Origin of the sequence: Streptomyces corchorusii, assembly GCF_001514055.1 — a bacterium.
GTDB classification, from domain to species: Bacteria; Actinomycetota; Actinomycetes; order Streptomycetales; family Streptomycetaceae; genus Streptomyces; species Streptomyces olivaceoviridis.
In genome coordinates, this window is record NZ_KQ948354.1 from 57260 (window position 1) to 114065 (window position 56806).

The 56806-nt window shown below is 72.4% G+C and carries 49 protein-coding genes (1 of these 49 only partly in view); 31 read left to right on the forward strand and 18 right to left on the reverse strand.

Features of this window, described 5'->3' with window-relative positions; all coding sequences use genetic code 11:
• Nucleotides 1–65 carry the final stretch of a hypothetical protein gene (locus AQJ11_RS49760; protein ID WP_167360854.1) on the forward strand. 100 nt of this gene lie to the left of the window's left edge, so only the last 65 of its 165 coding nucleotides appear in the window; its start codon lies off the left edge, out of view; its stop codon occupies nt 63–65.
• 51 nt (nt 66–116) lie between these two features.
• On the opposite strand, the gene AQJ11_RS10280 is transcribed toward AQJ11_RS49760, so the two are convergent.
• A complete protein-coding gene (locus tag AQJ11_RS10280; protein ID WP_341846277.1) occupies nt 117–3140 on the reverse strand; it encodes an AfsR/SARP family transcriptional regulator in 3024 nt (1007 codons plus the stop codon).
• Nucleotides 3141–3756: 616 nt separating this feature from the next.
• Here AQJ11_RS10280 and AQJ11_RS10285 point away from each other — a divergent pair.
• Nucleotides 3757–5229 (forward strand): NB-ARC domain-containing protein, encoded by a 1473-nt coding sequence (locus AQJ11_RS10285; RefSeq protein ID WP_244218185.1) that lies wholly within the window; start codon nt 3757–3759, stop codon nt 5227–5229.
• Entirely contained in the window at nt 5226–6875 is a 1650-nt protein-coding gene (locus tag AQJ11_RS10290; RefSeq protein ID WP_059262799.1) for a DUF885 domain-containing protein, read from the forward strand. The genes AQJ11_RS10285 and AQJ11_RS10290 overlap by 4 nt, the downstream gene beginning before the upstream one ends.
• Before the next feature lie 49 nt (nt 6876–6924).
• Here AQJ11_RS10290 and AQJ11_RS10295 read toward each other — a convergent pair whose 3' ends face one another.
• The 9 genes from AQJ11_RS10295 to AQJ11_RS10335 form a co-directional block, all read right to left on the reverse strand.
• Entirely contained in the window at nt 6925–7761 is an 837-nt protein-coding gene (locus AQJ11_RS10295; protein ID WP_014674747.1) for an isocitrate lyase/PEP mutase family protein, read from the reverse strand.
• Between the two features lie 120 nt (nt 7762–7881).
• The gene (locus AQJ11_RS10300) at nt 7882–8874 is read right to left on the reverse strand and encodes an MmcQ/YjbR family DNA-binding protein (protein WP_059262801.1); all 993 of its coding nucleotides are present in this window, start codon (nt 8872–8874) and stop codon (nt 7882–7884) included.
• Between the two features lie 22 nt (nt 8875–8896).
• Nucleotides 8897–10165, reverse strand: coding sequence for an ATP-grasp domain-containing protein (locus AQJ11_RS10305; RefSeq protein WP_059262803.1), 1269 nt, complete (start codon nt 10163–10165; stop codon nt 8897–8899).
• Between the two features lie 23 nt (nt 10166–10188).
• Nucleotides 10189–11445 carry an ATP-grasp domain-containing protein gene (locus AQJ11_RS10310; protein WP_058081764.1) on the reverse strand — a complete coding sequence of 419 codons (1257 nt, stop codon included), beginning with the start codon at nt 11443–11445 and terminating at the stop codon, nt 10189–10191.
• A 25-nt stretch (nt 11446–11470) separates the two neighbouring features.
• The gene (locus AQJ11_RS10315) at nt 11471–12592 is read right to left on the reverse strand and encodes an NAD(P)/FAD-dependent oxidoreductase (RefSeq protein WP_059262805.1); all 1122 of its coding nucleotides are present in this window, start codon (nt 12590–12592) and stop codon (nt 11471–11473) included.
• A gap of 40 nt (nt 12593–12632) precedes the next feature.
• Nucleotides 12633–14261, reverse strand: a complete 1629-nt coding sequence (locus AQJ11_RS10320) for a class I tRNA ligase family protein (RefSeq protein WP_059262808.1) — start codon at nt 14259–14261, stop codon at nt 12633–12635.
• A 3-nt stretch (nt 14262–14264) separates the two neighbouring features.
• On the reverse strand, nt 14265–14630 hold the full coding sequence (locus AQJ11_RS10325) for a cupin domain-containing protein (protein WP_014674741.1): 366 nt from the start codon (nt 14628–14630) through the stop codon (nt 14265–14267).
• A gap of 33 nt (nt 14631–14663) precedes the next feature.
• A complete protein-coding gene (locus AQJ11_RS10330) occupies nt 14664–15962 on the reverse strand; it encodes a lysine N(6)-hydroxylase/L-ornithine N(5)-oxygenase family protein (RefSeq protein WP_014674740.1) in 1299 nt (432 codons plus the stop codon).
• Nucleotides 15963–16051: 89 nt separating this feature from the next.
• Nucleotides 16052–17311: an ATP-grasp domain-containing protein gene (locus AQJ11_RS10335; RefSeq protein WP_059262809.1), complete on the reverse strand. Its 1260-nt coding sequence runs from the start codon at nt 17309–17311 to the stop codon at nt 16052–16054.
• Nucleotides 17312–17487: 176 nt separating this feature from the next.
• On the opposite strand from AQJ11_RS10335, the gene AQJ11_RS10340 reads away from it, so the two are divergent.
• From AQJ11_RS10340 to AQJ11_RS10400, 13 genes are all read left to right on the forward strand, one after another.
• Nucleotides 17488–17820, forward strand: coding sequence for an avidin-fold protein (locus AQJ11_RS10340; protein WP_059262812.1), 333 nt, complete (start codon nt 17488–17490; stop codon nt 17818–17820).
• Nucleotides 17821–17822: 2 nt separating this feature from the next.
• Complete coding sequence (locus AQJ11_RS10345; protein ID WP_058081759.1) at nt 17823–19208, forward strand: FAD-binding oxidoreductase; 1386 nt, start codon at nt 17823–17825, stop codon at nt 19206–19208.
• 65 nt (nt 19209–19273) lie between these two features.
• The gene (locus AQJ11_RS10350) at nt 19274–20656 is read left to right on the forward strand and encodes an MFS transporter (protein WP_059262814.1); all 1383 of its coding nucleotides are present in this window, start codon (nt 19274–19276) and stop codon (nt 20654–20656) included.
• Between the two features lie 193 nt (nt 20657–20849).
• Nucleotides 20850–21716, forward strand: a complete 867-nt coding sequence (gene ddaH, locus AQJ11_RS10355) for a dimethylargininase (RefSeq protein ID WP_059262816.1) — start codon at nt 20850–20852, stop codon at nt 21714–21716.
• 32 nt (nt 21717–21748) lie between these two features.
• Nucleotides 21749–22252: a YbaK/EbsC family protein gene (locus AQJ11_RS10360; RefSeq protein ID WP_059262818.1), complete on the forward strand. Its 504-nt coding sequence runs from the start codon at nt 21749–21751 to the stop codon at nt 22250–22252.
• An 83-nt stretch (nt 22253–22335) separates the two neighbouring features.
• A complete protein-coding gene (gene dnaN, locus AQJ11_RS10365; protein WP_059262820.1) occupies nt 22336–23466 on the forward strand; it encodes a DNA polymerase III subunit beta in 1131 nt (376 codons plus the stop codon).
• 195 nt (nt 23467–23661) lie between these two features.
• A complete protein-coding gene (locus AQJ11_RS10370) occupies nt 23662–24126 on the forward strand; it encodes a GNAT family N-acetyltransferase (RefSeq protein ID WP_059262822.1) in 465 nt (154 codons plus the stop codon).
• A 469-nt stretch (nt 24127–24595) separates the two neighbouring features.
• The gene (locus AQJ11_RS10375) at nt 24596–25849 is read left to right on the forward strand and encodes a helix-turn-helix domain-containing protein (RefSeq protein ID WP_059262824.1); all 1254 of its coding nucleotides are present in this window, start codon (nt 24596–24598) and stop codon (nt 25847–25849) included.
• 306 nt (nt 25850–26155) lie between these two features.
• Nucleotides 26156–26950: a toll/interleukin-1 receptor domain-containing protein gene (locus AQJ11_RS10380; RefSeq protein ID WP_059262826.1), complete on the forward strand. Its 795-nt coding sequence runs from the start codon at nt 26156–26158 to the stop codon at nt 26948–26950.
• Entirely contained in the window at nt 26947–28926 is a 1980-nt protein-coding gene (locus AQJ11_RS10385) for a hypothetical protein (RefSeq protein WP_059262829.1), read from the forward strand. Before AQJ11_RS10380 ends, AQJ11_RS10385 begins: the two co-directional genes overlap by 4 nt.
• Before the next feature lie 98 nt (nt 28927–29024).
• A complete protein-coding gene (locus AQJ11_RS10390; RefSeq protein ID WP_244218186.1) occupies nt 29025–30260 on the forward strand; it encodes a hypothetical protein in 1236 nt (411 codons plus the stop codon).
• A 175-nt stretch (nt 30261–30435) separates the two neighbouring features.
• Nucleotides 30436–30705, forward strand: coding sequence for a type II toxin-antitoxin system Phd/YefM family antitoxin (locus AQJ11_RS10395; protein ID WP_059262833.1), 270 nt, complete (start codon nt 30436–30438; stop codon nt 30703–30705).
• Nucleotides 30698–30961, forward strand: a complete 264-nt coding sequence (locus tag AQJ11_RS10400) for a type II toxin-antitoxin system RelE family toxin (protein ID WP_059262835.1) — start codon at nt 30698–30700, stop codon at nt 30959–30961. The genes AQJ11_RS10395 and AQJ11_RS10400 overlap by 8 nt, the downstream gene beginning before the upstream one ends.
• A 249-nt stretch (nt 30962–31210) precedes the next feature.
• Here the strand turns inward: AQJ11_RS10400 and ychF are convergent, their stop codons facing one another.
• Nucleotides 31211–32299: a redox-regulated ATPase YchF gene (gene ychF, locus AQJ11_RS10405; RefSeq protein ID WP_014674714.1), complete on the reverse strand. Its 1089-nt coding sequence runs from the start codon at nt 32297–32299 to the stop codon at nt 31211–31213.
• Between the two features lie 185 nt (nt 32300–32484).
• Here ychF and AQJ11_RS10410 point away from each other — a divergent pair, with 185 nt between their 5' ends.
• The gene (locus AQJ11_RS10410; protein ID WP_203349011.1) at nt 32485–33081 is read left to right on the forward strand and encodes a DUF6542 domain-containing protein; all 597 of its coding nucleotides are present in this window, start codon (nt 32485–32487) and stop codon (nt 33079–33081) included.
• A gap of 33 nt (nt 33082–33114) precedes the next feature.
• Here AQJ11_RS10410 and ppgK read toward each other — a convergent pair whose 3' ends face one another.
• Both ppgK and AQJ11_RS10420 read right to left on the reverse strand, forming a co-directional pair.
• Nucleotides 33115–33861, reverse strand: coding sequence for a polyphosphate--glucose phosphotransferase (ppgK, locus tag AQJ11_RS10415; RefSeq protein ID WP_058081748.1), 747 nt, complete (start codon nt 33859–33861; stop codon nt 33115–33117).
• Between the two features lie 29 nt (nt 33862–33890).
• The gene (locus tag AQJ11_RS10420; RefSeq protein ID WP_086011572.1) at nt 33891–34907 is read right to left on the reverse strand and encodes a 4-hydroxy-3-methylbut-2-enyl diphosphate reductase; all 1017 of its coding nucleotides are present in this window, start codon (nt 34905–34907) and stop codon (nt 33891–33893) included.
• 65 nt (nt 34908–34972) lie between these two features.
• On the opposite strand from AQJ11_RS10420, the gene AQJ11_RS10425 reads away from it, so the two are divergent.
• From AQJ11_RS10425 to AQJ11_RS10440, 4 genes are all read left to right on the forward strand, one after another.
• Nucleotides 34973–36340, forward strand: coding sequence for an APC family permease (locus AQJ11_RS10425; protein WP_059262836.1), 1368 nt, complete (start codon nt 34973–34975; stop codon nt 36338–36340).
• A 149-nt stretch (nt 36341–36489) separates the two neighbouring features.
• Nucleotides 36490–37698, forward strand: coding sequence for an exodeoxyribonuclease VII large subunit (gene xseA / locus AQJ11_RS10430; RefSeq protein ID WP_041665988.1), 1209 nt, complete (start codon nt 36490–36492; stop codon nt 37696–37698).
• The gene (locus AQJ11_RS10435) at nt 37695–37925 is read left to right on the forward strand and encodes an exodeoxyribonuclease VII small subunit (RefSeq protein WP_059262838.1); all 231 of its coding nucleotides are present in this window, start codon (nt 37695–37697) and stop codon (nt 37923–37925) included. Before xseA ends, AQJ11_RS10435 begins: the two co-directional genes overlap by 4 nt.
• A gap of 135 nt (nt 37926–38060) precedes the next feature.
• The gene (locus tag AQJ11_RS10440) at nt 38061–38651 is read left to right on the forward strand and encodes a malonic semialdehyde reductase (RefSeq protein ID WP_014674707.1); all 591 of its coding nucleotides are present in this window, start codon (nt 38061–38063) and stop codon (nt 38649–38651) included.
• A gap of 102 nt (nt 38652–38753) precedes the next feature.
• Here the strand turns inward: AQJ11_RS10440 and AQJ11_RS10445 are convergent, their stop codons facing one another.
• Nucleotides 38754–39281, reverse strand: coding sequence for a DUF4245 domain-containing protein (locus AQJ11_RS10445; protein WP_041665477.1), 528 nt, complete (start codon nt 39279–39281; stop codon nt 38754–38756).
• Between the two features lie 127 nt (nt 39282–39408).
• Between AQJ11_RS10445 and glpX the strand changes: the two genes are divergently transcribed.
• Nucleotides 39409–40443, forward strand: a complete 1035-nt coding sequence (gene glpX / locus AQJ11_RS10450; protein WP_058081744.1) for a class II fructose-bisphosphatase — start codon at nt 39409–39411, stop codon at nt 40441–40443.
• A gap of 57 nt (nt 40444–40500) precedes the next feature.
• Here glpX and AQJ11_RS10455 read toward each other — a convergent pair whose 3' ends face one another.
• Together AQJ11_RS10455 and AQJ11_RS10460 are read right to left on the reverse strand one after the other, a co-directional pair.
• On the reverse strand, nt 40501–40875 hold the full coding sequence (locus AQJ11_RS10455; protein ID WP_041665476.1) for a WhiB family transcriptional regulator: 375 nt from the start codon (nt 40873–40875) through the stop codon (nt 40501–40503).
• A 123-nt stretch (nt 40876–40998) separates the two neighbouring features.
• Nucleotides 40999–41688 carry a DUF1707 SHOCT-like domain-containing protein gene (locus tag AQJ11_RS10460; RefSeq protein ID WP_059262840.1) on the reverse strand — a complete coding sequence of 230 codons (690 nt, stop codon included), beginning with the start codon at nt 41686–41688 and terminating at the stop codon, nt 40999–41001.
• 145 nt (nt 41689–41833) lie between these two features.
• On the opposite strand from AQJ11_RS10460, the gene AQJ11_RS10465 reads away from it, so the two are divergent.
• The 4 genes from AQJ11_RS10465 (at nt 41834) to AQJ11_RS10480 (ending at nt 48286) form a co-directional block, all read left to right on the forward strand.
• Entirely contained in the window at nt 41834–43525 is a 1692-nt protein-coding gene (locus AQJ11_RS10465) for a fumarate hydratase (RefSeq protein ID WP_058081742.1), read from the forward strand.
• A 152-nt stretch (nt 43526–43677) separates the two neighbouring features.
• The gene (locus AQJ11_RS10470; protein ID WP_014674701.1) at nt 43678–45063 is read left to right on the forward strand and encodes a class II fumarate hydratase; all 1386 of its coding nucleotides are present in this window, start codon (nt 43678–43680) and stop codon (nt 45061–45063) included.
• Nucleotides 45064–45147: 84 nt separating this feature from the next.
• Nucleotides 45148–45837, forward strand: coding sequence for a cytidylyl-2-hydroxypropylphosphonate hydrolase (fomD, locus tag AQJ11_RS10475; protein ID WP_175252251.1), 690 nt, complete (start codon nt 45148–45150; stop codon nt 45835–45837).
• 325 nt (nt 45838–46162) lie between these two features.
• Nucleotides 46163–48286 carry a SpoIIE family protein phosphatase gene (locus tag AQJ11_RS10480; RefSeq protein WP_014674699.1) on the forward strand — a complete coding sequence of 708 codons (2124 nt, stop codon included), beginning with the start codon at nt 46163–46165 and terminating at the stop codon, nt 48284–48286.
• Nucleotides 48287–48363: 77 nt separating this feature from the next.
• Here AQJ11_RS10480 and AQJ11_RS10485 read toward each other — a convergent pair whose 3' ends face one another.
• The gene (locus AQJ11_RS10485; protein ID WP_059262841.1) at nt 48364–50703 is read right to left on the reverse strand and encodes a transglycosylase domain-containing protein; all 2340 of its coding nucleotides are present in this window, start codon (nt 50701–50703) and stop codon (nt 48364–48366) included.
• Between the two features lie 215 nt (nt 50704–50918).
• Here AQJ11_RS10485 and AQJ11_RS10490 point away from each other — a divergent pair, with 215 nt between their 5' ends.
• From AQJ11_RS10490 to AQJ11_RS10510, 5 genes are all read left to right on the forward strand, one after another.
• Entirely contained in the window at nt 50919–51854 is a 936-nt protein-coding gene (locus tag AQJ11_RS10490) for an SPFH domain-containing protein (RefSeq protein ID WP_059262843.1), read from the forward strand.
• The gene (locus AQJ11_RS10495; protein WP_059262845.1) at nt 51851–52096 is read left to right on the forward strand and encodes a type II toxin-antitoxin system antitoxin; all 246 of its coding nucleotides are present in this window, start codon (nt 51851–51853) and stop codon (nt 52094–52096) included. Before AQJ11_RS10490 ends, AQJ11_RS10495 begins: the two co-directional genes overlap by 4 nt.
• Nucleotides 52097–52189: 93 nt before the next feature.
• Complete coding sequence (locus AQJ11_RS10500) at nt 52190–52717, forward strand: PadR family transcriptional regulator (protein ID WP_014674694.1); 528 nt, start codon at nt 52190–52192, stop codon at nt 52715–52717.
• Nucleotides 52714–53403: an ABC transporter ATP-binding protein gene (locus AQJ11_RS10505; protein WP_014674693.1), complete on the forward strand. Its 690-nt coding sequence runs from the start codon at nt 52714–52716 to the stop codon at nt 53401–53403. Before AQJ11_RS10500 ends, AQJ11_RS10505 begins: the two co-directional genes overlap by 4 nt.
• Nucleotides 53400–55730, forward strand: coding sequence for an ABC transporter permease (locus tag AQJ11_RS10510; protein WP_059262848.1), 2331 nt, complete (start codon nt 53400–53402; stop codon nt 55728–55730). Before AQJ11_RS10505 ends, AQJ11_RS10510 begins: the two co-directional genes overlap by 4 nt.
• 66 nt (nt 55731–55796) lie before the next feature.
• Here the strand turns inward: AQJ11_RS10510 and AQJ11_RS10515 are convergent, their stop codons facing one another.
• The gene (locus AQJ11_RS10515; RefSeq protein WP_063609144.1) at nt 55797–56744 is read right to left on the reverse strand and encodes a LysR substrate-binding domain-containing protein; all 948 of its coding nucleotides are present in this window, start codon (nt 56742–56744) and stop codon (nt 55797–55799) included.
• Nucleotides 56745–56806 lie beyond the last annotated feature (62 nt).

The window sequence follows — 56806 nt, forward strand, 5'->3', positions numbered from 1 at the left end:
CCGGGCACCATGTGACCGCCGAGAACCAGGGCCCGACCGTCATCACCGCGTCCTCCGCGGGCTGACCGCCGCCTCCCGCGCGGGGGCCCGGTGCGGGAGCCGCATGCCGCGGCGTCTCAGCGGCTCCGGCCGATCTCGGGTACGCCCATCGTGTCGAAGAGCCCGGCGGCGGCCCCGGCGTGCTGCCGGGCCGCCGCGTGGTCGCCGAGGGCCTCGCAGGCCCGCGCCAGGCCGGCCAGAGCGTGGGCCTCCTCGATCCGGTAACCGATGCCCGAAGCGGTCTTCAGGGCACTGGTGTGCAGGTGCAGCGCCTTGGCGGGATCGCCCTGCCGGGTGCACAGCCGGCCGAGTATGTTCTCGGTCTTCACCTGCCGGATCGGCACCACGCTCGACCGGACGAGTTCCAGGGCCTGGTCCGCGAGGCGCGCCGCGTCGGCCGTGTCGCCCAGGCGGTGCTGGACGTCGGCCGACAGGGCGAGCAGCACGCCGACGTTGCCGGGGTCGTGGGTCTGGTCGCCGATGCGCCGGGCCCGTTCGAGGCACTGCTGGGCCTCGGTGTACTCCTTCAGGCCCAGCAGCGCGAGGGCGAGGTCGGTGACGGACACGATCTCGTTCTCGCGGTTGCCGAGGCGCCGGTCGAGTTCGACGGCCCGCCGTGCCGCCTCCGCCGCCTCCGGATACCGGCCCCACTGCTCGTACAGGGTGCTGAGAATGGTCAGGCTCTCGGACTCCGAGCGCGCGTTCCCCAGCTCCCGGCCGAGGTCGACGGCCCGGACCAGGTGCGGCAGGGCCTCGTCGAAACGGCCGAGCACGCTGTTGAGCAGGCCGAGGGTGGACTCCGAGTGGGCCTCGGTGTCCCGGTCACCGAGCTCGGTGGCCACCTCCAGCGCCTCCCGGGCCACTTCGACGCCCTCCTCGAAGCGGCCCAGCTTCCAGCAGGCGACCCCCAGGTTGGACAGGCTCACCGCGAGCAGCACCAGATCGCCGAGCCGGCGGGCGACCTCGACCGCGCTGCGGCTCAGGTCGCGGAACTCGCTGATGTGGCCGCGGGCGTTGAGGTAGAAGACCACGTCGCGGGTCAGCCACACCGCGTGGCGGTCGTGGCCATGCGTCCGGGCCAGGGCGACGGCGCCGCTGAGCGCGGTGTGCTCCCGCGTGAACCAGGTCAGGGCCCGGTGGGCGTCACCGAGGTCCGGCAGCTCCGCCCCGGTGGCCGGCAGACCGGTCGGACGGCGGCGCCGCCCGGGGAAGAGGACGTCGCAGGCCCGCTCGGTGGCCGTGAGGTAGTAGGCGAGCAGCCGCCCGACCGCGGCGTGGTCCTCCTCTTCCGTGGCCGGTCCGCGCAGGCTGAGCGCGAAGCTGCGCACGAGGTCGTGGAAGGCGTACAGGCCCACGTCCGGCTGCTGGAGCAGGTGGACGTCGAGCATGTGCTCCAGGATGTCCTCGGCGTCACGGGTGTCCGTGCCCAGGAGGGCCGCGGCCGAGTGGACGTCGATGTCGGAGCCGGGGTGCAGCGCCAGCAGCCGGAAGGCGACGCGGGACTCCGCCGCCATCGTCTGGTACGACAGGCGCAGGGTGGCCGCCACGCTCCGTTCGCCCAGGCTCAGTTCGTCGAGCCGGCGCGTCTCGTCGCACAGCCGGTCCACCAGGTAACCGACCGTCCAGCGCGGCCGGTTGCGCAGCCGGGCGGTGGCGATCCGCAGGGCGAGGGGCAGATGGCCGCAGAGCCGGGCCAGCTCGGCCGACGCCTCGGGCTCCGCCGCGACCCGCTCGGCGCCGAGCGTCTTCGACACCAGCAGCACGCTGTCGTCGCCGGACATGACGTCGAGCGAGGTCCAGTGCGCCCCGTCGAGGTCCAGCAGCCGGCTGCGGCTCGTCACCAGGACCAGGCAGCCCGGCGACGGGGGCATGAGGAGGCGGACATCGGCCGCGTCGACCGCGTTGTCGAGCAGCAGGAGCAGCCGCCGGCCCGTCAGCGCGGCCCGCCAGGCGGCGGTGCGGCCCTCCAGGTCGTCGGGGATCTGGTCGCCGGGGACGCCGAGCGCGCGCAGCAGGGTGGCGAGGGCCGCCGCCGAGGTCACGGGCTGCTCGCCCGGTGTGTAGCCGCGCAGGTTGATGTAGAGCCGGCCATCGGGGTAGTCGTCGGCCAGCCGGTGCGCGACGCGGACGGCCAGGGCCGTCTTGCCGCAGCCGCCCATGCCGTCTATGGCGACGATCCCGGGGGCGGAGGTGACGGACCGCTGGGCGCAGTCGAGCAGCTCGCGCTGTTCACGGTCGCGGCCGGAGAAGTCGGCCAGGTCGCAGGGCAGGGTGCACGGTGCCTGGGCCGGCGCCGGCGCGGCCGGCGCGGGGGACGCGGGCGGCTCCGGGGCGGCCAGGTCGGGGCTCTCCCGGAGGATCCCCTCGTAGACCTGGGTGAGTTGCTGGCCCGGGTCGATGCCCAGCTCCTCCACCAGCAGGTCCCGGACCCGGGCGTACTCCTCCAGTGCCTCCGCCTGCCGGCTGGAGCGGTACAGCGCGAGCATCAGCTGGCGGCGCAGGTTCTCCCGCAGCGGGTACTTCGCCGTCAGGTCGCGCAGGTCGGCGACGAGTTCGGCGGCCTGGCCGAGGCCGAGGCACAGCTCGAAGAGCTGCTCCGCGGCGGCGAGGCGGCGCTCGTCCAGCGCGGCGGCGGCGGCGGAGATCACCGGGCCGGCGACATCGGAGAGGACAGGTCCGCGCCACAGTTCCAGGGCGGTCCGCAGCGCCTCGACCGCCTGGGCCGCGTGGTCCTGTTCGGCCGCGGCCCGGGCCCGGCGGACCAGGACGGTGAACTCGGTCAGGTCGAGCTGGTCCTCAAGGACGGCGACGCGGTAGCCGGGGCCGTCGGTGAGGACGACCTGGCTCCCGCCGGGTATGCGGCGGCGCAGGTCGGCCACCGCCTTGCGGACCTGGTGGGACGCGGTGGCCGGAGGCTCCTCCTCCCACGCCGCCTCGACGAGCCGGGAGACGGGAACGAGTCTGCCCGGCTCAAGCAGCAGGGTGGCGAGCACCCGCTCCTGGACCAGTCCGCCGAGTCTCAGCCGGGTTTCCCCCGCCCAGACCTCCAGCGGCCCCAGCACGTTGAAGCGCAGCCGGTCTTCGGCATGTTGTCCCAGCAAGCTTCTCCCCCTTGATTCCGTCCTCCCGCGCCGCCCCGGCCGGCCGGGGCGGCGCGACCAGGCGCGCGGACACCGGCGGCAGTGCCGGAACGCGCTCCCGAAGGGCACCGCCGAGGCGCCGTCGGTCCCCGCCCGACGGATCTCCCAGCGGACCGGACAGCACACGGGACGGGGCGTGCGCCGTCCTCGTCCGGTACGCGCGGGCACCGGCCGGGCCCCACGCCCGGCGGGCACGGCGAACCGGCAGGACTCGGCGGGACTCGGCAGCCGCACCGCCCACGGCGTTCGTCACACCGTTCCGCACCCGCTCGGCCGCCATCGGCTCCCCAACCCCCCGTGCCCCCGGTTCACCCGGCGGGCCCCCAAACCCACGGAAGCATAACGCCTGGCGGCGCGAAGACCCCGTGCCGTGCACGGCCTTCCGTCCGGGGCCGCCACGGCCGCCACGGGCCGCCCCGGCCGGCCGGCTCCGGGACCGTCCGGCCGGCTCCGGGACCGTGCGGTACCGCTCGGGGAAGGGATCGGGAACGGCCGGCCGGACCCTGCGAGGGCAGGCAGGAGAGGGCGGGGCGCGCGGCGAACCCGTGGCACACCGCCCCCGACCATCGCAAGGAGCATGAGCGTGGGCAGACCGGAGAAACCGCTGGCGCCGGACGCCGGACCGGCCACCGCCTTCGCCCTGGAGCTGCGCCGGCTCCGGGCCGCGGCGGGCTCCCCCAGCTACCGGGAGCTGGCGAGGCGTGCGCTGTTCTCGGCCTCGGTGCTCTCGGACGCCGCGGCCGGTCACCGGCTGCCCACCCTCCAGGTGGCCCTCGCTTTCGCCGAGGCCTGCGGCGGGGACCGGGCGGTCTGGGAGCGGCGCTGGCGGGCGGCGGCGGGCCGGGCGGGCGACGGGCCGGGGCCGGCCGTCAAGCCGGCGCAGCAGGCACCGGAACCGCGGCTGCGGGCCGCCGCGGTACGGGCAGTGCTGCCCGTACCGGCCCAGCTCCCGATGGAACCGCGTCCGCTGGCCGGCCGGGCCCGGGAGCTGGGTGAGGCACGCGCGCTGACGGCGGCGGGTGCCGGCCCCGTCCCGCCGCTGGTCATCCACGGACCGACCGGAGTGGGCAAGTCCGCGCTCGCGCTGCGGCTGGCCCACGAGCTGGCCGCGGACCTGCCGGACGGGCAGTTGTACGTCAGCCTCGGCGCAGCCGCCGACGGGCGCAAGGACGCCCCGGGCATCGCGGGCGGGATGCTGCGGTCCCTCGGCATCGCCCCCGAGCTCATCCCGGACGATCCCGCGCAGCGCATCGGGCTGTACCGCTCGGTGCTGTACGAGCGGCGCCTGCTGGTCGTGTTCGACGGCACGCTCCAGGAACGCCAGGTGCGTGACCTGCTCGTGGCCGCGCCCCACAGCAGGATCGTGGTCACCGCGCGCTCCCGGCTGCTCGGCCTGGACGGGGTACGGCGGCTGGCGCTGCCCGTCCTGGGCCGGGACGGGTCGATGGACCTGCTCGCGGGGATCGTCGGCACGGAACGGCTGGCCGCCGCCCCGCGGGCGGGTCTGCTGCTCGCGGAGGCGTGCGGCGACCTGCCGCTCGCCCTCACCCTCGCCGGCCGGCGTCTGGCCGCGCGCCCGGAGGCCTTCCTCTCCGAGGCGGTCGCCGAACTCCTCGCCGCCGACGGGCTGTCCGGCCGGCTGCGGGTGGGCGACGAGAGCCTCACCGAGCGCTACGAAGACGCCTACCGCCGTCTCACGCCCCCGGCCCGGCTCCTGCTGCACCGGTTCGCGGCGACGGGGGCGGCGCCTTGCGTGGACGGGGTGATCCGCACCCCGTCCACCGCCCTCGCGCACGCGCCGGAGCCGCCGCAAGAACCGGTGGAACCGGTGGAGGACGTCCTCGAAGCCGTGGTCGACAGCGGGCTGCTGGAGCGCACCGACGTCCCCGGTCAGTACGGACTGCCGCCGCTGGTGCGGCAGTTCGCGCTGGCCCGGGCGGCTGCCACGGCGGACGGCCCGGAGCCCGTCTGGCACCGTCCGCACGGCGACCGGCCCGCACCGGGCGCCGCACGACCCTTCCCCGCCATGACACAGGAGACCCCAGCATGACCACTCCCACCCCCGTCGCCCGCCTCGCCGAGGAGGCCGTCGGCCTGATCGCCGCCGAGGACCCGCTGGACGACGCGCTCGAAGGGTGCCCGGAGACGCTCGGACGGCTCGCCGACCCGTCGTGGCAGGCGCAGGAGGCCCTGGCCGGTGAGGCGGCGCGGCTGGCCGAGCGGGCCGCCCGCGCGCCGGTCGCGGACGCCGCCGAGGAGGTGACCCGGGCCGTGGTGGTGCAGCAGGCGCGGGCGGTCGCCGACCGGCTGGGGACACGGCTGGTCGAGCACACCGTCGCCGACTACCAGAACTCCCCCCTCGGCCGGCTGCTGGGCTCCCTGCCCGCGGTGCGCCCGGCGGACGAGGAACAGGAACGGGGTCATCTGGAACGGCTGGCGGCGGTGCCCGAGTACCTGGCGAAGGCGGCCGAGCGGCACCGCGAGGGCCTGCGGGCGGGACGGCTGCCCGTCGCCGAGCGGGTCCGCACGGCGGTGGCCCGGCTCGACGCCTACCTCGCCGACCCCGCCGGGGACCCGCTGCGCGCGGTGCCGCTGCGCACCCGTCACCACGCCGAACGGGACCGGCTGGTCGACGAGCGGGTGCGCCCGGCCTTCGCCGCCTACCGCGAGGCACTGCGCACGGACCTCGCCTCCCCGGGGCGGTCCCCGGAGCGCCCGGGACTGTGCCACCTGCCCGACGGGGAGGAGCACTACGCCACCCTGGCCCGCGTCCACACCACCACCGGCCGCTCGCCCAAGGAGCTGCACGACACCGGGGTGGAGCTGCTCGCCCACATCGAGCGGGAGTACGTGCCCGTCGGAGCACAGGCCTTCGGCGGCGCGCCGACCCCGGCCGAGGTGCGGGAGCGGCTGCGCACGGACCCCCGGCTGCGGTGGAGCGGCGCGCAGGAGATGCTCGCCGCCGCCCGTACGGCGATCGCCCGGGCCGAGCTGGCCGCTCCCCGGCGCTTCGGGCGGCTGCCCGCCCTGCCCTGTGCGCTGGAGGGCACCGAGGCGCCGGGCGCGCCCCTGGCCTGGTACATGCCGGCCGCGCTGGACGGTTCGCGGCCGGGAACGTACCACGCCAACACCGAGCGGCCCGCGGAGCGTTCGCGGGTGCTCGCCGAGGCCACCGCCTTCCACGAGGCCGTGCCCGGCCACCACGTCCAGCTCTCCCTCGCCCAGGAGCTGACCGGGCTGCCGCGGCTGCGCCGGATCGCCTGGATCAACGCCTACATCGAGGGCTGGGGGCTGTACGCGGAGCGGCTCGCCGACGAGATGGGGCTGTACTCGGGCCCGCTGGCCCGGTTGGGGATGCTGGCGATGGACTCGCTGCGCGCCGCCCGCCTGGTCGTCGACACCGGGCTGCACCACTTCGGCTGGACGCGCGAGCAGGCGGTGGCGTACTTGCGGGAGCACACGGTGCTGTCCGAGACGGAGGTCCAGAACGAGACCGACCGCTACATCGAGTGGCCCGGCCAGGCGCTGTCGTACATGACCGGCCGGCTGGAGATCCAGCGGTTGCGCACGCGCGCGGCCCGGGAACTGGGGCCGGCCTTCGACATACGCGCCTTCCACGACCTGGTGCTCGGCGGCGGCGCGCTGCCGCTCGACGTGCTGGACCAGGTCGTCGCGCGCTGGACGCGCAGGGGCTGAGCGTTCCGCGCGGGGGGCCGGTGCGGCCGGCACCGGCCCCCCGCCGCGCTCAGGCGCTGAAGAGACCGTTCATCTGGAAGAAGTCCAGCGAGTCGGCCAGTTCCTCGTAGGTGCCGGAGCCGAGGAGTTCCAGGGTGGCGCGGCGGGCCGCCGTGTACGCGGCCTGGGCGACCGCGGTGCCGACGCTGACGCGGCGCACCCCGGCCTTGGCCAGCTCGGCCACGCCGGGTCCGCCGGGGCCGGCCATGGCGTTCACCGGCAGCGGGGAGCGGGCGGTCAGCTCGCCGAGGACGGCCAGGTCCAGCAGGCCGGGCACGAAGATGCCGTCGGCGCCCGCCCGCTCGTAGGCGGCGGCGCGGGTCAGCACGTCCTGAAGACGGCCGGACTCCTCGCCGATGCCGAACAGGTACACGTCCGTGCGGGCGTTGACGACCAGCTCGGGCAGCCCGGCCTCGGTCGCGGCGGCGCGCGCCGCCGCGATCCGCTCCGCCTGCTCCTCGGGGGTGAACAGCGGGCCGCCGGGGGCCTTGGAGTCCTCCAGGTTGATGCCCACCGCACCCGCGGCGACCACCGCGGTGACCGTCTTCGCCACCTCGTCCGGGGCGGCGCCGTAGCCGCCCTCGATGTCCACGGTGACCGGGACGTCGACCACGGCGGCGATGCGCGCGGCAGCCGCGAGCATCTCGTCCCGGTCGGCCTGCTCGCCGTCGCCCTTGCCGAGGGACCAGGCGACACCACCGCTGGTCGTGGCGATCGCCTGGGCGCCGGCGGCGGCCATCACGGCGGCACTGCCCGCGTCCCAGGCGTTGGGCAGCACGAGGACGGACTCGGAGCCGAGCGCGCGCAGCCGCCGCGCCTTGTCCTGGGTGCTCTGGTCAACTGTCATGGTTCTTCAGTGCCTTTCGTGGTCGGCACAGCTCTGTGCCGCGGTTCGGGTGACGATCGCGACGGATCGTTGCACGGGGGGGCGGAACGGGGGCGGTATTCGGACGACTCGGGCGTACGGTCAGCCCGCCGCGCGGCGGGTGATGGTCACGTACAGGTGTTCGTCGAGGACCTTGGCGAGCGTGACGGCGGGCCGGCCGAGGTCGGCGACGAGCGCGTCGGCGCTCAGTCCGCTCTCGGCGAGGGCGGCCCGTGCCCAGGCCCTGCCGGTGCGCAGGTGGCGGGCGAAGGCGGCGCCGTCCCGGGCGCCGTACAGCTCGGTGGCGATGGCCGCGTCCCACGGCATGACGGTGTGCGGGCGCAGCGCGTAGAGCGCCTTCGCGGCGGCCGTCGGGCCGAGGGACCGGGGCCGGGGCCCGCATCTGACCGGAAGCCGGGCGAGTTCCCCGTACGCGGTGGCCACGGTGTCGATCTCGGGGTCGGTCAGGTCGGGCAGCGGTGTGTCGGGCAGGGGGTGGCTCTCCGTCCACGCGGCCAGCCCCTCCCCGAGCGGGTACGGTTCGCCCTCCCGCGGGTAGGGGAGCCTGCACCCCCAGGTGTTGAGCCAGCGGTGCAGGGCCGTGCGGCCGGCCGGGTCGCCGAGGTCGAGGGCGGGAGCGGCCGGCCCGCGCAGCTCCAGCCAGCTGCGGTCGACGCCTGGGTAGGCGGCGAACACCTGGGCGGACAGGCGCAGTTCGGCCAGCGTCGGGGCCGGGGGCGGGGGCGGCGCGGGGTCGGGTCCGAGGTGGGCGCGGGCCACCTTCGCGGGGACGCACATGCGCCAGGCGTCGGTGACCAGTTCCGTCAGCTCGGGCAGGCTGAGCGCGGCGAGCGCCGCCTGGGCCCAGTTGTAGCGCAGGTCGGAGGTCCGGGGCAGCGAGAACTTCTCCGGTTCCGAGGCCACCAGGGCCGCGCGCTCCTCCTTGGGGAACGCGAAGCCCAGCGTGGTCTCGTCACGGGACAGCGCCAGGTAGACGATCCGGCCGACACGGAACTTCACCCGGTCCCGGATCAGGTGCTCCTCGGTGCGCGGTAACGCGACCGCCAGGCGCCGCACGTCCTCGACGGTGGCCATGTCTCTCCTTCTGTCGTGGAACCTACGCCGGTCGGTCCTGCGCGGGGCGGACCTTGATCTGGACCGTGTCCAGGGCCCGCCGGGCGGCGGCGACCGCCTCGGCCCCGTTCTCCGCCTCGGTGACGACCGAGCCGACACGGTCCCACGAGCTGCGCAGCTCCCGCACCTCGGCACCCGGCTCCACGGTCACCGAGCACGCCTGGACGCCGGGCAGCGCGCGCGCCTCGTCGAGCCCCGAGACATCCTCCACGACCCCGGCCCCGGTGTGCAGGAAGCGGATGGCGGCGGCGCCGGGGGCCTTCTCCGGGAGCGGAGCGGTCAGCGGTTCGCCCTTCATGAGGGTCCAGAAGGCGCGGACGAGGTCGACGCGGTACGCACGGTCGATCAGGTCGACGATGCCGTCGCCGGGGAAGCGGCCGGCGCACTCCACCAGGTAGGGGCGGCCGTTCTCGACGATCCACTCGCAGTGCGCGATCCCCGTGCCGAACCCGACGGCCTCCAGCAGCCGCCCGGTCTCGGCGCGCAGCAGCGCGTCCAGTTCGCCGGGGATGTCGGCGGGCACCAGGTGGCCCAGCTCCACCGGCCGGCCGCCGGGGTAGAGCTCCTTGCCGGTGACGTTGCCGAACACCGCACGGCCGCGCTCCACGAGCAGTTCCACGCTGTACTCGCGGCCCTGGACGCACCGCTCGACGAGCATGCGGAGCTCGAACCCGCGGTCGGGGACCATCACGCCCTCGTCCATGGCGGTGGTCTCCGCCCAGGCCTCGTCGATCTCGTCGGGGGAGGCGAGGATGCGGGTGCCGAGGGCGGCCTGGCGGTTGGCCGGCTTCAGCACGGCCGGCCCGGGGTGCTCCGCCATGAAGGCGCGGACCTCGTCCGGACCGGTCACCTCCACGGACTCCGGGTTGAGGATGCCGGCGGCCCGGCTGACCCTGCGCAGCACGGCCTTGTCCCGCAGGACGCGCAGCGCCCCGTAGCCGCCGGTGGGCACCCCGTACCGTTCGGCGAGGCGGGCCGCGAAGGGCGTGGCGTACTCCTGGAGCGGGGCGACGGCGGCCGGGTCGAGGTCGGGGTGGGCGTTGTAGAAGGCGTCGGCCGCGCCTTCGAGCTGGTACTCCCAGGCGATCAGCTCCCGTACCACCGGGGCCTCGTCGGCCTTCGGCCCGAGCTCGCGCTTGCGGATCACATCGGGTTCGTCGATGACGATCACGGAGCCCTCGGGCTGGAACTGCGCGAGCGAGGTCACCGCCACGGGCACGAAGCCCACCATGACGACAGGGCGTTCGGGCATGTCTGCACTCCTTGGTGGATGGATCAGGCGTCCGGGCCGGTCAGGTCGGCGCGGACCTGGGCGGCGAGTTCCTCGGCGGTGGACATGGCGTCCTCGAACGACGTGCCCGTCACACCGAGGAAGCCGAGGATGCTGTTGCCCGCGGGCGGGCGGCGGACCAGGTCGCCGGGCTTGGCGGTGACTTTGAGGAAGAACAGGTCGTCCCGGTCGGCCAGGCCGTCGGGGACGTGTACGTGCGCCACGCGACCGGAGGCCGGGGGCAGCAGGCACAGGGCCGCCGTGTGGACCCCGGTCGGCCGGTAGTGGCCGGCCTTCGGGCGGACCCCGCGGGCCACGTCGGCGACGGCGGCTATCGGGTCGTAGCCGGCGGAGATGCGGGCCATGTGGTCCAGGCCGCCGCCGCCCGGGCGTACGGCGATCTCCACCAGGTGCGGGCGGCCCTCGTGGAAGCGGACCTCGGCGTGCAGCACGCTGCGCCGCAGCCCCTGGGCGCGGGCACCCGCGGTGACGACCTCGTGCACGGCCTCGACCTGGGCCGGGGTGAGCGCGGTCGGGGCGTGGTGGACGTCGTCGTCGAAGGTGTCGCCCTCGGCGGTGACCCGGTCGACGATGGAGCCGAGGTACACCTCGTCGTCCCAGGCGAGGGCCTCGATGAGGAACTCGTCGCCGTCGAGGAAGGACTCCACCAGCAGCCCGTGCGGACCCAGGTCCAGTCCGTCGGCCTCCATCGCGTACCAGGACAGCTCGGTCAGGCCCTGGGCGGCCTGGGCGTAGCGCTCCCGCAGTTCGGCCGCGTCGTCGGCACGGAAGACGTAGTTCGAGGCGGCCCCCAGGGTCGGCTTGACGATCACCGGGTAGCCGAAGTCCTGGCCGGCGGCGAGCGCCTCGGCCTCGGTGGTGACGAAGCGGAAGTGCGGGTGGGCGGCGCCGCCGCGCTCGTGGGCCTGGCGCATCAGCAGCTTGTTCCGGCTGGCGCGTGCGGCCTCCACGCCGATGCCGGGCAGGCCGAGGGCCTCGGCCACCGCGGCGACCGCGAGCACCCCCGACTCCGAGAAGGTGAACACGCCCTCGAAGTGTTCCTCGGCGTGCCACTCCTTGGCCGCCGCGATCAGGGCCTCGATGGACCGCGAGCCGGCGGTGCGGTAGCGGTCGGCGGGCCAGAAGTCCTCGGTGCCCTCGCCGTTGAGCACGTACAGGTCCGCGCCGAGGCCGACGACCTGCTCGTAGCGGGAGATGTAGTAGGTGGCGTTCTGCCGGGCTTCGAGCGCCAGGAGTTTCATGGCGGTTCCTCTCGGATGGAAGGGATCAGGGCCGGGCGTCGAGGGGGTCGGCGTCCAGGGCCGCCAGGCCCGTTCGGTCGGGGACGCGGCCCAGGACCCGGTCGGCGAGGGTGCGGGCGATCAGCGGCGCGAACTTGAACGACGAACCGCCGCACGCCGCGTACGCGTGGGCCGAGCCGCCGAGGGAGACCACGAGGGGGCCGCCGGTCTCGGCGTGCGACAGGTAGTAGCAGTCCTTGGTGCCGAGCACCCAGGCCGGTCCGAAGCCGGGCAGCAGGTCGGCGAACTCGGCCGTCAGCTCCTGCTGCCACCTCTCGGGCGTGGCGTTGTCGGTGAGGTCGTCGACCTGGCGGCAGACGGCGGCCGAGCTGAGCTTGAGCGCCGTACCGGCCACCGGCGGGATCAGCCAGGCGCCGCGCCGGGTGCCCAGGGCGGGCACGGCCGGGGTGGCGGCCCACGCCTCGGCCGCGCCCCTGGGCACCCGGCAGTACAGCAACGACTGCCGGTACAGGGCGAGCGACTTCGCCACCCGCTCGGGCAGCAGGCGGCGCGCCCACGGCCCCACGGCGACCACCACACCGTCACCGTCCAGCACCTGCCCGTCGGCGAGCGTGACCCGTCCGCTCTCCCCGTCCACCGCGACCGCGGGCCGGTGTTCGAGCAGACCGACGCCCGGCTGCCACTTCAGCCAGCCGACGCAGGCGGAGAGCACCCGCTCGGCGAGCAGCACTCCGGCGTCGTCCTCCAGGACCGCGCCGGCGGCGCCGCCGAGGGAGAGGTGCGGGTAGCGGTCGGCGAGCGCGCCCGCCGTGAGCGTGCGCGCGCGTCCCCCGGCGTCGGCCAGCAGCACCGTGCCCGCGTCCGCCGCCGCGGGCGGGAGCACGGTGAGCGCGCCGACCCGCTCGTAGAAGCGGGTGGCGAACAGCTCCTCCAGTTCCAGCCAGCGGCGGTGCGCGCGCAGCGCGGCCCGGGTGGCGGGCGGATCGTCCGGGTGCAGGGCCCGGATGATCCGGTGCTGGTCGAAAGAGGTGGCCCGGCTGTACGGGATGGGCCCCTGGTCGACCACCGTGACCCGGTGGCCGTCCAGGGCGCACTCCACGGCGGTCAGCAGGGCGATCACCCCGCCGCCCACGACGGTGACGCGCATCGGGCACCTCCCTTCTTTCTCTCGGTCGTGCGGCGGTCGCTCAGCTCTCGGCGGTGGTGCGGCCGAGCGCCGGAACGGTGAACGGCGTGGTCGTCCGCTCCTCGGGCGCGACGGCGAACGTGCCGTCGAAGCCGCCCTCCGCCCGCGCCTGTTCGGCGAGGTCGATGAGGATCGGCGAGGCCGCGGCGATCAGGGTGCGCAGCTCCGCGAAGAGGTCCCCCAGTTCCGCCGCGGACGCGGTGCGGTCGGCCGGGGCCGGCCCGGCCGTCAGGGCCTCGGCCCGGCCCAGGAGCCGCTCGGTGTGCAGCGGGATCAGGTCGGCGGTGCGGCTGAGGCTGTAGCCGGTGAGCCGGTAGCCGGCCTCGAACCGCTCGGCCATCGCCGCCCGGCGCGCGTTCGCCTCCGGCGACACCGGCAGCTCCTGGCCCTCAAGGCCCAGTTCGGCGACCGCCTTGCCGAGCAGGGCGCCCAGCCGGTTCCACGGGTCGACCAGCCGATCGCCGGCGATCTTCTCCAGGGCGGCCCGGGAGAAGTTGGTGCGGGCGTGCTCGGGGGCGGTGAGCGCGAGGTGGAAGCGGACGAGGTCGCGGGGGACCTCGCGCACCAGGTCGCGCGTCCACACCACATGGCCCTTGCTGGTGGAGAACTTCTCGTTCTCCAGCTCGTAGAACTCGTTGCTGACGATCGCGTCCGGGACCACGTAGCGGCCCTCGTGGGCGAGCAGCAGCGACAGGTGGGTCAGTCCCCAGAAGTAGGCGTTGTCGAAGCCGAGGAAGTAGACCAGCCGGATGCCGTTCTCGGCCAGCCACAGCTCGTCGTCGGACGCGGGCCGCTCACCGTGCGCGCGCTGCGCCACGGCCGTGCAGTACATGGAGGCCGGCATGCCCTCCGCCCAGGCGTTGACGACCTGGCCCGGCGTCTGGGGGAACGGCGCCGGGATCCCCCACCCGGTGGGATAGGTGATCGGGAAGTCCGGCAGCGGGCGGGCCAGCAGCTCGCGCATCAGCTGCACGATGTGCGGGCGCCAGGTGGACTCCTTGGCCCGGTGGTAGGCGGTCAGCTGCTCCCGGTACTCCTCCAGCGGCAGGACCAGGATCTGCGCCTCCCGGTAGGTCACCTCGGCCTCGGGGTCGACGGTGGAGCGCGGGTCGGTCAGCTCGGCGAAGTTGTTGGGGTGCCCGCAGCCCTCGCACAGACCGCCCCGGCTGACCGCCAGGCACACCGGGCAGCCGCCGCTGACCAGGCCCTCCATCAGGAACTCGCCGGTCGCCTCGACGTACGGCAGCTTCACCGTGCGCAGCCGGAACTTGCCGGCGTCGTGCAGCCGGGTGAGGAAGTCCAGCGTCATCGCGCGGTAGCCGTCGTCGAAGGGGGCGAACCCGTCGACGGAGATGCCCATCAGGCCGAGCGTCTCCCGGATCTCCCGCCAGCTCTTCGCGGCCAGGGCCTGCGGGGTGGTGCCCAGCTTGGCGGCGCTGGAGACGACGTACGTCTGGCTGTCGTCCGTGCCCGTCGTGTAGAGCACCGGCTGCCCGGTGGCCCGCAGGTAGCGGGCGTGCACGTCGGCCGCCATGTACGGGCCCGCGATGTGGCCGACGTGCAGGTCGCCGTTGGGGGTGGGGGGCGGGCCGATGATGACCGTGCGCCGCTGTCCTGTCGGCTGGTCCATGGCTCAGGCCTCCCGGGCGTGACGGCGGGTGAAGCGGTCGGACATCTCGGCGTCCCACCAGACGCTGTACATCTCGAAGTCGGCGTCGGAGTCGTTGACGACGCGGTGCTCGTGGTGCGGGGGGAAGTGGACGATGTCGCCGGCGCTGAACGGCACGCGCTCGCCGTCGGCCTCCAGGAACGCCTCGCCCCGCAGGGCGATGAAGATCTCGTACTCGTGGTGGGAGTGCGCGGTGGACGCGGTACCCGGGCGGATGACGCACCAGGAGCCCTCGAAGGGGGCGTTCAGTTCGGACCAGGGCAGCAGACGCTGGGCGTCGAGGCCGTTCTCGTGGGTGAGACCGGCGCGGTCGAGGTGCTTGATGAGCATGTCGTCTCTCTGCTGGGTGGGAAGCGGCGGTGGTCAGGCAGCGGCGAGGGCGGGCTCGCGGTCGCCGGCCGGCCGGCCGGCGCGGTGCGCGAGGATGTCCTCGGTGATCTCCGCGGAGCGTGCGGCGAGGACGCTGAGCAGGGAGTCGGCGATGCCGTGGGTGGCCTCGTTGACGCCCTGGAGGTAGCAGGCGGCGGCACCCTGACGGCCCGTTTCCAGGCGGTAGTGGCGGGTGACGGCGATCTCGTCGAGGCCGAGCGCGCCGCCGAGCGCGCGCACCATGCGGGGCATCTCGCGGACGAACCCGGTGCCGAGGAGCAGCAGGTCGCAGCGGAGCTCGCGGGTGGCGGAGGTGCGGCGGTCGGTGAGCGTCAGCACGATGTCGTCGCCGTCGGTCGTGGCGCCCGTGATGTCGGTCATGGTGATCATGCCCAGGCGGTCGGAGCCGGTGCGCCGGTCCTGGTAGAACTGCCGGTAGAGCGAGTCGAGGGTGGCCGGGGCCAGACCGCCGTAGTTGGAGCGGTGCATCTCGGCCAGCAGCTGGCGGCGGGCCTCGGGCTCGGCGTCGTAGAACTCGTCGACGAACGAGGAGTAGAACAGCTCGTTGGTGAACTTGCTGCTCTCGTAGCCGTTCAGACCGATCGAGCGCATGATCATCGTCGGCCGGCAGCCGGGCAGGTCCCGCAGGGCCGCGCCGAACAGCTCGGCCGCGCTCTGCGCCCCGCCGACCACGGCGACCCGCGGCGGCCGGCCGGCCGGCACGCCGGCGATCCGCTGGGTGTACTCGGTGGAGTGGATGACCCGCTCGGCCGGGAGCCCCTCGAACACGGCGGGTACGTGCGCGTCCCGTCCGGCGCCGATCACCAGGTAGCGGCAGCCGATGGTCTCGCCGTCCGCCAACTCGACGGTCCAGCGATCGATCTCGCCGTCCGCGCCGTGCACGGGCGTGACCGAGGTGACGGTCCGGCCGTACTCCACCCGCGTCCGCTCCAGCGAGTCCGCCACCCACTGGAGGTACTCGGATATCTCGCTGCGGTACGGCACGAAGCTGCCGAGGTTGACGAACGCGTCGAGCCGGCCGCGGGCGTGCAGGAAGCTGAGGAACGAGAACTCGCTGCGCGGGTTGCGCATGGTGACCAGGTCCTTGAGGAAGGAGACCTGGCTGAGGGCGTCGGGGAGCAGCATGCCCCGCTGCCATACGACGTTCTCCTCGCGCTCGACGACGAGGGCCTGGTCCGCGAGGTCGGGCGCCAGTTCCTCCAGCGCGACCGCGAGGGCGAGGTTCGCCGGACCCGCGCCGACGGCGAGCAGTTCGACTGTGCGGTGTGCCATGTGGTTCTCCTCAGAGGTGTCGGCGGTCTGGTTCCGGGGGTGGGGTGGGCCCGGTGCACGCCGGGCGGTCCCGGGCCGGTGGGCCCGCTTCACGCCGGGACGGGCTCGGTCAGCGGCTGCCGGTCCAGGACGACCAGGGCCGCCGCCGCGTCCAGGCGGGCGGCGGTCTGCGCGGGGTCCGCGCCGGCGACGATGACGTAGGAGTGGCGGGCGAGGTAGCCGTTCGGGGGCAGCCTCAGTTCGGTGCCGGGTCCGGCCATCGCCTCGGCGGCGAGCAGGCCCTCGGCGGCGGCGGGCGGGGTGACCGAGCGGACCACGCAGTCCTCGGGCGGGTAACCGAAGCGGATGCCGACCGTGCGGTGCTCGGTGTCGGTGAAGTCGGGGCGCTGTCCCAGCGCGGCGCGCACGGCGGCGCGGGCCGGGTCGATGCCGGTGGCGAGCTGCCCCAGGCGCGGGATGAGGTCGCCGCCGAGCCGCCCGTTGATCTCGACGATGACCGGACCGCGGGAGGTCAGCTTGACCTCCGTGTGGGTGATGCCGGAGCCGTAGCCGATGGCGCGGTGCGCGGCCCGCAGCATCGCCAGCAGTTCCGGATCGGTGCGCAGCGGGTCGTCCGCGGCGACGTGGTGGCCGATCTCCTCGAAGTAGGGGAAGAGACCGACCTGTTTGCGGGCCACGAACATCGGGTGGTACTCGCCGTCCACGACGGCCGCGTCGACGCTGATCTCGGGCCCTCGAAGGTACTCCTCGACCAGCGCCCCGCCGCGGTAGGAGACCGCTCCGATCCGGCTGGACTCGTCGGCGGTCCGGAACGCCTCGGCGACCTCGCCGGCGTCCGCGGCGAGCACGACGCCGATGCTGGCGCCCATGCCGCGCGGCTTGACGACGACCGGGTAGCCGATCTCCTCCGCCGCCGCGAGCGCCTCCTCGGCGGTGTCCACCCAGGCGTACCGGGGCTGGTCGATGCCCGCCTCGGTGAGCAGCCGGCGGCTGCGGTACTTGTCCCGGCAGCCCTCCACGCCGTCCACGCCCGCGCCGGGCAGGCCGAGTGCCTCCGCCACGTGCGCGGTCGTCACGATCAGGGTCTCGTCCCAGCTGAGTACACCGCGCACCGTGACGCGCCCCGCCAGCTCCCGGGCGGCCGTGAGCACGGCGTCCCGGTCGGTGAGGTCCACGACCGTGTGCCCGCTGAGGCAGGGTGTCTGCCAGTCGGGCTCGTCGTCCGTGAACAGCCAGACCGGGTGCGTCGCCGCGGCACCGGCCAGCAGGTACTCGCGGTACTTGCGCAGCCCGCACCCGATGAGCAGGATCACGTCCTTCGCGGCCTCGCCGGCACTGTTGTCGTCCACGCGCTGATCGCCTCCTGAATCCGAGTGACAGGGCGATTCCACGGGGTGCGCGGGTTGCCCGGAAGCCATGTCCGAGAGGGACAATCAACCCGGACGCGGCCCGGGTTCACGTCCGGTTGATTGGCCGTCCGGCAGGGCCCTTCCGGGCAATCGCGCCCGCCTGTTCCATGGCTGACGTGATCAACTACGACGGCAAGCGATTCCGGAAGGTCCTGGCCGACCCGGCCGACGACGCGCCCATCGCGCTGTACCGGCAGCGGGGTGATCTGGTCTGGGCCGATTTCACCGGCGGCGACGTACGGCGCGGCTCCCTGGCGGGGACCCGCGACACGGACGGTGTGATCAGCTTTTCGTACAGCATGGTCCTCGACGACGGCCGGGTGATCTCCGGATACAGCGTCAACACCCCCGAGGTCCTGGCCGACGGGCGGATACGGCTGCACGAGCGCTGGGAGCGCTACGGCGCCCACGCCGCGAGCGGCGTCTCCGCCATCGAGGAGGTGCGCTGACGGTGGCCGGCGTCGACTACTCCCGGCTGGCCGGCGAGGTGGAGGGGCGCGTCTTCCTGCCGGGCAGCCCCGGCTTCCGCGTCGGCTCGCACCTGTTCAACACGCGCTACAAGCACCGCACCCCGGCCGCCGTGCTCACCGCGGCCCACACCGCGGACGTCCAGCGGGCCCTCGTGTGGGCGCGCGAGCAGGGCGTCCCGGTCGTCGCCCGCAACGGCGGCCACAGCTTCGCCGGTTACTCCGTCAACGACGGCCTGGTCATCGACCTCAGCAGGCTCACCCAGACCCGTGCCGACGGCTCCACCGGCCTGGTCGTCGCGGGCGGCGGCGCCAAGATCAGCCACGTCTACGACGCGATGCAGCCGTACGAGATGGTCTTCTCCACCGGCACCAGTCCGACCGTCGGTGTCGCGGGCCTGGCGCTCGGCGGCGGCGCCGCCTTCGCCGCCCGCCGCTACGGCCTGACCGCCGACGCCCTGGTGGAGACCACCGTGGTCCTCGCCGACGGCTCCCTCGCGGTGGCCAACGAGCGGGAGAACCCCGACCTGTTCTGGGCCTGCAAGGGCGGCGGCGGCGGCAACTTCGGCATCAACGTCTCCCTCACCTTCCAGGCCCATCCGGTCCCGGACGTCACCACCTTCCACCTCACCTGGAAGTGGTCCGACGCCGCCGCCGTCCTGGAGGCCGGACAGCACATGGTGCGGCGGGCGCCGGACGACTTCGCGGCCCGGCTCGGTGTGTGGACGCACGGCACCGGACCCGGCGCGATCCGGGACAACGCCGAAGTCACCCTCCAGGGCCAGTACTTCGGCCCGGCGAGCGAGTGCCTTCAGATCCTGGACCCGGTCCTGGCCGCGGCCACCCCGGTGTCCAGGGACGTCGCCGAGCGCACGTTCTGGGAGGCCAACAAGTACATGGTCCACGCCACCTCCGGGGACCAGTTTGCGCTCCGCTCCAACTACATCCGCGAACCGCTGTCCGGCGACGGCGTCGAGACCATGCTGTCCTGGGTCGAACGCTGGCCCGGCAGCCACAACGCCGACGGCGGCGGGGTCGGCCTGTTCTCCTGGGGCGGCGCCATCAACCGCGTGGCCCCGGACGCCACCGCCTTCGTCCACCGGGACACCCTGTTCCTGGTCTCCATGGACACCTCCTGGACGGACGACGACGACCCCGGCCTGATCGCCGCCAACCTCGACTGGCTGGACGGCCTGCACGCCGGCATGGCCCCGCACGTCACCGGGTCCGCCTACCAGAACTTCGTCGACCCGCACCTCACGAACTGGCGCGAGGCCTACTACGGCGCCAACTACGGGCGCCTGGTCCAGGTGAAGCAGAAGTACGACCCCGAGGGTGTCTTCTCCTTCGACCAGGCCGTCGGTTCCTGACACCCGGCCCGCTCCGGGCGCCGAAGGCCCGGGAGGGCCCCTCTCCCCCCTACGAAGGTGAAGCGATGAGTGTGTCCAAGTCCAAGGAGAACGCCGCGCCCGGTGTCCTCGACGCCCTGCGGGCCACGCCCCGCTCGGTCCGCTACCTCCTCGGCGGTGTGCTGCTCAACCAGCTCGGCGCCTTCGTACAGACCTTCCTGGTGCTGTACCTGACACACCGCGGGTACGGCGTCGACAAGGCGGGCTTCCTGCTCGGCGCCTACGGCGTGGGCGCGGTGGCGGGCACCGTCCTCGGGGGCGAACTGACCTCCCGGCTCGGCAGCCGCAACACCATCGCCACGGCGATGGGCTGCTCGGCCGTCCTGGTCTTCCTCATCCCCTGGCTGGCCGACCCCGGCGACTACCCCGTCCTGCTCGGCGTGGTCGTCGTCCTCGGCCTGATGACGCAGTCGTACCGCCCGGCCGCCTCGGCGCTGCTGAGCGATCTGATGCCGGACGAGTTCCGCGTCATGGGATTCTCCATGCTGCGCATCGCCATGAACATCGGCGCCGCAGCGGGCCCGCTGCTCGCCGCGGGCCTCATCCAGATCGACTGGAACCTGCTGTTCTGGGTGGACGGCTCGACGGCGCTGGCCTACGCCCTGCTCGCCGCGATCCTGCTGCCCCGGCCGGCACCGGCCGCCGGTGCCCAGGGCCCCGGCGCCGCCCGGGAGACCCAGCGCTCGGCGTACGGCGCCATGGTGCGCGACCACCGCTTCCTGCTCTACCTGGGCTCCATGCTGCTCAGCGCCCTGGTGTACGCCCAGTTCTTCGCGGTGCTTCCGGTCGACCTCGACGAGGCGGGCCACCCCACCTCCCTGTACAGCGGTGTGCTCACCCTGTCCTCGGCCCTGCTGATCAGCTTCGAACTGGCGGTGACCGCACGGATCAGCCGCTGGCGTGCCAGCACGGCCGCGACGGTGGGCACGTTCGTCTACTGCCTCGGCATCGCCGGCTACGGCCTGCCAGGCAGCGTGCCCGCGCTGGTCCTGCTGACCACCGCCGTCAGCGTGGGCGGCCTCATGATCAGCGGACCGACCCTGTGGGCACACCCGGCGAAGGCCGACGAGAAGGTCCGCGGTCGCTACATCGCCGCGTCCCAGACCGTGTTCGGCCTCGGCTCGGCGGTCGGCCCGGCGCTCGGCATGCTGATGTGGACCCACTACGGCGACGGTGTCTGGGCGACCTGCGCGGTCCTCGGCACGGTGGCGGCGGCCCTGGCCTTCGCCGGCCTGCGGTCGTCGGACGGACCACGGAACGCGGCCGAGGAGACGGACGAGGCCGAGCCGGACCCCGCTGAACCGGACCCCGCTGAGAAGACCGTCGCGGCGGAGGGCGTCGGCGAGGCCCACGTGACGGCCGCTGCCGAGGAAGCCCCCGGCGAGACCGCGATCCCCAGCGGACGCTGAACGACCGACTCCCGCGCCCCGGCCCGCCCGCTCCCCCCACCACCACCGCGCGCGGGCCGGACACCCTCACCTCGCTGAGCCCCTCACCACCCGTGAACCCACTCCCCCTCACCACCCGTGAGCCCACACCCCTCACCACCCGTGAGACCTGTTCCGTACCTCATCACCCATGAGCACAGTCGAAGGAGCAACCGTGCCCGTCACCGACACCATCGCGCCCAGCGTCTCGACGCACCCGGCGGAGCAGCGCACCCGCACCGCCACCCGCCGCAGGCTGCTGATGTGCCGGCCGCGGCACTACGACGTCACGTACTCGATCAACCCCTGGATGAACCCCGGCCGCGACACCGACACGATGCTCGCGGTGCGCCAGTGGGAGCAGTTGCGCGACCTCTACCTCGAACTGGGCCACAGCGTCGAGGAGATCAAGCCGGTCGAGGGGCTGCCCGACATGGTGTTCGCGGCCAACGGCGCCACCGTCGTCGACGGCAGGGTCTTCGGCGCCCGCTTCCGGCACGCCGAGCGCACCGCCGAGGGGCCCGCCTACCTGCGCTGGTTCGAGGAGCGCGGCTACCAGGACGTGCTGTGGCCCGAGCACATCAACGAGGGCGAGGGTGATCTCCTCACCGTCGGCCGACGGATACTCGCCGGGACCGGCTTCCGCACCGACATCCGTGCCCACACCGAGGCGCAGGAGTTCTTCGGGCTGCCGGTCACCTCGCTGACGCTGGTCAACCCGAGGCACTACCACCTGGACACCGCCCTCGCGGTCCTGTCCGACGACGAGATCATGTACTACCCCGACGCCTTCACCCCGGGCAGCCAGGCCGTACTGCGGGCCCTGTTCCCGCACGCGGTGATCGCCACGGCGGAGGACGCCGCCGTCTTCGGGCTCAACGCCTTCTCCGACGGACGCCACGTGCTGCTGCCGACCGCGGCCAAGGGATTGCAGGCCCAGTTGCGTGCCCGTGGCTTCGAACCGATCGGGGTCGAGCTCACCGAACTGCTCAAGGCCGGCGGCAGCGTCAAGTGCTGCACGTTGGAGCTGCGCGACCGCTGAGCCGCCGACACCTCTCCCAGAAAAGGATCGCCATGTCCTCCGCGCTCGCGACTGCGGACAGCCGTACCCGCCTGCTCGACCTGCTCGCCAGGGGCGGCGCCCGGTACCGCCTGCTGAACCATGCACCGCAGGGACGCACCGACCTGGCCAGCGCGCTGCGCGGCCACCGCTTGGACCAGGCCGCGAAGAGCCTGGTCATCAGGGTGGCGCTGAGCAGCAAGCGGCGTCGCTACGTGATCGCGGTGGTGCCCGGGGACCGCAGGGTCGACCTGCCCGCGCTCACCGCGCTGTACGCCGGCCGGGAGGCGTCCTTCGCGGCGGGGGAGGTCGCCGAGCATCTGACGGGCTGTGTCAGCGGCTGCATCATGCCGTTGAGCTTCGACCCGGAACTGGAGGTGGTCGCCGACCCGGCCCTCTTCGCGCACGAGGAGATCTTCTTCAACGCGGGGCGCCTCGACGAGTCGGTGGCGCTGCGCACGGCCTGCTACCGCACGCTGGTCGCGCCCCGCGTGGCCGCGATAGCGAGCGCTCCCTGAACGGCCTCGGGTCCGCGGGCGTTGTCAGTGGCGACGTATAGCGTGCGCGGTCCAACGGGTACGACGTGCTGGGGGATGCGCTGATGGAGTTCCGGATCGAGCGGGGCGCTCTGGCGGGGGCAGTGGGGTGGGCGGCCAAGTCGCTGCCCGCCCGTTCGCCCGTGCCGGTGCTGGGCGGGTTGATGCTGGACGCCCGGGAGGGCCGACTGCGCATCTCGGGCTTCGACTACGAGGCCTCCGCCGACATCGAGGTGGCGGCAAAGACCCCGGCACCCGGTCGGGTGCTCGTACCCGGGCGCCGGCTGCTCGACATCTGCCGGGTGCTGCCCGATGCGATGGTGCGGTGCGCGCTGGAGGGTGTGCGCTTCACGATGGACGGCGGCGGTACGCGCTTCGGGCTGTCGACGCTGCCCGTACAGGAGTACCCGGCGCTGCCCGAGCTTCCGGCCCGTCGCGGAGTGGTGGATGCGGCCGAACTCGCCGCCGCCGTCGGGCAGGTCGTGATGGCGGCGGGCCGTGACGACACGCTCCCGGTGCTCACGGGCATCCAGGTGCGGCTGGACGGCGAGTCGATGACGCTGGCCGCGTCGGACCGGTACCGCTATGCCGTGCGCACGGTGTCCTGGCAGCCCGCGGAAACCGGCTCCGAGGCCGTGGAGGTGGTGGTACCGGGCCGCAGGCTGACCGAGATCTCCCGTTCGCTGGCGAAGTCCGGCCCCCTTCGTGTCGGGCTGAACGGCTCGGGCGGCGGCTTGATCTCGTTCGAGGCAGCCGGGATGCGTACGACGCTGCGGCTGCTGGAGGGGCGGCTGCCGCGCTACGACAAGCTGTTCGCGCTGGACGGCCCGGCAGTCGCGGTCGCGCAGCGGGAGCCGCTCGCCGACGCGGTCCGCCGTGTCGCGGTCGTCGCGGAGCCCAACAGCCCCATCCGGCTGGACTTCTCCGCCCGGGGAACCGTCCTGCTCCAGGCGGGGTACGAGGACGACGTCGCTTCACAGCGGCTCCCGGCCACGCTGGAGGGCGCCGACGACATGGCGGTCGCCTTCAACCCGGCGTACCTGCTGGAAGCCCTCGCTTCCTTCAACGCCCCCCGGGTGCGCTTCGAACTCCTGGGCCCCGGACAACGGGCGATGCTGACCGGCCTGCCGGACACGGACCACACGACCTCCGAGGAACACCGCCATCTGCTCATGTCGGTACGCCAGTTGGGCTGACGGAAGGGGCCCGGGCGGACGCGCCGTCCACCCGGCCACTCGCCGAAGACCTGCCGCGCCCGCGGACGGGCCCGATCAGAGACCGGCCCTGCCCACGACTCACCTCACGACCGGGTCCGCCCCCCGGACAGCCGGCCCCCATCCGGCCTGCTCGCCGCGTCAGGCAACGTCTGCCTCGTCTGCCAGACTGCCCGGATGATCGTCAGACTCGCGCGAGAACAGGACTTCCCCGGTTTCCTCGACTTGGCAGCCCAGGTCGAGCACTGGTTCGGCCCGATGGTCGAGGACCCTGGTTTCCACAGCGCCGTGGACAAGCACATCCGCCAGTCCGCGGCCCTCGTCGCCCTCTCCTCGGAATCGAATCTCCTCGGCGGGCTGCTCTTCGGCGCGGAGCCCCCGGTTTACCACGTCCATTGGCTCGTCGTCTCGGAGAAGGCACGTGGGAAGGGCGTCGGTGCGGCGCTGATGGCCGACGCAACACGCAGGTTCGTGCTCGGCCCAGGCACGATCGAGGTGGTCACCTTCGGGCCCGACCACCCGGGCGCTGCTGCCAGCGGGGCACGCGCCTTCTACGAAGGTCTCGGCTTCACCCCGGCCGAAGCCACTGATCCGGGCCCGGAAGGCGGCTCACGGCAGATCTATCGCCGGTCGGTCAGGTGATTCAGCGGAAGATATAACGGCGGATCATACTGCCCGGCTCGTTGCGACCGGCGCGGTACCGTCCGGCGTGCAGGCGAACTCTGCTTGCCGCCGCGTTCGGCCCGTCTCGGGTATGACCTCGCCGTCGGCGACCGCGTAGAGGTGTTCGACGCGGGCCTTCTACGACCGGACCGGCTCGCTCGGCGCTTTCTTACACCTCGATGCCGTCTCGGCACCGCCTACGCCGTCCGCTTCACCCCGCCCGACCGTGGACGGGAAACAACGGAGAACGAAAGAGGCAACGGGCAACACCGCCGACCCCCGATTCTCCAGGCACGCGTCGTTCCAGACTCACTTTCGGATGAGAAGCGAAACGTCGCCGCTACAACGAGTGTTCGCTGTCGGGTTTCTCGTCCACCGGTGATCGTCGGTTGACGGCTCCCGTGAGGGTGGACGGCCCCCACGGTCACTGTTCAAGGGGAGGTTGACGATGAGCACGGATTTACGCTTTGGCCCGGAACTTCGCCGTTTGCGAGTAGAAGCGGGGCTGACTCTGACGGAGTTCTCCATGGCGCTCAACTACGACAAGGGGCACCTCAGCAAGGTCGAGCGCGGGGAGCGTTCCGCGTCCCCCGAACTAGCCCGGCGGTGCGACGCCTTCCTCGGCGCGGACGGCGAGCTGCAACGCCTGGTCACCCGTCCCGAGACGGACTCGGGCTCGGGCACCGCCGAATGCCCCGCCGGACCGAGCCGCTGGCTCGTCGGGCGCCGGGCGGTCCTCTCGGCGGGTACGGGGGCGCTGATCGACCTCGGCCTGAAACTCGGCGGTCAGGCCCTGTCCTCGACCGACAACCCCCTCCTGCCCTCCCTCCGCATGCAGTTCGACCAGCTGCGGCAGCTCGGTCAGTCCACCGCACCCAAGGTCCTGTTGCCCTTGCTGGAGACGCAGACCCGCATGATCGCCCGGCTGGCCGCCGACGCCCGGTCCGCTTCACGGACCCCTGCGCTCCTGCTCGCCTCCCGGTTCGCGGAGTTCACCGGCTGGATGGCCCAGGAGGCCGGGGACCGCGACGCGGCACTCGGCTGGACGGACGAGGCTGCCGAACTGGCGCGCACCGGGGGTGACCCGTACCTCGGTTCCTACGCACTGGTGCGACGCGCCCTGATCACCATGTACGGCGGGGACGTCGCCGGCACCGTCGCCCTGGCCCGCCGCGCCCAGAGCAGCGAACTCCCGCCGCGCATCCGAGGACTCGCGGCCCAACGGGAGGCGCAGGGACACGCGCTCGCCGGCAACGAAGTCGACTGCCTCCGCAGCCTCGACAGGGCGCGGGAACTGCTCGCCAGCGACGACGCCCGCGATGGCGCCGAGCCCGTGATCGGCACCTCCCACGTGAGCGATCCGGCGGCGATGTCGACCGGCTGGTGCCTGCACGACCTGGGCCGCCCCAAGGCCACCGCCGAGGTACTCGACCGGGAGTACCGCCGGCTCCCGCCGCATGCGCTGCGTACCCGCGCCCGGTACGGCTTCCGCCGGTCCTTGGCCCATGCCGCCTCCGGGGAGGTCGAGCACGCGTGCGCGATCGCCGGGGATCTCCTGGGAGTGATGCCGACCGTACCCTCAGCGACGGTGAACAGCGACGTCCGGCGTCTCGCACGGGAGCTCTCCCGGTTCCGGAGCAGCCGCGCCGTGCGTGAGCTGCAACCCGCGCTGGCACGCGCACTCGCCCCCGCGCACGACTGACAGCCGCTCCACGACCGACACACACTCGTCGAGTCGCCCGGCTCACCGGACCGCCCGGTCCCTCCGCCCCGGATCCCACGGCCCCGGCGGGACCCTCTGCTTACCGCTCGACGCGTCGCGTCACCCCCGGTTTCTCGGGCTGTCCGCGACCAGTGACGCACCGGGCGGCACCCCTCCATCCGCACGCCCTCCCGTGGATGTGCCATGCCGTCACACGGTCGGGACCTCACGGCCAGGGCGGACCGGAGCCCCGGTCCACAGCCCCGTGCCCGTCCACCCCGTCTGCCTCTCACGAAGGGAATCTTCATGTCCGACGTCTTCGTCAACTACCGCACGGGTGACGAGGAGTCCGCAGCGACCATGATCGCTCGTGAACTCGCCCGTCGGTTCGGTGACGAGCGGATATTCTTCGCCAGCAACTCGATCGATCCCGGACGCCGTTTCCCGGTGGAACTGGTCAGGGCAGTGGAGGAGTGCGAGGCTCTCCTTGCTGTGATCGGCCCGCGCTGGGCGGAGGTGCGGGGGGCCGACGGTCGTCCTGCCCTCGAAGCCGAGCAGGACTGGACCCGTCGCGAGATCCAGACCGCGCTCGGCCGCGGGGCCCTGGTGATCCCCGTGCTCGTCGGAAAGGCCACGAGGATCGACCGCGCCGTCCTTCCGGCCGATCTGCTGGAGCTGGCGGACTGCCAGTACAGGCGGTTCGACCACCGCAACGCCGAGTCGGACCTGACGGCGCTCGGCGACACCCTCGCCCGGCTCCTGCCCGAGCTGGGTGAGGTGGACCGGGACGCCCGCGCGGTGCGAGAACGGGCGGAGGCGAAGTCCCGCGAGAAGTCGGCTCGGAACGCCGGGCACACCAGGATGCGAACGCGCGACGTCGAGCAGCGCGTGCGCGGCGGCATCGGGAACCTGAACGGCGACCTGTCCGGTACCTTCGTCAACGAGCCACAGGGACCTGTGCACACCGGTCAGGGCCATCAGTACAACGCACCTCACTTCGAGGGGGACAACACCGGGCTCCAGTTCACGGCGGGCGACAACAGCGGTACGGTCCACCAGCGCTTCGAGCGCGAGCGCCGGCACTCGGACGACGGACGATGACCGAGTACGGCCGCGTCACCGTCACCGATCCGCGCGGCCCGGTGAACAACAGCGAGGGGCACCAGTACGTCTTCTACGGCGTCGGCCCGGACTGGATGATCCGCAAAGGGACCGCGTCCCTCCGGATCACCCGCGAGGACCGGGTGCGCCTGGCCGACCGGTTCGTTCCGCCGGTGGGCTACCGCGTTGCCGCCGACCGTCTGGAGAAGCCCGGATCGGTGGTGCTGCTGGAAGGGCCGCCCGGCAGCGGCCGCCGCACCGCGGCGATCATGCTGCTGCACGGGTTCGATCAGGACGGGAGCGCCGACGAGGAGGGGGTCCGGTTCGAGGAGCTTCCCGTCACGGACAAGGACGAGAACCCTCTCGTTCCCGGTATGGGGGACCGTTTCCTCCTCGACCTCTCCGGAATCGCCGACGAGGAGACCTACGACCAAGCCAAGCGCCGCCTGGCCGTGCGCCGGCCACAGGTCCAGGAGGCGGGAGCCCACATGGTCGTCGTCTTGCCGTGGGGCATGGAGCACGCTCACCCGCCGGACCTCGAACCGCGCATGGTGAGGCTGGAACGCCCCAGGGGTGTCGCCGTCGTCACCCGGTACCTCCGCATGGACCGGATGCCCTTCCGTCCCTCGGATCTGCGGAGCGCTGACCTCAAGCACCTGTGCGACCGCTCCCCCATGCGAGAACTGGCGCGGCTCACGGCATTGGTGAGGGCCGCTCGCGACAGCGGCCGGTTCGGCGCCGACTTCGCGGGATGGCTCGACCAGGCGATGCACGCGGTGACCGACCGTGCCAGCGAGGTGGGCCGGCAGGTGGCCGCGGTCCGCACCGCACCCGAGCGGGCCCTGCTGCTCGCGACGGCAATGTTCGAGGAAGCCCGCGCCGACATCGTCTACGAGGCGTGGCACGGTCTGCTGAAGACGGTGAGGCACGAGGAGGAGACGACGACCGAGCTCGCGCGGACGGATTTCGGAGAGCGGTTGGCCGGGCTCGGGATCGAGCGGGATCCGGATGGACGGCTCCGCTTCGAGCGGCTGGCCTACGCCGACGCGGTACGGACGTACTTCTGGGCGAACTTTCCCGGGATACGCGACGACCTCAGGGAATGGATCGGCCGTGCCGCCGGGCTACGCGGTCTTACCGCCGACGACCGGGTGAACATCGTCGTCCGCTTCGGCGAGCGAACCCTGGCCGTCGGGCGGCCCGACCACCTTTTCGACCTCGTGGCGTGCTGGGCGGACCGCGCGACCGGAACGCCCTGCGATCCGCGAGCCGTGACAGCCCTCGAACTCGGTCTCGGCCACGAGAAGTTCGGGGGATGGTTCCGCAAGCGGATGTACGACTGCGTCGTGAGATCCGGCTCCTTGTCGGACGGTCTCGCCCGTGTCCTGACCACAGCCTGCGTCCAGAGCCTCAGCGCGACGCACCCGGATCAGGCGGTGGTGCGGCTGCACTACCTCGCCGTACGGAAGGGGGAGGCGGCGCGCGGGGCCCGGGAGGCGCTTCTCGACCTCGCCGGCCGGGACCGCCGGCTCTACCGACTGCTGATCGACCGCTTGCGGGCGCGGACGCGTGGGGAGCTGCACGGGGCAGAGCCTCATCTCCACCTGCTCACAGAGGTGTTGAGGAGCGACCGGGCACCGGACCCGCCGCCCTGGCCGGACCTGTTCCTGGGCTGGGAGGTCGTGTTCTCTCAGCCGCCGACGGAGCTCTGGAACCCGCTGGTGAGGAGCTGGCTGAACGCCGTGGCGGGCGACAGCACACGGAAGATGGCGCTGGAGGTGATGGTCGGGGCGACACACGGCCGCGCGATCGCCCTCCACCGCCTCTACACCATCGCCTGCGACTGGGTTGGGTCCGCGCGCCACCCGTCCCGGACAGCGGTCGCCACCCTCTTCTGGCAGTACATCGACCACGTGCAGTACGGCCGTACGGAGCGTGCGAACACTGGACCACGGACCACGGAAGAGGCACGATGAGACACCGTTTTCCCCTCTTGTCGTTTGTCGCCCTCTGCGGCCTCGCACCGGCTGCGCTCGGAAGCCTCCTGCACTGGTCGGCGTGGCTCTGGGGCTTCATGTCCATGGTCACGGCCTCGGGCTCCCTGCTGCTCGTGATGACGGTCCTCAGCGGTGGCCGCGCGTCGGCCGACCCGTACGAGCCCGGGGAACCCGAGCCGCCCGCGGCGCCGGTGGAGCAGCCGTACCAGGAGACACGGGTGATCGACGTGGCGCTGCCGAGCGCGACGGACGGCTACGACTTCCTCTTCTCCGCCACCGTGTGGTGGAAGCCCGTTCCCGACCACGCCGGCCGGTCCGACGAAGCCTCCCCGGCCCTCGCCGCCGCCTCGGTCGTCAGCCGGGCCCGGGAGGTCGTCCGCCACGAGGAACCCGGCCGGGCGAGCTTCGCGCAGTATCTCCTGGACGGGGAGTTGGGTGTCCCGCTCCCGGACCGGAACGAACGGGTGAAGGCCCTGGCCGCCGATGTGAAGCTGACCCTCGCTCCCGCCGACCGCGAGCGCCTGCGGAAGCTGAACGATCTTCGCAAGGACGAGGAGGTCTGGGAGTACGAGCGCCAGCACGAGCGCAACAAACGGCGCTACCTCGGCGACGACGTACTCAAGAGTGCGGGCAGCGCGGTGGTGTGGTGGCTGGCCCGCCACGAGAACGAGATCGAGAAGGCGGTCCACATGATCGGTCCGCTCGCCCAGATCGCGGCGGCGGCCAACGACCAGGAGGTGCCCGACCTCTTCCGCCACCTGCTCGTTCCGCCCGTGGGCGCGCGGAGCGAGGCGACCGCCGGGGGTCCGCTGTGGGACGAGGGTGACCTCGGAGGGGAGACGTTCGACCGCGAGGAGGAAGTGGGGGTCTCGGATCGCCTGCGCCTGTTGCTGACGGCTGCGGGCCTCAAGCCGGACATGGACGGATACACGGTGTTCGTACACCGTGTGATGCGGTTCTTGGAAGCGGAGGGGCTGGACGAGGCCGCTGACGAGATCAGGCGGGCCTTTGGCCTGGCCCCCGACGAGGAGCCGGCAGGCGAGCCTTCGGACGACGGGGACACCGCGGGGCCCTGGTCGCCCCGCTCCCCGGGCCCCGAGGGTCCGCCGTTCACCGACACGGCCGCGGACCCGAATGCTGACACAGATGCCGACCCGTTCACGCCCTGGACGGCGGAGAGCGGCGCGAACGAAAGGAGGGAAGGCTGGTGGGAGACGGGCGAGGACGACATGACGTCCCCACCCTTCCGGGACCCCTCGCACGGCCCGTACCGGCCCGCCGCCCCCCGCACACGGGACGAGGACGGGACCTGATCCGGTAGACGGGCGGCTCTCCGAGGCTCCCCTTCGCCGCCCACCGCGGCAGGGGGAGCCCTTTCCCGTCTCCGGAGAGCGCAGGTGATCGACGTAGTGGTGGGCCCGCCACACGTTGACACCACCCACTCCCTAGCGATTGTGTACACATGAGACGCTCGGTACGCTTGGGCGCATGACGCAGCCGCTACCCATAGAGTCCATCCGCGACGTACGTGCGCACCTGGCCGAGGTCGTGGAGCGCGCCGATCGGGATGACGTGCCCACCGTGATCACCCGACGGGGCAAGCAAGTCGCCGCCATCGTCTCCATCGAGGTGCTGCGCAAGTACCAGGAGTGGGAAGAGCGCGAGATCAACCGGATCATCGACGAACGCATGGCCAACCCGGCACCCGGCATCCCGATCGAGGACATCATGAGGGAGACGCTGGCGCGCGGTGAGTGAGTACCGAACCGTCTTCCGGCCGGAGGCACAGGCTGAGCTCCGGAAGATCCCTCGCGACATGGCCCTACGCATCCTGGCCAAACTGACCGAGCTGGAGAGCGACCCCCTCGGCTTCAACAGCACCGCGCTCGTGTCACAGCCAGAACGCCGTCGACTGCGGGTCGGCGACTACCGGGTCGTCTACACGATCGACAACGGAGAGCTCGTAGTGTGGGTCGTCCACGTCGGGCATCGCTCCACCGTTTACGACACCTGATCCCTACTGATCCAGCGTCTGAACACATGGAGCCTTCTGCGCTTACATGTGGGACTACTCCAGCCAGTTCACGCGTCGACGGAGTAAACACGCGTCTGATCCCGTCCAATGGCGTCTGATGTTGACTGAACGTCAGAGGATCCAGCACCGATCCAGCACGGGATGGACAAAGGGGCCGGCTCCCGGAGGAGCCGACCCCATCTGACCTGCATGTTTGCCAAGTCAGCGACGTGGCGCTACTTCACCGGCTCACACGTTGAACCTGAACTCCACCACATCCCCGTCCTGCATCACATAGTCCTTGCCCTCCATCCGGGCCTTGCCCTTGGCGCGGGCCTCGGTGACCGAGCCGGCCTCGACCAGGTCGTCGAAGGAGATGACCTCGGCCTTGATGAAGCCCTTCTGGAAGTCGGTGTGGATGACACCGGCCGCCTCGGGGGCCGTCGCGCCCTTCTTGATGGTCCAGGCGCGGGACTCCTTGGGTCCGGCGGTCAGGTACGTCTGCAAGCCCAGGGTGTCGAAGCCGACGCGGGCGAGGGTGGCGAGGCCGGGCTCGTCCTGGCCGACGGACTGGAGGAGCTCCAGGGCCTCCTCCTCGTCCAGCTCGGCGAGGTCGGCCTCCAGCTTGGCGTTGAGGAAGATCGCCTCGGCGGGGGCGACCAGGGCGCGCTGCTCGTTCTTGAAGTCCTCGTCCACCAGCTCGTCCTCGTCCACGTTGAAGACGTAGAGGAAGGGCTTGGTGGTGAGCAGGTGCAGGTCGTGCAGGAGCTCGGCCCGCTCGCTGCCCTGGACGATGCCGTGCGCGAAGAGCGTGTCGCCCTTCTCCAGGATCTCCTTGGCCTCCTCAACGGCCTTGACCTTGGGCGCGACGTCCTTCTTGATCCGCGACTCCTTCTGGAGGCGGGGCAGGACCTTCTCGATGGTCTGGAGGTCGGCGAGGATCAGCTCGGTGTTGATCGTCTCGATGTCGTCCTTCGGCGAGACCTTGCCGTCGACGTGCACGACGTTCTCGTCCTTGAAGGCGCGGATGACCTGGCAGATCGCGTCGGACTCGCGGATGTTCGCGAGGAACTTGTTGCCCAGGCCCTCGCCCTCGGAGGCACCGCGCACGATGCCAGCGATGTCGACGAAGTCGACCGTGGCCGGAAGGATGCGCTCCGACTTGAAGATCGAGGCGAGCTGGGCGAGGCGGCCGTCGGGCACGCCGACGACGCCGACGTTCGGCTCGATCGTGGCGAACGGGTAGTTGGCCGCCAGCACGTCGTTCTTGGTCAGGGCGTTGAACAGGGTCGACTTGCCGACATTGGGCAGGCCGACGATTCCGATCGTGAGCGACACGTTGCGACTTCCCGTAGTTGAGTGGGCCAGGGGCTGCCAGGGGCCAGAGACCGACACTGGCCGATCCACCAGTTTACGGCGTCCCGCGCGCCCGCCTCACGACAGCGGTGATCGCCCGGCCAAGCTCTGGCCATCGGCGTGTCTCACGGCCGATTCGGCACATAAACAGACCTAGGTTGGTCCCTGTGGAGCAATACGGATCGCGACCCCCGAACGACGGACCGCGACGCGGCACGCCCCCGTCGGCCCCGCTGCCGGCGCAGGGACGGCGGCCGGCGGGCGGCGAGCACGGGCCCGGCGGCGTCCGGCGCGGGCCCGGCGGTGTGCGCCGGCCCGCGCCGGGTGGCGGGCCGGCCGCGCGGCCGGTGCGGGAAGCCCGGCCCGGTGCGGCGGGCGGGCCACTGCCCAACCCGCGGCTGACCGGGCTCGGCACCGGTCTGTTCTGCCTCGCGGCCATGTTCCTGCTCGGCTGGCTGGACCAGCTGCTGTTCGGCGCCTCCCCGACGGTCTACGGCGTGCTGTTCCTGCCGGTGTGCGCGCTGACCGCGCTGTGGGCGCGCGACGGGGACGTGCTGACCGCGCCCGTCGTCGTACCGATCGCGTTCGCCGTCGGGCTGCTGCCGGTCGCGGAGGGCGGCGGGGGGCTGCTCGGGCGCCTGATGGGGCTGGTCACCGGGCTCGCCACCCAGGCGGGCTGGCTGTACGCGGGGACGCTGGCCGCCGGGGTGATCGTGCTCGTCCGCCGGGTGCGGTGGGTGCGACGGCGCCGGCGACGGAGCTGACGCCGCCGGCCCCGCCGCCCCGGGACAGCACACCTAGGCGCGCTGGGCCGCTCTCATCGCCGCGCCCACGATCCCCGCGTTGTTCTCCAGCTGGGCGGGCACGATCTCGGCCTTGACGCCCTCGATGAGGTGCAGGAACTTGTTCGCCTTGCGGCTGACCCCGCCGCCGATGATGAACAGCTCCGGCGAGAACAGCATCTCCACGTGGGCCAGGTACTTCTGGACGCGGTGCGCCCACTGCTCCCAGCTGAGGTCGTGGTCCTCCTTGACCTTGCTGGAAGCGCGCTTCTCGGCGTCGTGGCCGTCCAGCTCCAGGTGGCCCAGCTCGGTGTTGGGCAGCAGGACGCCGTCCACGAAGACGGCGCTTCCGATGCCCGTGCCGAAGGTGAGCAGGATGACCGTGCCCTTGCGGCCCCGGCCGGCGCCGAACTCCATCTCGGCGACGCCCGCCGCGTCCGCGTCGTTGACCACGGTCACCGGCAGGCCGCCGAGCCGGCCGCTGAACAACGCGCGCGCGTCCGTGTCGATCCAGCTCTTGTCGACGTTCGCCGCCGTACGGACCGTGGCGCCGCCGGTGATCACGCCGGGGAAGGTCAGGCCGACCGGGCCCGTCCACCCGAAGTGGTCCACCACCTGTTTGACCCCGTCCGCCACGCCGTCGGGCGTCGCCGGGTGCGGGGTGAGCACCTTGCAGCGCTCCTGGGCCAGGTCGCCCCGGTCCAGATCCACTGGGGCGCCCTTGATGCCGGATCCGCCGATGTCCACGCCGAAGATCTGCATGGCACCACGTTACGACGGACCACTGGCGGTCACGCCACGGAGGTGCCGCTCCCGCCGCGCTCGGCGACCAGCGCCGCCGCCTCCTCGCGCAGGTCGCGGCGGAGTTCCTTGGGCAGCGAGAAGGTGATCGACTCCTCGGCGGCCTTGACGATCTCCACGTCGCCGTAGCCGCGCTCGGCGAGCCACTGGAGGACCTGCTCGACCAGGACGTCGGGCACGGAGGCGCCGGAGGTGACGCCGACGGTCGTCACGCCCTCCAGCCAGGCCTCGTCGATCTCGTCGGCGAAGTCCACCAGGTAGGCCTCGCGGGCGCCGGCGAGCTTGGCGACCTCGACCAGCCGCTTGGAGTTGGAGGAGTTGCGCGAGCCGACGACGATGACCAGGTCGGCGTCGGCGCCCATCTGCTTCACGGCGAGCTGCCGGTTCTGCGTGGCGTAGCAGATGTCGTCGCTGGGCGGGGAGACGAGCCCGGGGAACTTCGTCTTCAGGGCGTCGACGGTCTCCATGGTCTCGTCCACGGAGAGGGTGGTCTGGGAGAGCCAGACGACCTTGGACGGGTCGCGGACCTCGACCTTGGCGACGTCCTCGGGGCCGTCGACGAGCTGGATGTGGTCGGGGGCCTCGCCGGAGGTGCCGATGACCTCCTCGTGGCCCTCGTGGCCGATCAGGAGGATGTCGTAGTCCTCCTTGGCGTACCGGACGGCTTCCTTGTGGACCTTGGTGACGAGGGGGCAGGTGGCGTCGATGGTGGCGAGCCGGCCCTGGCGGGCCTCCTCGTGCACGACGGGGGCGACGCCGTGCGCGGAGAACATGACGATGTTGCCGGGCGGCACCTCCTCCGTGCGCTCGACGAAGATCGCGCCCTTCTTCTCCAGGGTCTGCACGACGTACTTGTTGTGGACGATCTCGTGCCGGACGTAGATCGGGGCCCCGTACTGTTCCAGGGCCTTCTCGACGGCGATCACGGCGCGGTCCACGCCGGCGCAGTAGCCCCGGGGGGCGGCGAGCAGGACACGGCGGCCAGAGGAAGCGGTCATGGGTCCCATCGTAAGGCCGGGTCCGGGGGCGCCGAGATCGCGTGCCCGCGGCCGCGCGGGGAAGACTGGTGCGTATGTCCGACACCGGAACGACAGCCTCCACGACCGGCGCGCACCAGCGGTTGCGGCGCGGCCTCGGCTTCCGGGACCTCGTGGTCTACGGGCTGCTGTTCATCGCGCCGATGGCACCGGTCGGGGTGTTCGGCACGCTCGACGCCACGTCGCACGGCGCGGTGGCGCTGGTGTACGTGGTGGCCACGGTCGCCATGGCGTTCACCGCTTTCAGCTACGCGCAGATGGTGCGGGTCGTACCGCGGGCCGGGTCGGTCTTCGCCTACGCGCGCGCGGGGCTCGGGAAGGGGGCCGGGTTCGTCGCGGGCTGGATGGCGATGCTCGACTACGCGCTCATCCCCGCGGTGGCCTACCTCTTCTCCGGCATCGCGATGAACGCGCTGGTCCCCGAGGTGTCCCGGTGGGTGTGGACGGCGCTGGCCGTGGTCGTCACCACGCTGCTCAACCTGTGGGGCGTACGGGCCGCCGCGCGCGTGGGCTTCCTCGTCCTGGCCCTGGAGATCGTGGTCCTGCTGGTGTTCGTGGTGTCGGCGGTCGTGGTGCTGGCGCGGGACGGGGCACAGCGGGGGGTGCTGTCGCCGCTGTCCGGGGACGGCACGCAGGGCGCGTTCGCGCTGTCGGCGGTGATCGGCGCGGTGTCCGTGGCGGTCCTGTCCTACCTGGGTTTCGACGCGATCGCCACGTTCGCCGAGGAGGTCACCGGGGGCTCGGCGAAGGTGGCGCGGGCGCTGCTGTGCTGCCTGGCGCTGGCCGGGGTGCTGTTCGTGGCGCAGACGTATCTGGTCGCACTGCTGGAGCCGGCGACGTCCGCGCGGCTCGCACGCGATCCCGGGGCACAGGGTTCGGCCTTCTACGACGCGGTGGACTCCGCCGTCGGGACGTGGCTGCACGACCTGGTGGCCGCGAGCAAGGCGATCGGGGCGGCGTTCGCGGCGCTCGCCGGCCAGGCGGCGGCCGGGCGGCTGCTGTTCGCGATGGGCCGCGACCGGAGGCTGCCGCGGGCCCTGTCCCGCACGGACGGCGGTGTGCCGCGGGTGGCTCTGCTGTGCGCGGCGGTGGTCACGCTCGTCGCGGCCGGATGGGCGGCGCGCCGCGACGACGGCCTGGACAAGCTGGTGTCGGTGGTGGACATCGGGGCCCTGTCCGCGTTCACGCTGCTGCACGCGAGCGTGGTGGGGTATTTCGTGGTGCGGCTCGGGCGGTGGAGCTGGTGGCGGCACGTGCTGGTCCCGGTGCTCGGCGCGGCGATCACGGTGGCGGTCATCGCGGAGGCGGCGGGGTCGGCGCAGGTGGTCGGTGCCGTGTGGCTGGTGATCGGCTTGCTGGTGCTGGCGGGGCAGCGGGGGCGGCGGGACGTCCCTGGCGGCTGAGCCGCGGCGCGGTGCACACGCGGCCCACTGCGGCCCCAGGAGGCCGGGGAACCGCGCGCCCGGCCCCACACCCGCCCGCACCCGGCAACGCACCCGGCCCCCTACGGCGGGTAGCCGGACTGTCGGTGGCGGCCACTACGCTCGACGCCATGGCTGTGAACACGTCTCCCGAGACCCCCCTCCCCGTGGGCGAGGTCTCCCGGCTGATCGGCGGCTGGATCGACCGGCTCGGCGCGGTGTGGGTCGAGGGGCAGATCACGCAGCTGTCCCGCCGCCCCGGCGCCGGCGTCGTGTTCCTGACGCTGCGCGACCCGTCGTACGACATCTCCGTGAGCGTCACCTGCTACCGCCAGGTCTTCGACGCGGTCGCGGACGTCGTGGGCGAGGGCGCCCGGGTCGTCGTCCTGGCGAAGCCCGAGTGGTACGCCCCCCGCGGCCAGCTCTCCCTGCGCGCAGCCGAGATAAGGCCGGTCGGTGTCGGCGAGCTGCTGGCCCGGCTGGAGCAGCTGAAGAAGGCCCTCGCGGCCGAGGGCCTGTTCGCGCCGGAGCGGAAGAAGCCGCTGCCGTTCCTGCCGCAGCTCATCGGGCTGGTGTGCGGCCGGGCCTCCGCCGCGGAGCGGGACGTGCTGGAGAACGCCCGGCACCGCTGGCCCGCCGTCCGCTTCGAGGTGCGCAACGTCCCGGTGCAGGGCGTGCACGCGGTCCCGCAGGTCGTGCAGGCGGTGAAGGAGCTCGACGCGATCGACGAGGTGGACGTGATCATCGTCGCGCGCGGCGGTGGCAGTGTGGAGGACCTGCTGCCCTTCTCCGACGAGCAGCTGGTGCGGGCCGTGGCCGAGTGCCGTACGCCCGTGGTGTCCGCGATCGGGCACGAGCCGGACAACCCGCTGCTGGACCACGTCGCCGACCTGCGTGCCTCCACGCCGACCGACGCGGCGAAGAAGGTCGTGCCGGACGTCGGCGAGGAGCTGGAGCGGGTGCGGATGCTGCGGGACCGGGCGCGGCGCTGTGTGAACGCGTATCTGGAGCGGGAGGAGCGGGGGCTGGCGCACGCGCTGGCCCGTCCCTCGATGGAGGACCCGCACCGGATGATCGACGAGCGGGCCGACCATGTGGCCGCGCTCCTCGACCGGGGCCGGCGGACCCTGGGGCACCTGCTGGACCGCGCGGAATCGGAGCTGACGCACACGCACGCGCGCGTGGTGGCCCTCTCTCCCGCGGCGACGCTCCGGCGCGGTTACGCGGTGCTGCAACGGGCGGACGGGCACGTGGTGCGCGATCCGGCCGAGGTGTCGGCGGGCGAGGCGCTGCGTGCCCGTGTCGCCGAGGGTGAATTCACAGTGAAGGTGAGCGAATGACGAGCAAGGTGGACGAGGCGCTGTCGTACGAGCAGGCGCGTGACGAGCTGATCGAGGTCGTACGGCGGCTGGAGGCGGGCGGTACGTCGCTGGAGGAGTCCCTGGCGCTGTGGGAGCGCGGCGAGGAGCTGGCCAAGGTGTGCCGGCGCTGGCTGGAGGGGGCCCGGGCCCGGCTGGACGCGGCGCTGGCCGAGGAGGAAGGGGAGGCGGAGGGGGACGGCGGGTAGGGGGTGCGGGGCCCGGGTGTGAAGCGAGTCACCGCACCCCCGATTTAGTTGAAGGTTAAACCTCACTTGTCGTAGGGTCGGTGACGTCAGCCGGTCCGGCGCCCCGGGCCGGACGCGCCCCCGAGGAAAGTCACCATGTCTCTCGTTCTTGACCCCGCCGCCCAGGACCTGCTGTTCCGCGAGGCCCGTACCGCGAACACCTTCACCGACGAGCCGGTGACCGAGGAGCAGGTGCAGGCGATCTACGACCTGGTCAAGTACGGCCCCACCGCCTTCAACCAGACCCCGCTGCGCATCACCCTGGTCCGTTCGGCCGAGGCCCGTGAGCGCCTGGTGCAGCACATGGCCGAGGGCAACCGGGCCAAGACCGCCGCCGCCCCGCTGGTCGCGATCCTCTCCGCGGACAACGAGTTCCACGAGGAGCTGCCGGCCCTGTTCCCGGCCTTCCCGCAGGCCAAGGACGTCTTCTTCGCCGAGCGCCCGGCCCGCGAGGGCTCCGCCACGCTGAACGCCGCGCTCCAGGCCGCCTACTTCATCGTCGGCGTCCGCGCCGCCGGCCTCGCCGCCGGCCCGATGACCGGCTTCGACCACGAGGGCGTCCGCAAGGAGTTCCTGGACGACGACCACACCCCGCTGATGGTCGTCAACATCGGCAAGCCGGGCCCGGACGCCTGGTACCCGCGCTCCCCGCGCCTGGCCTACGAGGACGTCGTCACGACCGTCTGAGCCGCGCGGACACGGACAGGAGCCCCCGCGGAGCATGCGAAGAGGCCCCCGGCACCGCCGGGGGCCTCTTCGCGTGTCCTCGTACGCGCGCGGACCGGACGGTCATCCCGTCTTCAGCGCCGCCGCCATCGTCCTCAGCTCCTCGGGGGAGCCGGTGCCGGCCACCACCGTCGTGGAGCCGGGCGTGTCCTTGAGCACCAGGGCGTCGTACCGGCCGCCGCTGTAGCGGGTCCAGGTACGGCCGCCGATCTCCTCGGTCCGCTCGGTCGCCGACGCGCCCTGGCTGGCCTGGTCGATGAAGTCGGCGGGCTTCTGCGTGGACTGCTCGACCTGGACGTACTGGCCGTCCGGGGTCTGGAAGCCGAGGTGCCAGCGGTCGGACTTCTCGCCCTGGAAGCGTACGGAGGTCGCCTTCCAGGTGCTCGGCAGGCCCTCGGGCGCGGCCACCGGGTAGCTCGCCGCCCGGCGGGCCGTGATCAGCTCGACCCGGTAGTCGACCCGCTTGAGCTCGGGAGCGTGATCGTCGTGCGGGATGGCGATGAAGTAGACGACCAATCCCGCGATAGCGATCACGACCAGGGAGAGGATCATGTCCCGGGCCGTCTTCTGCCTGCCGTTCGTACCTGCCACGCCCCCTATCGTCGCAGGTGCCCCAAGCGCTCATCCGTGGGGTCCCCTGCTCATTTTGTCTGCTCAACGATAGAGTCGGGTCCAAGACCCTCATCCGGCCGTCGTCGTATCAGAAAGGTGCGCTCCGATGACCGAAAACCACCACCTGCCGTCCGAGCTGGACGTTCCCTCGGAGGCTCCCGACCGCAACCTCGCCCTGGAACTCGTCCGGGTGACCGAAGCCGCCGCGATGGCCGCGGGCCGCTGGGTCGGGCGCGGGGACAAGAACGGCGCCGACGGTGCCGCGGTGCGCGCCATGCGGACCCTGGTCTCCACCGTGTCGATGAACGGCGTGGTCGTCATCGGCGAGGGCGAGAAGGACGAGGCCCCGATGCTCTTCAACGGGGAGCACGTGGGCGACGGCACCGGTCCCGAGGTCGACATCGCCGTCGACCCGATCGACGGCACCACGCTGACGGCCAAGGGCATGCCGAACGCGATCGCCGTCCTCGCCGCCGCCGAGCGCGGGGCGATGTTCGACCCGTCCGCCGTGTTCTACATGGACAAGCTGGTCACCGGCCCCGAGGCGGCGGACTTCGTCGACATCGACGCGCCCGTCGCGGTGAACATCCGGCGGATCGCCAAGGCCAAGCGGTCCTCGCCGGAGGACGTGACGGTCGTCATCCTCGACCGGCCGCGGCACGAGAATCTGATCCGCGAGGTCCGGGAGGCCGGCGCGCGCATCAAGCTGATCTCCGACGGCGACGTGGCCGGCTCGGTCTACGCGCTGCGCGAGGGCACCGGCGTCGACCTGCTGCTCGGCATCGGCGGCACCCCGGAGGGCATCATCTCGGCCTGTGCCGTGAAGTGCCTGGGCGGGACCATCCAGGGCAAGCTGTGGCCGAAGGACGACGAGGAGCGGCAGCGGGCGATCGACGCGGGGCACGATCTGGACCGGGTGCTCACGACGGACGACCTGGTGTCCGGGGAGAACGTGTTCTTCGTCGCCACCGGGATCACCGACGGGGAGTTGCTGCGGGGGGTCCGGTACCGGTCGGAGACCGCGCTGACCGAGTCGATCGTGATGCGGTCGAAGTCGGGGACGGTGCGCAGGATCTTCTCCGAGCACCGGCTGAGCAAGCTGCGGGCCTACAGCGCCATCGACTTCGACCGGGCCAAGTAAGGCCGCCCGCGCGGGAAGCGCCCTCGGTGCGGAGAGGGCGCTCCTCGTCCGGGTGTCTCAGCCCGCCATGCGGTCCGCCGACGCCCGCGCCGCCTTCTTCAGTTCCAGCTCCCTGCGGCGGCGCCTGGCCAGGACCACTCGGCGTTCGGCCGCCGTGAGGCCGCCCCAGACGCCGTAGGGCTCGGGCTGGAGGAGGGCGTGTTCCCGGCACTCGACCATGACCGGACAGCGGGAGCAGACCCGCTTGGCCGCCTCTTCGCGGGACAGCCGGGCGGCGGTCGGTTCCTTCGACGGGGCGAAGAACAGGCCGGCCTCGTCGCGCCGGCACACCGCCTCGGTGTGCCAGGGGGCGTCTTGGTCCCTGTCCCGCGTCGGCACCCGCTGGGCCGGAACGGCAGCGACCTGCAGGGACGAATGCGGCGGTTGCAGCACGGTCTACTCCTGACGACGGCTTCGCGAGCGAGAGACGATGCAGCAAGGCCTACCCGCTGTGCGCGCGCCTATGCACAGCGTTCCCCACCGTAGGCGCGCGGCGCGGGCGTGCACGCCCCCGGGTCAGTGCCCCAGGTGTTTGCGCAGCTTGCGGTCCACCTTGTCCTGGACGCGTTCGAGGATGTCCGCCACCCGCCTGCCCCGCTTGGGCCGCGCCTCCACGTTGCCGAGGACGGCCCAGCCGTCGACGTAGACCACCGGCGCGTCGGAGTCGACGGAGTCCAGCGGGCTCACCTCGAAGTTGCCGAGCACGCCGCCGCCGGTGCCGCGCAGCGAGATGTTCTCCGGGACGCGGATCTGGACGTCGCCGAAGACGGAGACCGCCTTGATGACCACCTGCTGGTACTCGAAGATCGCCTCGCTGAGGTCGATCTCGACGCTGCCGAAGACGGCGTACGCGTGCAGCCGGCGTCCGGCCCGCCAGCGGCCCCGGCGCATGGCGCTGCTGAACACCGCCACCACGTTCGCGTCGGCCTCCACCGGGATCGCGCCCGGGGTGGGCCGGGGCGGCACCGGCGTGTAGGCGGGGGCGGCGGGGCGGTGGTGGCCGGCGGGCAGGTCCCGGATGAAGACCTCCAGCTCACCCACCGTCTTGGCGTGCAGCACCCCGTCCACGCGCTCGGCGTGCTCGTCGGCGGTCAGCCGGCCCTCGGCCAGGGCCTCGCGGAGGATGTCGGCGACCCGGTCGCGGTCGGCGTCGGAGGCGCGCAGCTCGGTGGCGGGGGTGGGTGCGGTGTGCTTCTGAAGGTCCACGAGGGCAGCGTACCCACACACGATAGATCGCGACACCCCCGACTGAGCCTTACCTCACAGGTTCGCCGCCTACGGCAGGTTCTACGCTGGGCAGGCCCGCCAGCGTCGGCGGGCGGCCGTCCGTCAGAGTGAGGAATGGGCTGAGATGCCGCGTACTTCCCCCCCGCCCCGCCCAGCGTTCGAGTACACAGATCTGCTCCCCCAGGGCGAGGACACCACCCCGTACCGGTTGGTGACCTCCGAGGGTGTCTCCACGGTCGAGGGGCCCGACGGGCGGACGTTCCTCAAGGTGGAGCCGGAGGCGCTGCGCAAGCTGGCCGAGGAGGCCATCCACGACATCCAGCACTACCTGCGCCCGGCCCACCTCGCCCAGCTCCGCCGGATCATCGACGACCCGGAGGCGTCGGGCAACGACAAGTTCGTCGCGCTCGACCTGCTGAAGAACGCGAACATCGCGGCGGCCGGCGTGCTGCCCATGTGCCAGGACACCGGCACGGCGATCGTCATGGGCAAGCGCGGCCAGAACGTGCTGACGGCCGGCGAGGACGAGAAGCACCTGTCCCACGGCATCTACGACGCCTACACCAAGCTGAACCTGCGCTACTCGCAGATGGCTCCGCTCACCATGTGGGAGGAGAAGAACACCGGCTCCAACCTGCCGGCCCAGATCGAGCTGTACGCCACCGACGGCGGCGCCTACAAGTTCCTGTTCATGGCGAAGGGCGGCGGCAGCGCCAACAAGTCCTTCCTGTACCAGGAGACGAAGGCCGTCCTGAACGAGGCCTCCATGATGAAGTTCCTGGAGGAGAAGATCCGCTCGCTCGGCACGGCCGCCTGCCCGCCGTACCACCTGGCGATCGTCGTCGGCGGCACCAGCGCCGAGTACGCGCTGAAGACCGCGAAGTACGCCTCCGCGCACTACCTGGACACCCTGCCGGCCGAGGGGTCGCCGCTCGGCCACGGCTTCCGGGACAAGGAGCTGGAGGAGAAGGTCTTCGAGCTGACCCAGAAGATCGGCATCGGCGCGCAGTTCGGCGGCAAGTACTTCTGCCACGACGTCCGCGTGGTCCGCCTGCCCCGGCACGGCGCGTCCTGCCCGGTCGCCATCGCCGTCTCCTGCTCCGCCGACCGCCAGGCGGTCGCGAAGATCACCGCCGAGGGCGTCTTCCTGGAGCAGCTGGAGACCGACCCGGCGCGCTTCCTGCCGGACACCACGGACGAGCACCTGGAAGAGGGCGACGTCGTCAGGATCGACCTCAACCAGCCGATGGACACGATCCTCGCCGAGCTGACCAAGTACCCGGTCAAGACGCGGCTGTCGCTGTCCGGCCCGCTGGTCGTGGCCCGGGACATCGCCCACGCCAAGATCAAGGAGCGGCTGGACGCGGGCGAGGAGATGCCGCAGTACCTCAAGGACCACCCGGTGTACTACGCCGGCCCGGCGAAGACGCCCGAGGGCTACGCCTCCGGTTCCTTCGGCCCGACCACGGCCGGCCGCATGGACTCCTACGTGGAGCAGTTCCAGGCGGCGGGCGGCTCCAAGGTGATGCTCGCCAAGGGCAACCGCAGCAAGCAGGTCACCGACGCGTGTGCCGCCCACGGCGGTTTCTACCTCGGCTCCATCGGCGGCCCGGCCGCCCGTCTCGCCCAGGACTGCATCAAGAAGGTGGAGGTCCTGGAGTACGAGGAGCTGGGCATGGAGGCGGTCTGGAAGATCGAGGTCGAGGACTTCCCGGCGTTCATCGTGGTGGACGACAAGGGGAACGACTTCTTCACCGACCCGGCCCCGCAGCCGACGTTCACGAGCATTCCGGTACGGGGTCCCGGTCTGGGCTGACCCCCTCCTGCCGTCGCCCCCGGGACCGGTCCCGGCCCCGGGGGCGACGGAGCACGGGCGCCGCGGCGGGCCCTGACCCGTCATCAGCGGGCCGGCCACCCGTCCGGCCCAGTTCCCGGAACATTCCGGTCCCCGCGACCGCTGTACGGGACATGAGCGAATACCGCATCGAACACGACTCCATGGGCGAGGTCCGGGTCCCGGCCCACGCCAAGTGGCGGGCCCAGACGCAGCGTGCCGTGGAGAACTTCCCGGTCTCCGGACAGCGCATCGAGCGGGCGCACATCGAGGCGCTGGCCCGCATCAAGGCGGCGGCGGCGAAGGTGAACGCCGAGCTGGGCGTGCTGGACAAGGAGGTCGCGCAGGCGATCCAGGACGCGGCCGGCGAGGTCGCCGCGGGGAAGTGGGACGAGCACTTCCCGGTGGACGTGTTCCAGACGGGTTCGGGGACCTCGTCCAACATGAACACCAACGAGGTCATCGCGACGCTGGCGACCGAGCGGCTCGGCCGGGACGTGCACCCCAACGACCACGTGAACGCCTCGCAGTCGTCCAACGACGTCTTCCCGTCGTCCATCCACATCGCGGCCACCGCGGCCGTCACCCACGACCTGATCCCGGCCCTGGAGCACCTCGCCGCCTCCCTGGAGCGCAAGTCCGAGGAGTTCGCGGACGTGGTGAAGTCGGGGCGGACGCACCTGATGGACGCGACGCCGGTGACGCTCGGGCAGGAGTTCGGCGGGTACGCGGCCCAGGTGCGGTACGGCGTCGAGCGGCTCCGGGCCTCCCTCCCGCGCCTCGCCGAGCTCCCGCTGGGCGGCACGGCCGTCGGCACCGGCATCAACACCCCGCCCGGGTTCTCCGCCGCCGTCATCGAGGAGGTCGCCCGGGTGACCGGGCTGCCGCTGACCGAGGCCCGCGACCACTTCGAGGCGCAGGGCGCCCGGGACGGCGTCGTGGAGACCAGCGGACAGCTCAGGACCATCGCGGTCGGCCTGACGAAGATCGCCAACGATCTGCGCTGGATGTCCTCCGGGCCGCGCACCGGTCTCGCCGAGATCCGGCTGCCCGACCTCCAGCCCGGCTCCTCGATCATGCCGGGCAAGGTGAACCCGGTGGTCCCGGAGGCCGTGCTGATGGTCGCCGCGCAGGTCGTCGGGAACGACGCCACCATCGCCACCGCGGGCGCCGCAGGCAACTTCGAACTGAACGTCATGCTCCCGGTCATCGCCAAGAACGTCCTGGAGTCGGTCCGGCTGCTCGCCAACGTCTCGCGGCTGCTGGCCGACCGGACCGTCGACGGCATCACCGCCGACCGCGAACGCGCCCGCGAGTACGCCGAGTCGTCCCCGTCGGTGGTGACCCCGCTGAACAAGTACATCGGGTACGAGGAGGCCGCGAAGGTCGCCAAGAAGTCCCTCGCCGAGCGCAAGACGATCCGTCAAGTCGTCCTGGAGAGCGGGTACGTGGAGCGCGGCGACCTGACACTGGAGCAGCTGGACGAGGCGCTGGATGTCCTGCGGATGACGCGCCCGTAACCGGGAGCGAACCATTCCGGCCACCCGGGTACCGCCGTGACCCGCGCCGCAGCGTCGTGTGCCCGTGGCACCTAATATCTGTGCATGACGGACGACGGAGCGATGACACGAGTGGCGGCGGGACCGGCGACCTACTGGACCCCGGGGACGCACATCCTGTGGCGCTACCGGGCGAACGGCGGCGAGCGGTACCACATCGCGCGGCCGGTCACCGTCGTACGCGACGACGCGGACCTGCTGGCGGTGTGGCTGGCCCCCGGCACCGAGTGCGTGAAGCCGGTCCTGGCCGACGGCACGCCCGTGCACCTGGAGCCGCTGGAGTCCCGGTACACCAAGCCGCGCACGGTCCAGCGGGACCGCTGGTTCGGCACGGGCGTGCTGAAGCTGGCCCAGCCCGGCCGGCCCTGGTCGGTGTGGCTGTTCTGGGAGCCGGGCTGGCGGTTCAAGAACTGGTACGTGAACCTGGAGGAGCCGCTGGTCCGGTGGGCGGGCGGGGTGGACTCCGAGGACCACTTCCTGGACATCTCCGTGCAGCCGGACCGCAGTTGGCACTGGCGTGACGAGGACGAGTTCGCGCAGGCCCAGCGGGACGGGCTGATGGACGCGGCGACCGCCGAGCAGGTGCGGGCGGCCGGCCGGGAGGCGGTGGAGGTGATCCGCGCGTGGGGGCCGCCGTTCGGCGACGGCTGGCCGCGCTGGCGCCCGGACCCGTCCTGGACGGTCCCTCCCCTCCCCGAGGACTGGGACCGCACACCCGCGCGCGTATCCTCGTGAGACCCTTGATAGGCCCCCAGGCAAGAAACGTAGGATCGTCCTCCGCAGGGGCGTAGAAGAGCAACTTCCGGGGCATGCGCCGGGCTTGACCGATCGTCACCGAGGGGCGGCAGGACGTGAGCGAGGGGTACCAGGGCACCACCACGAAGGCGTGCGGCGACCGGGCCGCCGGCCGCGCGGATCTCGCCACCGGCACAGCGGCCGCCCGCGACACGGCGGAAATTCCGTTCCTGGGGCACGTATTGCGGGTATCGGGAAGTCGGCGGGACCAACTGCGCGCCCGGCGTACCCGGCGCACAGCCCCGGACGGATGGATGCGACACGCGTGACGGAGCAGCCCACCTCCTTCGAACGCCCCCAGCCGGGCGTCGACCCCGCGGAGTCCCGCGGGGCGCTCCTGCGTACCCAGCAGCAGCCCCAGAAGCCTCCGGCGCAGCTCGGCGATCCGGCCTTGCCCGTACAGGCCCGGGCGGACGGAACGCCGTCCGGACCGGGCACCGCCCCACCCTGCGGCAAGGGGAAGGAACCCGCGCTCGGCCAGGGGAAGGAGCCCCCAGTCAACGGCCCCGAGCACGCCCAGCCCGCCGGCACCGAACCCGACTCCCACCGCCCGCGTCCCGCGCCGGAGGGCATCCCGGCCCAGCCCGGCGCCGAGCAGGAGCGGTCGCCGGGCGGTCAGGAACGCCGTACCGGGCAGGCCCTGCCGCCGGGGCGGCCGATGCCCATGCGGCGCGACGGGGACCGGCTCAGGTTCGTGGGCGCGGCCACCCGGCGGATCGCCCGCGGGCTCGACCTCGACGAGATCGTCATGGGGCTGTGCCGGGCCACCGTGCCGACGTTCTCCGACGCGATACTGGTCTACCTGCGCGAGCCGCTGCCGGTCGGCGACGAGCGGCCCAGCGGTCCGGTGGTGCTGCGGCTGCGCCGTACCGACCGGATACCCGCGGAGCGGGACACCGACGGGGTGCTGCTGCCGCCGGCGTTCGAGCCGGAGCCGGAGCCGTCCGTGCTGTCGGACCTGTCGGCGCTCACCACCGAGCTGTGCGAGGTGCGGCCGGGCGGCGCGCTGAACGAGGTGCTGCGCGGGGTGCGCCCGGTGTTCGCCGACGCGCCCGCCGCCCGGGACGCGCTGCCCGAACTGCTCGGCGAGGGCGGTGAGGCGGTCGTACCGGGTGAGCGGCACGCGATCCTCGCGCCGCTGCGCGGCCGGCGCCGGGTGATCGGCGCGGCCCTGTTCCTGCGCCGCCCGGACCGGCTCGCGTTCGAGGCGGACGATCTGCTGGTGGCCGCGCAGCTGGCCACGCACAGCGCGCTCGGCATCGACAAGGCGGTGCTGTACGGCCGCGAGGCGTACATCGCCGACGAGTTGCAGCGCACCATGCTGCCCGAGACGCTGCCCCGGCCGACCGGTGTCCGGCTGGCCTCCCGCTATCTGCCGGCGGCGGAGACCGCGCGGGTCGGCGGCGACTGGTACGACGCGATCCCGCTGCCGGGCAGCCGGGTGGCGCTGGTCGTCGGCGATGTGATGGGCCACTCGATGACCTCGGCGGCGATCATGGGCCAGCTGCGCACCACCGCGCAGACGCTGGCCGGGCTCGACCTGCCGCCGCAGGAGGTGCTGCACCACCTGGACGAGCAGGCGCAGCGCCTGGGCACCGACCGCATGGCGACCTGCCTGTACGCGGTCTACGACCCGGTGACGCACCGCATCACGATCGCCAACGCCGGTCATCCGCCGCCCGTGCTGCTGCACCTGGGCGGCCACGCCGAGGTGCTGCGGGTGCCGTCGGGCGCGCCGATCGGGGTCGGCGGGGTCGACTTCGAGGCGGTGGAGCTGGAGGCGCCCGCCGGAGGGACCCTGCTGCTGTACACCGACGGCCTGGTGGAGTCCCGGCTGCGGGACGTGTGGACCGGCATAGAGCAGTTGCGGGAGAAGCTGGCCGCGACCGCGCGGCTGACCGGCCCGGACCATCCGCCGCCGCTGGAAGCGCTGTGCGACGAGGTGCTGGACATGCTCGGCCCGGGCGACCGGGACGACGACATCGCGCTGCTCGCCGCCCGCTTCGACGGGATCGCGCCGAGCGATGTCGCCTACTGGACGCTGGAGCCGGAGGACTCCGCCCCGGGCCAGGCCCGCCGGCTGGCCCGGCGCGCGCTCGCCCGCTGGGACCTGGAGGAGCTGACGGACTCGGTGGAGCTGCTGGTCAGCGAGGTCGTGACGAACGCCGTGCGGTACGCGTCGCGGCCGGTGACGCTGCGGCTGCTGCGCACGGACGTGCTGCGCTGCGAGGTCGGCGACGACGTGCCGCAGCTGCCGCGGCTGCGGCAGGCACGGGCCACGGACGAGGGCGGGCGCGGCCTGTACCTGGTCAACCGGCTGGCCCGGCGCTGGGGCGCGACCCGGCTGAGCACCGGCAAGGTGGTGTGGTTCGAGCTGAACCGCGGCTGAACGGCTGCGGAACCCCGCGACGTGCGAAAGGGCGCCCGGTGTGACCGGGCGCCCTTCGTCGTGTCCTGTCGTTAAGGCTACGGGACGTTCTGCGGGTCGAGCGGGTTCTCCGGGCTGATCGACGTCGTCGGCGGCGGGCTCGTCGGCGTCTGGCTCGGGGTCTGGGTGGGCGTCTGGCTGGGGGTCTGGGACGGCGTCTGCGACGGCGTCTCGGTCGGCGTCTCGGACGTCGGCGGGGCGCTGGTCGGCGTCTGCGACGGCGTCTGGGTCGGGGTGTGCGTCCAGGTCGGCGTCTCGGTCGGCTCGACGGCCGCGCCCTGCGTGGTGTTCAGGTCGAACGAGGCCTTGCTGGTGACGCCGAAGGTGTACGCGGCCCAGATCTGCGCCGGGTAGCCGCCGCCGTTGATCCGGCCGGGCGGCGGGAGCAGGCCGGTCGCGCCCTTCATGGAGACGTGGGCCTTGGTCTTCGGGTCCTCGCCGAACAGGCCGACGGAGGTGACCAGGGTCGGCGTGTAGCCGGTGAACCAGGCCGACTTGTTCTCGTCGGAGGTACCGGTCTTGCCCGCCACCTGCTGGCCGTCGCGCAGCGGGTTGTTCGCCACGGACCGCTTGGCCGTACCGTCGTCGACCACGCCGGTGAGCACCGAGGTGACCGTGTCGGCGGCCGTGCGGCTGATCACCGAGCCGCCGACCGGGTTCGGCATGTCGACCGTGCGGCCCTTGTTCTCCGCGGACTTGATGAGCGTCGGGGTCACCTTGTAGCCGTGGTTGGCGAAGGTGGCGTAGATCCCGGCCATCTCCAGCGGGCTGGCGCCCATGGAGCCGAGGGTCTGGGCGGGCACCGCCTGCATGCCCTTGGTGTTCATGCCGAGCTTGCCCGCCGTGCTCATGACCTTGTCCATGCCGACGTCCACGCCCATCTGGGCGAAGACGGAGTTGACGGACTTGTTCATCGCCTGCTGCACGGTGATCTTGTCGTAGTCGACGTCGTCCTCGTTCGGCGGGGCGAAGCCGACCTTGACGCCGTGGTCCAGGACCTGGCGGCGGCTGGTGCCGTCGTAGACGGTGCTCGCGGTGATCGGCTTGCCGTCCTGCGTGGTGGCGTTCTGCTCCAGCGCGGCGGCGAGGATGACCGGCTTGAACGTGGACGCCGGCTGGTAGTCCCGGCGGACGGCGTTGTCGAAGTAGTGCTTGTAGTAGTCCTGGCCGCCGTAGAGCGCGACGATCCTGCCCGTCTTGGGGTCGACGGAGACGGCGCCGGCCTGGATGGCGCCGTCGACCTTGCGCTTCTTCGGGTCGAGCTTGCCGGTCAGCTGGGTCTTGACGGCCTTCTCCAGCGCGGCCTGCTTCTTCCGGTCGATGTTGAGGGTGATGGTCCAGCCCTTGTCGACGACGGCGTTCTCCGCCTGGGACTGGGTCAGGCCCTCCTGCGCCATGAGCTGCTGCTCCAGCTGCTGGTTGGCGAGTTCGACCAGGTAGCCCTTCTGCCCGCCGAGGCCCGGGGCGCCCTTGGGCTCCTTCGGGTAGGGGAAGTGCAGGGCGTCCCGGTCGCTCTTGGAGAGCCAGCCCTCCTCGACCATGTTGTCCAGGACGTAGTTCCAGCGCTGCATGACCAGCCGCTTGCCGGTCTTGGTGGCGACGGCCCAGTCGTACTGGCTGGGGGCCTGGAGCAGCGCGGCGAGGTAGGCGCCCTGCGCGACGTCGAGGTCCTCGGCGTCGACGTGGTAGTAGGCCTGGGCGGCGGCCTGGATGCCGTAGGCGTTGCGGCCGTAGTAGCTGGTGTTGATGTAGCCGGCGAGGATGTCGTCCTTGGACTTCTCGCGGTCCACCTTGAGCGAGATGACCAGTTCCTTCAGCTTGCGCGTGACGGTCTGGTCCTGGTTCAGGTAGTAGTTCTTGACGTACTGCTGGGTGATCGTGGAGCCGCCCTGCTTGCCCTTGCCGGACAGCGTGTTGATCAGGCCGCGTGCGGTGCCGCGCAGGTCGACGCCGGAGTCGTGGTAGAAGCTCTTGTTCTCGGCGGCGACGAAGGTGAGCTGGACCTTGCGGGGCACCTTGGACAGGTCGACGATCTCGCGGTTGACCTCGCCCTTGCGGGCCAGGATCGTTCCGTCGCTGAACTTGTAGACGTTGCTCTGCTGCTGGGCGGCCGCGTTGCCCTGGGGGATGTCCACGTACAGGTACAGGCCGATGAAGCCCAGGATGCCGAGCAGGCACACGCCGAAGAAGGTCCCGAGGATCTTCTTCCAGCCGAAGATCCGGCGTATGAGGCTCTTGGCGGGCTTGCCGGACGCGGGCCCGCCGCCGGAGGCGCCGGACGCGGTGGCTGCCGAGGGCGTGGGCGCGGAGCGGCGGCGCTTGGGTGCCGCGCGGTGGCCGCCGCGCTGTCGCGCTCGTCTCTCTTCCGCTCGTCCCATGGGTCCCTACGCTCGCTTCCGTCTCGGGGTCAGCTCCGAAAGCTAACACCCCTCTATATGACAAAGGGCGTCCGATCCGTTCTTTTACGGACGTGAGAATCAGCACCCGCCCCATCGGAACCGACGACTGTCACTGGTCCAGGGTTGCTCGGCGGCGTAAAGTGATAACAGTTTGCTAGAAGAAAGCTAGGCACTACGACAACCGGGGGTCCCCTATGTCCATATCCGAGCCGGCCGCCACCGCCGACGTCCCCGAGATGCCCGCGCCAGGGGTGCGGGAGTTCACCGCCCACAGCATCGGCGGCGGACTCGCCCTGCTGCTCGGGCTGATCGGGCTCGGCGCCGCGGTCGCGCTGTTCGCGGCCTCCGCGGCGGACTCCGCCGGCGGGGCCGAGGGCGGGCTCGTCGTCGCCGGGGTCGTCGTCCTGCTGGCGTCCGCCATCGCGATGCGCGGGCTGAACACGGTCGCGCCGGGCGAGGCCCGGGTCGTCCAGCTCTTCGGGCGCTACCGGGGCACGGTCCGGCAGGACGGCCTGCGCTGGGTGAACCCCTTCACCTCCCGGACCCGGATCTCCACCCGGGTGCGCAACCACGAGACCGCCGTGCTGAAGGTCAACGACGCCTACGGCAACCCGATCGAGCTGGCCGCGGTCGTGGTGTGGAAGGTCCAGGACACCGCACAGGCCACCTTCGAGGTGGACGACTTCGCCGAGTTCGTCGCCACCCAGACCGAGACGGCCGTGCGGCACATCGCCATCGAGTACCCGTACGACGCCCACGAGGAGGACGGCCTGTCGCTGCGCGGCAACGCCGAGGAGATCACCGAGAAGCTGGCCGTCGAACTCCAGGCACGGGTGGAGGCGGCCGGGGTGCGGATCATCGAGTCCCGCTTCACACATCTCGCGTACGCTCCCGAGATCGCCTCGGCGATGCTCCAGCGGCAGCAGGCGGGCGCGGTCGTCGCGGCCCGCCGGCAGATCGTGGACGGCGCGGTCGGCATGGTCGAGGCGGCGCTGGCCCGGATCGCGGACGCGGACATCGTGGAGCTGGACGAGGAACGGAAGGCGGCGATGGTGTCGAACCTGATGGTGGTGCTGTGCGGGGACCGGGCCCCCCAGCCGGTCCTCAACACGGGGACGCTCTACCAGTGACGGACCCGGTGAAGGACCCTTCGGGGACCCCGAAGCGCCGGCCGCGGCAGCGCAAGCAGGTGCTGCTGCGGCTGGACCCGCTGGTGTACGAGGCACTGGCCCGGTGGGCCGGGGACGAGCTGCGGTCGGCGAACGCGCAGATCGAGTTCCTGCTGCGGCGCGCCCTTGCGGAGGCGGGGCGCCTGCCGAAGGACACCGGACCGCTGCCGCGGCGGGGCCGGCCGCCTGTGTCGGAACCGTGACAATCGGCCCCCACCTGCGGGGCCGTACCGCCCGCCACACTCCCTGCACGGCGCGTATACACCCCGCGTATACACCGTGTGTAGAGTGCTGTCATGTCCATCGGTCACACCCTTCTGGGACTCCTGGAGTCCGGCCCGCGCCACGGCTACGACCTCAAGCGGGCCTTCGACGAGAAGTTCGGTCACGACCGGCCGCTGCACTACGGCCAGGTCTACTCCACGATGTCCCGGCTGCTGAAGCACGGCCTCGTGGAAGTCGACGGGATCGAGGCAGGCGGCGGCCCCGAGCGCAAGCGGTACGCCATCACCGACGCCGGCGTCACCGACGTCGAGCACTGGCTCGCCACCCCGGAGAAGCCGGAGGAGTACCTCCAGTCGACCCTCTACACCAAGGTCGTCCTCGCCCTGCTCACCCACCGCGACGCGACCGACATCCTCGACACGCAGCGGGCCGAACACCTGCGCAGCATGCGGATCCTGACCGACCGCAAGCGCAAGGGCGACCTTGCGGACCAGCTGATCTGCGACCACGCCCTGTTCCACCTGGAGGCCGACCTGCGCTGGCTGGAACTGACCGCCGCGCGCCTCGACAAGCTCCGCGCGGAGGTGGTGGCCAAGTGACTCCCCCGCCCGGCACCCTGCTCGCCGCCGAGAACCTGCGCAAGTCCTACGGCCCCACGGTCGCGCTCGACGGCGCCGCGTTCTCCATCCACCCCGGCGAGGTCGTCGCCGTCATGGGCCCCTCCGGCTCCGGCAAGTCCACGCTGCTGCACTGCCTGGCCGGCATCGTGCCGCCCGACTCCGGCTCCATCACCTACGACGGCCGCGAACTGGCCGGCATGAGCGACGCCGGGCGCAGCGCCTTGCGCCGCAGCGAGTTCGGCTTCGTCTTCCAGTTCGGGCAGCTCGTCCCGGAGCTGACCTGCGTGGAGAACGTGGCGCTGCCGCTGCGGCTGAACGGCACGTCCCGCAAGGAGGCCGAGCGGGCCGCGCTGAGCTGGATGGAGCGCCTGGAGGTGGACGACCTCAAGGGCAAGCGGCCCGGCGAGGTCTCCGGCGGCCAGGGCCAGCGGGTCGCGGTGGCGCGGGCGCTGGTCACCGGGCCCCGGGTGCTGTTCGCCGACGAGCCGACCGGCGCGCTCGACTCCCTCAACGGCGAACGCGTGATGGAGCTGCTGACCGACGCGGCCCGCTCCACCAACGCCGCCGTGGTCCTGGTCACGCACGAGGCGCGGGTGGCCGCCTACTCCGACCGCGAGATCGTCGTACGCGACGGCAGGTCCCGTGACATGGAGCGCGCCATATGAACGTCCGGCAGTGGTGCAGGGACCTGGGCATGGGGGCCAGGTTCGCCGTCACCGGCGGACGCGAGGGCTGGGTCCGGATGCTGCTGACGGCGGTCGGCGTCGGCCTGGGCGTGGCCCTGCTGCTGCTGACGACGGCGCTGCCGAACGTGCTGACGGCCCGGCACCAGCGCGAAGAGGCCCGCCAGGACCTCACCTACAACGCGGCCGTGCCGCCCAGGGGCGAGAACACCGTGCTGGTCGGCACGACCGACACCGAGTGGCACTCCAGGGACATCCGGGGCCGGCTGCTGGAGCCCGAGGGCGCGCGGGCGCCGCTGCCGCCCGGCGTCGGCCGCTTCCCGGCAAAGGGCGAGATGGTGGTCTCGCCCGCGCTGAAGGAACTGCTCTCCTCGGACGGGGGCAAGCTCCTGCGGGAGCGGCTGCCGTTCCGGATCACCGGCACGATCGGCGAACCCGGGCTGATCGGCCCGCACGAACTGGCCTACTACGCCGGTGCCGAGGGCCTGAAGGTGGCCAAGGACAGCTCGCGGGTGGTGCGGCTGACCGCGTTCGGCGATCCGCACCCGACGACCGAGCGCACCGACCCGGTGCTCATCCTGATGACCCTGGTCGTGTTCGTCGCCCTGCTGACACCGGTCGCCGTCTTCATCGCCGCGGCCGTACGGTTCGGCGGCGAGCGGCGCGACCGCAGGCTGGCCGCGCTGCGGCTGGTGGGCTCCGACAGCCGGATGACCCGCCGGATCGCGGCGGGCGAGGCGCTGGCCGGGTCACTGCTCGGACTGGCCGTCGGCACGGTGTTCTTCCTGATCGGACGGCAGGCGGCGGGCTCGGTGGAGGTCAGGGGGGAAAGCTTCTTCCCCAGCTACCTCGACCCCTCCCCCGCACTGGCCGCGCTGGTCGCGGTGGCGGTCCCGGCGGCGGCGGTGCTGGTGACGCTGTTCGCCATGCGCGGGGTGGTCGTGGAACCGCTCGGCGTGGTGCGCACGGCCAAGCAGGCCCGGCGGCGCCTGTGGTGGCGGCTGCTGCTGCCGCTGGCGGGCCTCGCGATGCTGTACCCGATGATCGGCCAGGGCCGCTCGCACGGCGACTTCAACCAGTACCTCGTCACCGGCGGTGTGCTGCTGGTCCTGGTCGGCGTCACCGCGCTGCTGCCCTGGCTGGTGGAGGCGTTCGTCACCCGGCTCGGCGCGGGCTCGGTCTCCTGGCAACTGGCGGTACGACGGCTCCAGTTGAGCAGCGGTACGGCCGCCCGCATGGTCAACGGCATCGCGGTGGCGGTGGCCGGGGCGATCGCGTTGCAGATGCTGTTCGCGGGCCTGGAGGGCCAGTACACCAAGGACACCGGCCGCGATCCCCACCGGGCCTCGATGGAGGTCGACCTGTCGGACCGCTCCCGGCTGCCGCAGGCCGCCGCCGAGCTGGCCCGCACCAAGGGGGTGCGGGCGTCGGTGGCCCTCTCCCACGGCGGACTCGGCGACAAGCGCCGCGACCCCGGCACCACGGCGAGCCTCACCGTCGGCGACTGCGCCGCGCTGCGCGAACTGGTCCGCCTGCCGTCCTGCCGGGACGGTGACGTCTTCGTCCTGCCCAGTACGGCCGACGACGCCGCCACGCGGGCCTTCATGCGGCCGGGCCGGCACGGCTTCATCGACTCCACCTACTCCGGCGAGCGCGGGCGGGAGATCCCCTGGACGGTGCCGGCCCATCTGCGGCAGGTGACCGCCCGCAAGGACTCGCTCCGGTCCGACGTCACCGGTCTGCTGCTGACCCCGTCCGCGCTGCCCGCCGGGGCCGGGTCGACGCTGTACCACGAGGTCTTCGTCCGCCTCGACCTGTCCGTGCCGTACGCGGACGAGTACGTGCGGAACACGGCCGCACGGGTGGACCGCCTCGCCAGTGCCTGGCGTTGGACGACGACCGTCCAGTCCGACCAGTACGCCTCCCTGCGCACCGGACTGTTCCTCGGCGCGGTCTGTGTGCTGGCGCTGATCGGGGCGAGCCTGCTGGTCTCCCAGCTGGAGCAGTTGCGCGAGCGGCGCAAGCTGCTGTCGTCCCTGCTCGCCTTCGGCACCCGGCGCCGCACACTCGGCCTGTCGGTGCTGTGGCAGACGGCCGTGCCGATCGCGCTCGGTCTGCTGCTGGCCGCGGCGGTGGGCCTGACCCTCGGTGCGGTCCTGCTGAAGCTGGCGGCGACCCCGGTCTCCGTCGACTGGGCGAGCGTGCTGTCCCTGACCGGCGCCGGCGCGGCGGTGGTCCTCGCGGTCACCGTGCTGAGCCTGCCGCCACTGATGAGGATGATGCGGCCGGAGGGCCTGCGTACCGAGTGAGCCCCGTCGACCGGCCGCGGCGCCGTCGTGGCTGGTCGCGCGGTTCCCCGCGCCCCTACCGGGCGCTCACCCCGCCAGCACCCTCACGGGCAGTGCCCGCAACGCCTCCCGCAGGGCGCCCGCCAGCTCCGCGTACTCCGCGGAGCGCGCCGCGCCGGCGCGCATCGCGAACGCGACCCGGCGGCTCGGGGCGGGATCGGCGAAGTACCCGGTCAGCAGGTGGCTGCTGCGGGTGGTCTCCAGCTTCAGCGCGGTGCGTGGGAGCAGCGTGCAGCCGAGGCCGCCGGCCACGAGCTGGACCAGCGTGGACAGGCCGGCGGCCGTGGTGGTGACCGGCGCGTCCTCGCGGCCGGCCTCCCGGCAGATGTCCAGCGCCTGGTCGCGCAGGCAGTGACCCTCGTCCAGGAGGAGCAGGTTCAGCTCCTTCAACGCCTCGCGCGGGATGCCCTCCCGGCCGCCGAGCCAGTGGTCGAGCGGGGTGACGAGCACGAAGTCCTCGTCGAAGAGGGGGAGTTCCACGACTCCGGGGACGCCGAGCGGCACGGCCAGCAACAGCAGGTCGAGCCGCCCGGAGTTCAGGCCCTCGACCAGGTTGGCGGTCTGCTCCTCGTGCACCTGGAGGTCGAGGTGCGGGTAGCGGTCGTGGACGAGCCGCAGCACGGTCGGCAGCAGGTACGGAGCCACGGTGGGGATCACCCCGAGGCGCAGCGCGCCCGTGAAGGGCGCCCGGACCGCCTCGGCCTCCTCCATCAGCGCGCCCACCGCGTCCAGCACCGCCTTGGCCCGCACGGCCAGCCGCTCCCCCGCGGGCGAGAGCAGCACCTTGCGGGTCGTACGCTCAAGGAGGGTCACACCGAGGGTCTCCTCCAGGGTCGAGACCGCACCCGACAGGGCGGGCTGGCTCATCCCGATGGCCGCCGCCGCGTCCCGGAAGTGCAGGTGCTCGGCCACGGCGGCGAACGCCCGCAGCTGCGCCAGGCTCGGTTGCCTGCGTTTGCCGTTACTCACGGTCACTGATAATAACCTCCGATCAACCCGACCGAGTGTAGCTATTTCACTAATCAATGCACCCTGTG

Excerpts from the sequence above, each read along its gene's own strand:
- AQJ11_RS10285 (WP_244218185.1), top strand. The coding sequence starts at position 3,757 with ATGAGCGTGGGCAGACCGGAGAAACCGCTGGCGCCGGACGCCGGACCG.
- AQJ11_RS10290 (WP_059262799.1), top strand. The coding sequence starts at position 5,226 with ATGACCACTCCCACCCCCGTCGCCCGCCTCGCCGAGGAGGCCGTCGGC.
- AQJ11_RS10295 (WP_014674747.1), bottom strand. The coding sequence starts at position 7,761 with ATGACAGTTGACCAGAGCACCCAGGACAAGGCGCGGCGGCTGCGCGCG.
- AQJ11_RS10300 (WP_059262801.1), bottom strand. The coding sequence starts at position 8,874 with ATGGCCACCGTCGAGGACGTGCGGCGCCTGGCGGTCGCGTTACCGCGC.
- AQJ11_RS10305 (WP_059262803.1), bottom strand. The coding sequence starts at position 10,165 with ATGCCCGAACGCCCTGTCGTCATGGTGGGCTTCGTGCCCGTGGCGGTG.
- AQJ11_RS10310 (WP_058081764.1), bottom strand. The coding sequence starts at position 11,445 with ATGAAACTCCTGGCGCTCGAAGCCCGGCAGAACGCCACCTACTACATC.
- AQJ11_RS10315 (WP_059262805.1), bottom strand. The coding sequence starts at position 12,592 with ATGCGCGTCACCGTCGTGGGCGGCGGGGTGATCGCCCTGCTGACCGCC.
- AQJ11_RS10320 (WP_059262808.1), bottom strand. The coding sequence starts at position 14,261 with ATGGACCAGCCGACAGGACAGCGGCGCACGGTCATCATCGGCCCGCCC.
- AQJ11_RS10325 (WP_014674741.1), bottom strand. The coding sequence starts at position 14,630 with ATGCTCATCAAGCACCTCGACCGCGCCGGTCTCACCCACGAGAACGGC.
- AQJ11_RS10330 (WP_014674740.1), bottom strand. The coding sequence starts at position 15,962 with ATGGCACACCGCACAGTCGAACTGCTCGCCGTCGGCGCGGGTCCGGCG.
- AQJ11_RS10350 (WP_059262814.1), top strand. The coding sequence starts at position 19,274 with ATGAGTGTGTCCAAGTCCAAGGAGAACGCCGCGCCCGGTGTCCTCGAC.
- AQJ11_RS10360 (WP_059262818.1), top strand. The coding sequence starts at position 21,749 with ATGTCCTCCGCGCTCGCGACTGCGGACAGCCGTACCCGCCTGCTCGAC.
- dnaN (WP_059262820.1), top strand. The coding sequence starts at position 22,336 with ATGGAGTTCCGGATCGAGCGGGGCGCTCTGGCGGGGGCAGTGGGGTGG.
- AQJ11_RS10370 (WP_059262822.1), top strand. The coding sequence starts at position 23,662 with ATGATCGTCAGACTCGCGCGAGAACAGGACTTCCCCGGTTTCCTCGAC.
- AQJ11_RS10375 (WP_059262824.1), top strand. The coding sequence starts at position 24,596 with ATGAGCACGGATTTACGCTTTGGCCCGGAACTTCGCCGTTTGCGAGTA.
- AQJ11_RS10380 (WP_059262826.1), top strand. The coding sequence starts at position 26,156 with ATGTCCGACGTCTTCGTCAACTACCGCACGGGTGACGAGGAGTCCGCA.
- AQJ11_RS10385 (WP_059262829.1), top strand. The coding sequence starts at position 26,947 with ATGACCGAGTACGGCCGCGTCACCGTCACCGATCCGCGCGGCCCGGTG.
- AQJ11_RS10390 (WP_244218186.1), top strand. The coding sequence starts at position 29,025 with ATGTCCATGGTCACGGCCTCGGGCTCCCTGCTGCTCGTGATGACGGTC.
- AQJ11_RS10395 (WP_059262833.1), top strand. The coding sequence starts at position 30,436 with ATGACGCAGCCGCTACCCATAGAGTCCATCCGCGACGTACGTGCGCAC.
- ppgK (WP_058081748.1), bottom strand. The coding sequence starts at position 33,861 with ATGCAGATCTTCGGCGTGGACATCGGCGGATCCGGCATCAAGGGCGCC.
- AQJ11_RS10420 (WP_086011572.1), bottom strand. The coding sequence starts at position 34,907 with ATGGGACCCATGACCGCTTCCTCTGGCCGCCGTGTCCTGCTCGCCGCC.
- AQJ11_RS10425 (WP_059262836.1), top strand. The coding sequence starts at position 34,973 with ATGTCCGACACCGGAACGACAGCCTCCACGACCGGCGCGCACCAGCGG.
- xseA (WP_041665988.1), top strand. The coding sequence starts at position 36,490 with ATGGCTGTGAACACGTCTCCCGAGACCCCCCTCCCCGTGGGCGAGGTC.
- AQJ11_RS10435 (WP_059262838.1), top strand. The coding sequence starts at position 37,695 with ATGACGAGCAAGGTGGACGAGGCGCTGTCGTACGAGCAGGCGCGTGAC.
- AQJ11_RS10440 (WP_014674707.1), top strand. The coding sequence starts at position 38,061 with ATGTCTCTCGTTCTTGACCCCGCCGCCCAGGACCTGCTGTTCCGCGAG.
- glpX (WP_058081744.1), top strand. The coding sequence starts at position 39,409 with ATGACCGAAAACCACCACCTGCCGTCCGAGCTGGACGTTCCCTCGGAG.
- AQJ11_RS10465 (WP_058081742.1), top strand. The coding sequence starts at position 41,834 with ATGCCGCGTACTTCCCCCCCGCCCCGCCCAGCGTTCGAGTACACAGAT.
- AQJ11_RS10470 (WP_014674701.1), top strand. The coding sequence starts at position 43,678 with ATGAGCGAATACCGCATCGAACACGACTCCATGGGCGAGGTCCGGGTC.
- fomD (WP_175252251.1), top strand. The coding sequence starts at position 45,148 with ATGACGGACGACGGAGCGATGACACGAGTGGCGGCGGGACCGGCGACC.
- AQJ11_RS10485 (WP_059262841.1), bottom strand. The coding sequence starts at position 50,703 with ATGGGACGAGCGGAAGAGAGACGAGCGCGACAGCGCGGCGGCCACCGC.
- AQJ11_RS10490 (WP_059262843.1), top strand. The coding sequence starts at position 50,919 with ATGTCCATATCCGAGCCGGCCGCCACCGCCGACGTCCCCGAGATGCCC.
- AQJ11_RS10500 (WP_014674694.1), top strand. The coding sequence starts at position 52,190 with ATGTCCATCGGTCACACCCTTCTGGGACTCCTGGAGTCCGGCCCGCGC.
- AQJ11_RS10510 (WP_059262848.1), top strand. The coding sequence starts at position 53,400 with ATGAACGTCCGGCAGTGGTGCAGGGACCTGGGCATGGGGGCCAGGTTC.